The 53,189-nt window shown below is 30.9% G+C and carries 55 protein-coding genes, 1 tRNA gene, 1 pseudogene and 1 riboswitch; of the genes and pseudogenes, 26 read left to right on the forward strand and 31 right to left on the reverse strand.

Going from position 1 to position 53,189, the window contains the following annotated elements:
- The 13 genes from BLQ93_RS07875 to BLQ93_RS07935 form a co-directional block, all read right to left on the reverse strand.
- A partial coding sequence (locus BLQ93_RS07875; RefSeq protein WP_092129448.1) for an OmpA family protein occupies positions 1-543 on the reverse strand: 543 nt, incomplete at its 3' end.
- A 12-nt stretch (positions 544-555) separates the two neighbouring features.
- Positions 556-1,797, reverse strand: coding sequence for a PD40 domain-containing protein (locus BLQ93_RS07880; RefSeq protein WP_092129450.1), 1,242 nt, complete (start codon positions 1,795-1,797; stop codon positions 556-558).
- A gap of 11 nt (positions 1,798-1,808) precedes the next feature.
- Positions 1,809-2,654 carry a cell envelope integrity protein TolA gene (gene tolA, locus BLQ93_RS07885; protein ID WP_092129452.1) on the reverse strand — a complete coding sequence of 282 codons (846 nt, stop codon included), beginning with the start codon at positions 2,652-2,654 and terminating at the stop codon, positions 1,809-1,811.
- 6 nt (positions 2,655-2,660) lie between these two features.
- Complete coding sequence (locus BLQ93_RS07890) at positions 2,661-3,059, reverse strand: ExbD/TolR family protein (RefSeq protein WP_025391703.1); 399 nt, start codon at positions 3,057-3,059, stop codon at positions 2,661-2,663.
- Positions 3,056-3,625: a MotA/TolQ/ExbB proton channel family protein gene (locus tag BLQ93_RS07895; protein ID WP_092129454.1), complete on the reverse strand. Its 570-nt coding sequence runs from the start codon at positions 3,623-3,625 to the stop codon at positions 3,056-3,058. Before BLQ93_RS07895 ends, BLQ93_RS07890 begins: the two co-directional genes overlap by 4 nt.
- The gene (gene atpC, locus BLQ93_RS07900; protein WP_025391701.1) at positions 3,625-4,035 is read right to left on the reverse strand and encodes an ATP synthase F1 subunit epsilon; all 411 of its coding nucleotides are present in this window, start codon (positions 4,033-4,035) and stop codon (positions 3,625-3,627) included. The genes BLQ93_RS07895 and atpC overlap by 1 nt, the downstream gene beginning before the upstream one ends.
- Before the next feature lie 2 nt (positions 4,036-4,037).
- On the reverse strand, positions 4,038-5,444 hold the full coding sequence (gene atpD, locus BLQ93_RS07905; protein WP_025391700.1) for a F0F1 ATP synthase subunit beta: 1,407 nt from the start codon (positions 5,442-5,444) through the stop codon (positions 4,038-4,040).
- Between the two features lie 15 nt (positions 5,445-5,459).
- On the reverse strand, positions 5,460-6,329 hold the full coding sequence (gene atpG / locus BLQ93_RS07910; protein ID WP_092129456.1) for an ATP synthase F1 subunit gamma: 870 nt from the start codon (positions 6,327-6,329) through the stop codon (positions 5,460-5,462).
- A 9-nt stretch (positions 6,330-6,338) separates the two neighbouring features.
- Positions 6,339-7,847 (reverse strand): F0F1 ATP synthase subunit alpha, encoded by a 1,509-nt coding sequence (gene atpA / locus BLQ93_RS07915; protein WP_025391698.1) that lies wholly within the window; start codon positions 7,845-7,847, stop codon positions 6,339-6,341.
- Positions 7,844-8,398: an ATP synthase F1 subunit delta gene (gene atpH, locus BLQ93_RS07920; protein ID WP_025391697.1), complete on the reverse strand. Its 555-nt coding sequence runs from the start codon at positions 8,396-8,398 to the stop codon at positions 7,844-7,846. The genes atpA and atpH overlap by 4 nt, the downstream gene beginning before the upstream one ends.
- The gene (locus BLQ93_RS07925) at positions 8,388-8,939 is read right to left on the reverse strand and encodes a F0F1 ATP synthase subunit B (protein WP_092129458.1); all 552 of its coding nucleotides are present in this window, start codon (positions 8,937-8,939) and stop codon (positions 8,388-8,390) included. Before BLQ93_RS07925 ends, atpH begins: the two co-directional genes overlap by 11 nt.
- A 1-nt stretch (position 8,940) precedes the next feature.
- Complete coding sequence (locus BLQ93_RS07930; protein WP_092129460.1) at positions 8,941-9,375, reverse strand: F0F1 ATP synthase subunit B; 435 nt, start codon at positions 9,373-9,375, stop codon at positions 8,941-8,943.
- 60 nt (positions 9,376-9,435) lie between these two features.
- Positions 9,436-10,491 carry a geranylgeranyl reductase family protein gene (locus BLQ93_RS07935; protein ID WP_092129462.1) on the reverse strand — a complete coding sequence of 352 codons (1,056 nt, stop codon included), beginning with the start codon at positions 10,489-10,491 and terminating at the stop codon, positions 9,436-9,438.
- 58 nt (positions 10,492-10,549) lie between these two features.
- Here BLQ93_RS07935 and BLQ93_RS07940 point away from each other — a divergent pair, with 58 nt between their 5' ends.
- The gene (locus BLQ93_RS07940; RefSeq protein WP_092129464.1) at positions 10,550-12,583 is read left to right on the forward strand and encodes a hypothetical protein; all 2,034 of its coding nucleotides are present in this window, start codon (positions 10,550-10,552) and stop codon (positions 12,581-12,583) included.
- On the opposite strand, the gene BLQ93_RS07945 is transcribed toward BLQ93_RS07940, so the two are convergent.
- Both BLQ93_RS07945 and BLQ93_RS07950 read right to left on the reverse strand, forming a co-directional pair.
- Positions 12,575-13,549 (reverse strand): 4Fe-4S binding protein, encoded by a 975-nt coding sequence (locus BLQ93_RS07945; RefSeq protein WP_092129466.1) that lies wholly within the window; start codon positions 13,547-13,549, stop codon positions 12,575-12,577. The two genes, BLQ93_RS07940 and BLQ93_RS07945, sit on opposite strands and share 9 nt — an antisense overlap.
- Positions 13,546-15,354: a chloride channel protein gene (locus tag BLQ93_RS07950; protein ID WP_092129467.1), complete on the reverse strand. Its 1,809-nt coding sequence runs from the start codon at positions 15,352-15,354 to the stop codon at positions 13,546-13,548. Before BLQ93_RS07950 ends, BLQ93_RS07945 begins: the two co-directional genes overlap by 4 nt.
- 77 nt (positions 15,355-15,431) lie before the next feature.
- Positions 15,432-15,493: riboswitch (Fluoride riboswitch) on the forward strand.
- Between the two features lie 80 nt (positions 15,494-15,573).
- Between BLQ93_RS07950 and BLQ93_RS07955 the strand changes: the two genes are divergently transcribed.
- The 9 genes from BLQ93_RS07955 to BLQ93_RS07990 all read left to right on the forward strand — a co-directional run bounded on the left by BLQ93_RS07955 (position 15,574) and on the right by BLQ93_RS07990 (position 22,849).
- Complete coding sequence (locus BLQ93_RS07955) at positions 15,574-16,524, forward strand: respiratory chain complex I subunit 1 family protein (protein ID WP_092129469.1); 951 nt, start codon at positions 15,574-15,576, stop codon at positions 16,522-16,524.
- Between the two features lie 3 nt (positions 16,525-16,527).
- Positions 16,528-17,151, forward strand: a complete 624-nt coding sequence (locus tag BLQ93_RS07960; protein WP_092129471.1) for a hydrogenase 4 membrane component (E)-like protein — start codon at positions 16,528-16,530, stop codon at positions 17,149-17,151.
- On the forward strand, positions 17,148-18,287 hold the full coding sequence (locus BLQ93_RS07965) for a proton-conducting transporter transmembrane domain-containing protein (protein ID WP_216818765.1): 1,140 nt from the start codon (positions 17,148-17,150) through the stop codon (positions 18,285-18,287). Before BLQ93_RS07960 ends, BLQ93_RS07965 begins: the two co-directional genes overlap by 4 nt.
- A gap of 219 nt (positions 18,288-18,506) precedes the next feature.
- The gene (locus tag BLQ93_RS07970) at positions 18,507-19,736 is read left to right on the forward strand and encodes a hydrogenase large subunit (RefSeq protein ID WP_092129473.1); all 1,230 of its coding nucleotides are present in this window, start codon (positions 18,507-18,509) and stop codon (positions 19,734-19,736) included.
- Positions 19,737-19,748: 12 nt separating this feature from the next.
- Positions 19,749-20,201, forward strand: a complete 453-nt coding sequence (locus tag BLQ93_RS07975; protein ID WP_092129475.1) for an NADH:ubiquinone oxidoreductase — start codon at positions 19,749-19,751, stop codon at positions 20,199-20,201.
- On the forward strand, positions 20,195-21,799 hold the full coding sequence (locus BLQ93_RS07980) for a complex I subunit 5 family protein (protein ID WP_216818766.1): 1,605 nt from the start codon (positions 20,195-20,197) through the stop codon (positions 21,797-21,799). Before BLQ93_RS07975 ends, BLQ93_RS07980 begins: the two co-directional genes overlap by 7 nt.
- A gap of 1 nt (position 21,800) precedes the next feature.
- A complete protein-coding gene (locus BLQ93_RS09575; RefSeq protein ID WP_216818767.1) occupies positions 21,801-22,046 on the forward strand; it encodes a hypothetical protein in 246 nt (81 codons plus the stop codon).
- A gap of 55 nt (positions 22,047-22,101) precedes the next feature.
- The gene (locus BLQ93_RS07985; RefSeq protein ID WP_092129477.1) at positions 22,102-22,479 is read left to right on the forward strand and encodes a HEAT repeat domain-containing protein; all 378 of its coding nucleotides are present in this window, start codon (positions 22,102-22,104) and stop codon (positions 22,477-22,479) included.
- Positions 22,469-22,849, forward strand: a complete 381-nt coding sequence (locus BLQ93_RS07990) for an HAD hydrolase family protein (RefSeq protein ID WP_092129478.1) — start codon at positions 22,469-22,471, stop codon at positions 22,847-22,849. The genes BLQ93_RS07985 and BLQ93_RS07990 overlap by 11 nt, the downstream gene beginning before the upstream one ends.
- 144 nt (positions 22,850-22,993) lie before the next feature.
- On the opposite strand, the gene BLQ93_RS07995 is transcribed toward BLQ93_RS07990, so the two are convergent.
- From BLQ93_RS07995 to BLQ93_RS08005, 3 genes are all read right to left on the reverse strand, one after another.
- Positions 22,994-23,085 (reverse strand) — tRNA-Ser (locus BLQ93_RS07995).
- A 41-nt stretch (positions 23,086-23,126) separates the two neighbouring features.
- Entirely contained in the window at positions 23,127-23,534 is a 408-nt protein-coding gene (locus tag BLQ93_RS08000) for a hotdog fold thioesterase (protein ID WP_092129479.1), read from the reverse strand.
- Positions 23,535-23,547: 13 nt separating this feature from the next.
- Positions 23,548-24,291 carry an energy transducer TonB gene (locus BLQ93_RS08005; protein ID WP_159427516.1) on the reverse strand — a complete coding sequence of 248 codons (744 nt, stop codon included), beginning with the start codon at positions 24,289-24,291 and terminating at the stop codon, positions 23,548-23,550.
- Positions 24,292-24,470: 179 nt separating this feature from the next.
- On the opposite strand from BLQ93_RS08005, the gene mraZ reads away from it, so the two are divergent.
- From mraZ to BLQ93_RS08085, 16 genes are all read left to right on the forward strand, one after another.
- Positions 24,471-24,917 (forward strand): division/cell wall cluster transcriptional repressor MraZ, encoded by a 447-nt coding sequence (mraZ, locus tag BLQ93_RS08010; RefSeq protein ID WP_092129484.1) that lies wholly within the window; start codon positions 24,471-24,473, stop codon positions 24,915-24,917.
- Positions 24,914-25,810 carry a 16S rRNA (cytosine(1402)-N(4))-methyltransferase RsmH gene (gene rsmH / locus BLQ93_RS08015; RefSeq protein ID WP_281182337.1) on the forward strand — a complete coding sequence of 299 codons (897 nt, stop codon included), beginning with the start codon at positions 24,914-24,916 and terminating at the stop codon, positions 25,808-25,810. The genes mraZ and rsmH overlap by 4 nt, the downstream gene beginning before the upstream one ends.
- A complete protein-coding gene (locus BLQ93_RS08020; protein ID WP_092129488.1) occupies positions 25,803-26,141 on the forward strand; it encodes a hypothetical protein in 339 nt (112 codons plus the stop codon). The genes rsmH and BLQ93_RS08020 overlap by 8 nt, the downstream gene beginning before the upstream one ends.
- A complete protein-coding gene (locus BLQ93_RS08025; RefSeq protein WP_092129490.1) occupies positions 26,138-27,805 on the forward strand; it encodes a peptidoglycan D,D-transpeptidase FtsI family protein in 1,668 nt (555 codons plus the stop codon). The genes BLQ93_RS08020 and BLQ93_RS08025 overlap by 4 nt, the downstream gene beginning before the upstream one ends.
- Entirely contained in the window at positions 27,792-29,204 is a 1,413-nt protein-coding gene (locus tag BLQ93_RS08030) for a UDP-N-acetylmuramoyl-L-alanyl-D-glutamate--2,6-diaminopimelate ligase (protein ID WP_092129492.1), read from the forward strand. Before BLQ93_RS08025 ends, BLQ93_RS08030 begins: the two co-directional genes overlap by 14 nt.
- Positions 29,188-30,510 (forward strand): UDP-N-acetylmuramoyl-tripeptide--D-alanyl-D-alanine ligase, encoded by a 1,323-nt coding sequence (locus BLQ93_RS08035; protein ID WP_092129494.1) that lies wholly within the window; start codon positions 29,188-29,190, stop codon positions 30,508-30,510. The genes BLQ93_RS08030 and BLQ93_RS08035 overlap by 17 nt, the downstream gene beginning before the upstream one ends.
- A gap of 81 nt (positions 30,511-30,591) precedes the next feature.
- A complete protein-coding gene (gene mraY, locus BLQ93_RS08040; RefSeq protein WP_245670457.1) occupies positions 30,592-31,602 on the forward strand; it encodes a phospho-N-acetylmuramoyl-pentapeptide-transferase in 1,011 nt (336 codons plus the stop codon).
- A gap of 4 nt (positions 31,603-31,606) precedes the next feature.
- Positions 31,607-32,917, forward strand: coding sequence for a UDP-N-acetylmuramoyl-L-alanine--D-glutamate ligase (gene murD, locus BLQ93_RS08045; RefSeq protein WP_092129498.1), 1,311 nt, complete (start codon positions 31,607-31,609; stop codon positions 32,915-32,917).
- Positions 32,895-33,971 carry an FtsW/RodA/SpoVE family cell cycle protein gene (locus BLQ93_RS08050; protein WP_092129500.1) on the forward strand — a complete coding sequence of 359 codons (1,077 nt, stop codon included), beginning with the start codon at positions 32,895-32,897 and terminating at the stop codon, positions 33,969-33,971. Before murD ends, BLQ93_RS08050 begins: the two co-directional genes overlap by 23 nt.
- A 36-nt stretch (positions 33,972-34,007) precedes the next feature.
- The gene (locus BLQ93_RS08055) at positions 34,008-34,625 is read left to right on the forward strand and encodes a histidine phosphatase family protein (RefSeq protein WP_143338722.1); all 618 of its coding nucleotides are present in this window, start codon (positions 34,008-34,010) and stop codon (positions 34,623-34,625) included.
- A complete protein-coding gene (murI, locus tag BLQ93_RS08060) occupies positions 34,622-35,368 on the forward strand; it encodes a glutamate racemase (protein ID WP_092129502.1) in 747 nt (248 codons plus the stop codon). The genes BLQ93_RS08055 and murI overlap by 4 nt, the downstream gene beginning before the upstream one ends.
- Positions 35,365-35,979 (forward strand): imidazole glycerol phosphate synthase subunit HisH, encoded by a 615-nt coding sequence (hisH, locus tag BLQ93_RS08065; RefSeq protein WP_025391670.1) that lies wholly within the window; start codon positions 35,365-35,367, stop codon positions 35,977-35,979. The genes murI and hisH overlap by 4 nt, the downstream gene beginning before the upstream one ends.
- Positions 35,973-36,692 (forward strand): 1-(5-phosphoribosyl)-5-[(5-phosphoribosylamino)methylideneamino]imidazole-4-carboxamide isomerase, encoded by a 720-nt coding sequence (gene hisA, locus BLQ93_RS08070; RefSeq protein WP_025391669.1) that lies wholly within the window; start codon positions 35,973-35,975, stop codon positions 36,690-36,692. The genes hisH and hisA overlap by 7 nt, the downstream gene beginning before the upstream one ends.
- Positions 36,689-37,510, forward strand: coding sequence for an MBL fold metallo-hydrolase (locus BLQ93_RS08075; protein ID WP_092129504.1), 822 nt, complete (start codon positions 36,689-36,691; stop codon positions 37,508-37,510). The genes hisA and BLQ93_RS08075 overlap by 4 nt, the downstream gene beginning before the upstream one ends.
- Positions 37,511-38,263 (forward strand): imidazole glycerol phosphate synthase subunit HisF, encoded by a 753-nt coding sequence (gene hisF / locus BLQ93_RS08080; protein ID WP_025391667.1) that lies wholly within the window; start codon positions 37,511-37,513, stop codon positions 38,261-38,263.
- Positions 38,264-38,391: 128 nt separating this feature from the next.
- Positions 38,392-39,330, forward strand: a complete 939-nt coding sequence (locus BLQ93_RS08085; RefSeq protein WP_143338723.1) for a metallophosphoesterase — start codon at positions 38,392-38,394, stop codon at positions 39,328-39,330.
- A 33-nt stretch (positions 39,331-39,363) separates the two neighbouring features.
- Here the strand turns inward: BLQ93_RS08085 and BLQ93_RS08090 are convergent, their stop codons facing one another.
- The 13 genes and pseudogenes from BLQ93_RS08090 to BLQ93_RS08150 all read right to left on the reverse strand — a co-directional run.
- Positions 39,364-40,032 (reverse strand): septal ring lytic transglycosylase RlpA family protein, encoded by a 669-nt coding sequence (locus BLQ93_RS08090; protein WP_092129508.1) that lies wholly within the window; start codon positions 40,030-40,032, stop codon positions 39,364-39,366.
- On the reverse strand, positions 40,029-40,658 hold the full coding sequence (locus BLQ93_RS08095; protein ID WP_092129510.1) for a lysophospholipid acyltransferase family protein: 630 nt from the start codon (positions 40,656-40,658) through the stop codon (positions 40,029-40,031). Before BLQ93_RS08095 ends, BLQ93_RS08090 begins: the two co-directional genes overlap by 4 nt.
- Positions 40,651-41,751: a sensor histidine kinase gene (locus BLQ93_RS08100; protein ID WP_025391663.1), complete on the reverse strand. Its 1,101-nt coding sequence runs from the start codon at positions 41,749-41,751 to the stop codon at positions 40,651-40,653. The genes BLQ93_RS08095 and BLQ93_RS08100 overlap by 8 nt, the downstream gene beginning before the upstream one ends.
- Positions 41,748-43,829: a tetratricopeptide repeat protein gene (locus BLQ93_RS08105; RefSeq protein ID WP_092129512.1), complete on the reverse strand. Its 2,082-nt coding sequence runs from the start codon at positions 43,827-43,829 to the stop codon at positions 41,748-41,750. The genes BLQ93_RS08100 and BLQ93_RS08105 overlap by 4 nt, the downstream gene beginning before the upstream one ends.
- Before the next feature lie 20 nt (positions 43,830-43,849).
- Entirely contained in the window at positions 43,850-45,094 is a 1,245-nt protein-coding gene (locus BLQ93_RS08110) for a serine hydroxymethyltransferase (protein ID WP_025391661.1), read from the reverse strand.
- Positions 45,091-45,525, reverse strand: coding sequence for a ribose 5-phosphate isomerase B (rpiB, locus tag BLQ93_RS08115; RefSeq protein WP_025391660.1), 435 nt, complete (start codon positions 45,523-45,525; stop codon positions 45,091-45,093). Before rpiB ends, BLQ93_RS08110 begins: the two co-directional genes overlap by 4 nt.
- 2 nt (positions 45,526-45,527) lie before the next feature.
- Positions 45,528-46,784: a cation diffusion facilitator family transporter gene (locus BLQ93_RS08120; RefSeq protein WP_143338724.1), complete on the reverse strand. Its 1,257-nt coding sequence runs from the start codon at positions 46,782-46,784 to the stop codon at positions 45,528-45,530.
- A 2-nt stretch (positions 46,785-46,786) separates the two neighbouring features.
- Entirely contained in the window at positions 46,787-47,710 is a 924-nt protein-coding gene (locus tag BLQ93_RS08125) for a radical SAM protein (RefSeq protein WP_025391658.1), read from the reverse strand.
- Between the two features lie 2 nt (positions 47,711-47,712).
- Positions 47,713-48,474 (reverse strand): translation initiation factor eIF-2B alpha/beta/delta subunit family protein, encoded by a 762-nt coding sequence (locus BLQ93_RS08130; RefSeq protein ID WP_092129516.1) that lies wholly within the window; start codon positions 48,472-48,474, stop codon positions 47,713-47,715.
- A complete protein-coding gene (locus BLQ93_RS08135; protein ID WP_092129518.1) occupies positions 48,471-49,121 on the reverse strand; it encodes an endonuclease III domain-containing protein in 651 nt (216 codons plus the stop codon). The genes BLQ93_RS08130 and BLQ93_RS08135 overlap by 4 nt, the downstream gene beginning before the upstream one ends.
- Positions 49,102-51,021: a peptidylprolyl isomerase gene (locus BLQ93_RS08140; RefSeq protein ID WP_092129521.1), complete on the reverse strand. Its 1,920-nt coding sequence runs from the start codon at positions 51,019-51,021 to the stop codon at positions 49,102-49,104. Before BLQ93_RS08140 ends, BLQ93_RS08135 begins: the two co-directional genes overlap by 20 nt.
- A 98-nt stretch (positions 51,022-51,119) precedes the next feature.
- Positions 51,120-52,679, reverse strand: a complete 1,560-nt coding sequence (locus tag BLQ93_RS08145; RefSeq protein ID WP_092129523.1) for a DHA2 family efflux MFS transporter permease subunit — start codon at positions 52,677-52,679, stop codon at positions 51,120-51,122.
- A 10-nt stretch (positions 52,680-52,689) separates the two neighbouring features.
- Positions 52,690-53,189 (reverse strand): annotated as a pseudogene (locus tag BLQ93_RS08150) (hypothetical protein); the annotation flags it as partial.

The following is a 53,189-nucleotide window of genomic DNA, read 5'->3' on the forward strand; positions in this document are numbered from 1 at the left end:
TAAAATCACAAACTGATCATTTCTATTTTTTGCCCAGGCATATTCATTATGAGCAGGATCAACTGGCTTTAGTTTACCATTGCTCAATGTTTCAATCCTATCTGGTGATATACCATGCATTACAAGGTAGTTCTTTGCTGCATCAGCCCTTTTTTGGCCTAAAGCTAGGTTATAGGCTTCCGTTCCACGCTCATCGCAGTTTCCTTCGATCTTAATTTTGATGTTTGGATGTTTTGCCATATAATCTGCTATACCATCTAGTACTTTTGGAACATCCTGATTAATACCCCATTTGTCAATGTGAGTTAAATTATACTTGTCGAAGTTAAAATGAATGCGTTGGAAGATTTCCTTTAGCCTTTCTTCCTCGCTGACTTCAGGTGTAGTTACTGGTGCTGGAGCTGCTGGTGCTTGTTGTTGAACCTCTTGTTTTACTGGTGCTGGAGCCTCAGCAACAGGCTTTTTTGGTGTCGTACAACTACAACTGTAAGCCAAAAACGACGCACTAACGATTGCAGCAAGCGAAAGATAAGTCTTCTTCATAACAATACCTCCTCAATTTATTTTTTTACTAACATCTAGCCCACCAAAATGAGAATACAACTTATTAGCTCCAATTGCAAGCGAAAAATTGCCATTTATTGTATTAATTATATATATTCCATCTTTAGAGTCAATACTACCATAGACTGCAACATATCTATTATCGTATGACCAACTAGGTGAATCAAGATAATAAGAGCTAATTATATTTTCATTATTGCCGCCATTTACACCGATAACATTTAATGAAAAATCCGAACCTGCACAAATATACGCAATTTTCGTACCATCCGGTGAAACTGCTGGAGATTGAGAATTTGGACAATTATACGTTAGTCTAGTCGAAACGCCTAATCCTAAATCCAAAGAATAAATTTGAGGAGAACCTTCAGAATTTGAAACATAAATCATCTTTGATAAATCAGGAGTAAAGTAAGGCGATATTGTTATACCATTATTGTTTGTTAATTGTTTAACAATATTACCAGCTTTATCAACTAGAAAAATATTTATATTCGAATTTTTATTGATCGAAACTGCATATAGACCATTCTTATAGTAAGTACCATTTTCACTAAAATTTGAAGCAGAATATAAACTTCTAACGTGACCATTTGATAAATTTAATAAATAGACACTTGGATATTTATTCAGATAAGCCGTAAAACTTACCTCATTATCTGTTGTCCACATTGGAAGCAATATATTAGTATTATAGTGTGTTATTTGTTGAATGTTTTCACCATCAAAATCAGCTATATATAGATTTTTAACGTTTTTTGATCCTGCTGAAAATATGATTTTACTTTCAAAAGGGCCATATATACCGGTATCATACAGCATAAAATTGTCTACCAATTTATGCGAAACCCATGCAAAATTATTTGCTGTAATTTTAGTATCTATAACAATTTTTTGATTTGTAACATCATATACTACTGCCTCCAATACTACATTATTTTCACTTCCGCTAACGCTACCATAAATCCCATAATTACAACCACTAATATCAGATGGGTTATTTATTGTTGAATTTATATCATTTGCTTGGTAAAAACCGCTCATATTTAAATCTCTTACTATAACACTCTTTACTTTTGAGGCTAATTGAGGGTTTGAAGATTTTAGGTTGTATACATTAATTATAATTTTTTGATAATTTGGATTAGTAATGTTTAATTCATAATTTTGAGCATATATTAGACCGCTATATACAAAAAATAACATAATAAAAAAAAATATAATTTTCCTCATTTTATACCTCCTTAGTCTTTTATAAAGAAATTCAAAATTAAGTCAAGGGTATTTCTATTATTTAAATATTTTTTAGGCACCGGAGGAAGTGTGGAATTATTAATTGCTGTTATAACAGTCCTATCATAATATGGATTTCCACTAGACTTTACGATACTAACACTAATTATTTTACCGTTTGGTGCAATTGTAATTTTAACACGCGTTACAAGTTTATTGTTTGGTAATAAATTTTGATCTACAAACCAATTTGAATGAATAATTCCTTGTACAACTGATAAATAATCTGAAAAAAGTTTATCCTGATTGCCAACTCCACTACCTTGAGCTTTAATATTACCAACACCGGATTGAGTTTGAGAATTTTCTCTTAGTTGTTGTGCAATTTCACGTATTTTATTTTCTAACATTGCTTCTTTTAATTGCGTAATTTTTTCTTGAAGTGCTTTTGCTTTGAGTTGTTGAATTTTATTTTGGATATTTTCTTGGATTTCTTTTTGATTTACTTTAGGTTTTGGCACTTCTTTTTCTACTTTTTTAAGTTCTGTTTGTGGTTTTTCAATAACCTTTTTATGTTCTTCTATATTTTGTGGCTTTGGTGGAATCTGCTCTTGAGTTTTTTGTATTTCTTTGTTAATTTTTGGTGGAAGTGTTGTAGCAGGATGAGGTATTGGTTTAGGCGAAGTAGTAAGAGGCTGTATTGTATGTTGATGCCCTGCCCTGCCTTCACCTGGCGTTAATAAACTAACAGTATAAGTTGGCATTGTATGTGTTGGAACACTTTTAAATAGCAAAAATAATAAACCAATAATTATGATATGTATAAATAATGATAATAGAAAACTGGCTAGTTTCATTTAATATTAGGTTTTTGTTGATTTGTTTGTTGTTGCAAGACCTACTTTTTCAATACCACTTTGTTTGGCTATATCAATAATTCTAACTACAAGTCCGTACTCTATAGCTTTATCTGCTTCAATCACAACTTCATTGCCATGATTTTCTTCGAAAGCTTTTTTTAAACCATCCAAATCGGTTTGCTGCTTATTTAAATAGATCCTGCCCTGATCATCAATACTTACAATCAAATCTTTTTTTGTAATGTTGGTACTGCCTGAATGTGTTTTTGGCAAATTGACCTTTATACCTTTGACAAGCATAGGCGTAGTAACCATAAAGATTACAAGCAGTACTAACATTACATCAACAAGTGGTGTTATGTTTATATCAGAAAAAACACCTTTAGATCCGTTTATTTTCATCCTATAGCCTCAAGAAAATTTTCTGTTTCTCTAATAATAGAAGTATATAACGAATAAAGTAAATTATATCCAATGACAGCAACAACAGCAACAAAAATACCAGCTGCAGTAGTAATCAATGCTTCAGATATCCCTGGCGCCACAACACTTATACTTGTAGAATCCGACAGACCAATACTTCTGAAAGCATTTATAATACCCCAGATAGTGCCAAATAGCCCAACAAAAGGGGCAGTTGAACCCACAGATGCTAAAATACTAAAACCCCTTTCCAAATGATTAACTTCTTTAGCTAAATAAGCTTTAGCAACAGAAAGAGATTGTTTGCTTAGCATATAAACCCTAGCATTTAATGATTCGTTTATACGAGCAAAACTATTTAGGGTGCTTTCGCTTTCTCCATCAATAAACCTTTCTAAAAAAACATTGTTTCTAGCCCTAAGTGATGATAGTTGAATCCATTTGTATATCATTATTGTCCAAGATATAATTGACATAACAAGCAAAATACCCAAAACCACAATTGCTATTGCACCAATATGCTCAAACCCAATACTTGATGACATTACTTTTCCCCTTCAAATAAAATATTTATCACATATTTATATTTTTCTAATTCCTTATACACGCTGGTATATTCTGGTGTATTAGGCTTTTCTTCTTTTAACCTAGATTCAATTTTGCTTATCATTTTAAGTGTTTCTTCTTTGGTAATATTGTCTTTTGTAAATACTTCATCACAAAGAATATTTGCTGTATTATTATCAAACTCTAAATAACCACCTCCTATCACATACTTATCTTGCGCATTTTCGTATAGAAGCTTGATGGTTCCAATGTCTAGTATGCTTATAAAAGGCATATGGTTGGCCAAAATACCAAACTCACCACTTACACCAGGCGCTATGACCTGGTCAACTTCTTTGCTTGCTATGATTCTTTCAGGTGTAACTATACTACAGTGTATTTTATCCATAATTACCCCTTAAGCGTCTTTGCTTTCTCTATAGCATCTTCGATTGTTCCAACAAGGTAAAATGCCTGCTCTGGCAAATCATCGTACAAACCATCTATTATACCTTTAAAACCTTTAATTGTATCCTGTACTTTAACGTATTTTCCTTTCATTCCAGTAAATGCTTCCGCAACAAAGAAAGGCTGAGATAAAAATCTTTGAATTTTTCTTGCCCTTGCAACAATCAGCTTATCTTCTTCTGATAATTCTTCCATTCCAAGTATAGCTATAATGTCCTGTAATTCTTTGTACCTTTGAAGTATCTCTTGAACATTTCTTGCCACTGTATAGTGCTCTTCACCAAGAACATATGGGTCTAATATTCTTGATGTAGAATCAAGTGGGTCAACTGCCGGATATATACCAAGCTCCGCAAGACGTCTTGAAAGAACCGTTGTAGCATCAAGGTGAGAAAATGTTGTAGCAGGAGCTGGGTCTGTCAAGTCATCTGCAGGAACATACACCGCTTGAACAGATGTAATTGAACCATTTTTTGTAGAAGTGATGCGTTCTTGAAGCTCACCCATATCTGTACCAAGTGTTGGTTGATAACCCACAGCAGAAGGTATTCTGCCCAAAAGTGCAGAAACTTCACTACCTGCTTGTGTAAACCTAAATATATTGTCAATGAAAAGAAGGATATCAAGCTTGCCTACATCTCTAAAATACTCTGCTATCGTAAGTCCCGTTAAACCTACACGTGCCCTTGCACCTGGTGGTTCGTTCATCTGGCCATAAACTAAAGCGGCATTTTTTAAAACGCCTGATTCTTTCATTTCATTCCACAAATCATTTCCTTCCCTTGTTCTCTCGCCAACACCACAAAACACCGAATATCCACCATGCTGCATAGCAACATTGTTAATAAGCTCCATGATAAGAACTGTTTTGCCAACGCCAGCTCCGCCAAACAAACCAGTTTTACCACCTTTTGCATATGGACATAGCAGATCTATGACTTTAATACCTGTTTCAAACATTTCGCTAGTTGTAGCTTGGTCTTCAAGTGGCGGCGAATCTCTATGTATAGGCCATCTTTCCTTTGCATCGACTGGTCCTAATTCATCAACTGGCTCACCAACAACATTGATAATTCTACCTAGTACTTCTTTGCCTACCGGTGCTGTTATATAGTTACCTGTATCAATAACTTCTGTTCCCCTAACAAGACCATCTGTAGAATCCATAGCAATGGTTCTTACCCTGTTTTCACCTAAATCCTGGGCAACTTCCAGGATAAGATCAGATGTTGCATTTTCTATAAACTCTTTTTTAACGACCAATGCATTATAAATAGAAGGTACTTGCCCTTCAGGAAACTCAACATCAACTACAGCGCCTAAAACCTGAATAATCTTGCCTTTATTCATACCTTTAACTCCTTTTTATTTCATTGCTTCTATACTTGTTGTTATTTCTATTAATTCTTTTGTAATAGCAGCCTGCCTTGCCTTATTGTAAAATAAAGTCAATTTCTTAATCATATCCTGAGCATTCTTTGTAGCAGCTTCCATAGCAAGCATTCTGGCTGCGTACTCACCGGCTAGGGACTCCAAAAAGCTATCATAAAGGGACATGTAAACATACTTTAATAACATTTCCTCCAAAACTATTTCTTTTGAAGGCTCAAATGTAAATTTCTCGTACTTTTGCTTTTGGCCGTTTTCTTCTTCAAAACTAATTGGCAGAACTTTTTTTACAGTAGGTCTTTGAATAAGCATATTGACAAACTTGTTGTAAACAATATAGACTTCGTCAGTTTTTTCTTCCAAAAAATCTTTAATAGCTACATTCATAATCTTTTTTGCATCAACAAAATGTGCTTCATTTTTAAGTATGCCTGTATAGAAGTGTTTTATTTGTATGCCTTTAAAATGAAAATAATCATAAACCTTTTTGCCTACAACTGTTATTGATACTGATATATTTTTAGATGAAAGGTTTGATACTAAGTTTTCTGTTTCTTTAATTATATTATGGTTAAAACCACCACATAAACCTTTATCCGATGCAACAACAATGATTTCGGCAGCTTTTACATCTCTTAGAAACAAAAACTTGTTATCTTGGGGTGGCGTATACTCAGATAGATACTTTATGATCTCTTCGAATTTTCCTATGTAAGGTCTAAACTGCATAGCTGTGTGTTGCACTTTTCTTAGCTTTGCAGCGGCAACCATTTTCATCGCTTTGGTTATTTGCTGCGTTTTGGCTATACTGTTTATCTTTCTTTTAATATCCCTTGAACTTGGCATATTCTAACCTCAAGCCTTAAATATAGCTTTAAATTCTTCTAAGGCTTTATCTATCTTTGACTTTAACTCATCACTTATTGTTTTCTTTTCTTTTATTTCTTTAAAAATATCTGGGTACTTGGTTTCAACAAATTTATACAACTCTTCTTCGTATTTTTTTAAAGCTTTGTTTGGCAAATCATCTAAAAAGCCATTATTTCCTGCATAAACAATAAGAATTTGCTTATACACAGGAAGCGGGGCAAATGGTGGCTGTTTCAATATTTCTGTGAGTTTTGAACCTCTGTTAAGTTGCTGGAGAGTAACTTTATCAAGGTCACTGCCAAATTGAGCAAAGGCAGCTAACTCTCTGTATTGAGCAAGTGAAAGCCTGAGCATACCTGCAACCTGTTTCATAGCTTTTATTTGGGCTGCACCACCAACCCTGGATACAGACAGACCTACGTTAACAGCAGGTCTTATACCTGCATAAAATAAATCTGCTTCAAGGAATATTTGGCCGTCTGTAATGGATATTACGTTTGTTGGAATGTAGGCTGAAATATCGCCAGCCTGGGTTTCAATTATTGGAAGCGCCGTTAGTGAGCCTCCACCTAACTCATCGGATAATTTGGCCGCCCTCTCAAGTAATCTTGAGTGAAGGTAAAATACATCGCCTGGATATGCTTCTCTGCCTGGTGGCCTTCTAAGAAGCAAAGACATTTGCCTGTAAGCTTGAGCATGTTTACTTAAATCATCGTATACTAACAAAGCATGTTTACCATTATCCCTAAAATACTCACCCATTGTAACACCAGCATAGGGAGCCAAGTACTGAAGTGGAGCTGGGTCTGATGCAGTTGCTGCTACAATTGTGGTGTATTCCATAGCGCCTAAATCTTCTAATTGTTTTTTAATTCTAGCTATAGTAGAGCGTTTCTGTCCAATAGCTACGTATATGCAATAAACATTTTCACCTTTTTGGTTAACAATGGTATCAAGGGCAATCTGAGTTTTTCCTACCTGCCTGTCACCTATTATAAGCTCCCTTTGACCTCTACCAATTGGTATCATTGTATCTATTGCTTTGATACCTGTTTGCAATGGTTCTTTAACCGGTTGCCTTTTTACAATACCTGGTGCTTTAATTTCCACACGTCTGTAGTTTTGGGCATTAATAGGTCCCATTCCATCAATGGGGTTGCCTAAAGCATCTACCACCCTGCCTACAAGAGCTTCTCCCACAGGCACCTGGGTTATCTTACCGGTTCTTTTTACCGAGTCACCTTCTTTGATACCTGTATCATCGCCTAATATAACAGCGCCTACATTGTCTTCTTCAAGGTTTAAAGCCATGCCAACCACACCATTCTGGAATTCTATAAGCTCGTTGGCCATGACATTTGTTAATCCGTATATTCGAGCTATACCGTCACCAACGCTCAATACTTTACCAACTTCGCTAATTTCAACAAAATCTTTGGCTTCCTCTATTTCTTTAGCGATTATTTCACTAATTTCGCTAGGTTTGATATTCATCCAATCCCTCCTTGAGAAATGTTCAAATTATTTAGTCTATTGGCTATATTTGTAAGGTAAGTTTTAATACTTCCATCATAGATTTTACCTTCTATTTCAACTACAATCCCACCTATGAGGTTTTTGTCTACAAAAAACTCAAAATCCAGTATCTTCCCAGAAATCTTAGAAAATATATCCGACAATACTTTCTTTTCGCTATCAATAAGCTCTATAGCACTTATTACTCTAGCCTTTGCTTTGTTTTGACTTTGAAGCATTATCTGATTAAAGCTATCAAGAACATCGAAAATTAATCCTATTCTCCCATTTGAAACCATAAATTTAAGTAAATTGTATATAATTCCACTTGATATATCCTTTAGTATAGCTATTTTGTTTTCAATTGGATAAATAGATACTTTCAATAATTCAAATAGCTTTTTATTTTCCTGAAGCAGTATACAAACTTTACTTAAATCATTATAAGCAGATTCCAGACTGATAGATTGACTTTTGCAAACTTTTTCCAAAGCTCTAGCATATCTTAGAGAAATTATTTTACTTATCATATTCAACCCCAAAATAATCAAAGTATCTTTTGTTTATGCTGCGCAGATCCTGATTGTTTAAAGCCATAAACTGCTGTTTTGCCTTTGTAATAGCTTTAGATATAACTTTATCTATAAAATCTTTATAAGCTTTATTTAAAATCATAGTCTTTTCTTGCTCAAGGCGCTTTTTAAAGATTTCTTCTAGTTCTTTTGCCATATTGGCATAATCCTCTTTTTCTTTTTCTCCCATTTGCTTGTAAGTGTTTATTATATTTTCAATTTCGCTTGAAAGTTTTGATAGTAAGCTTTGAGCTTCATTAAGCGCCTGCTGAGCTTCTTCTTTGGCTTTTTTAGCGTTTTCTATTTCTTCAAATATCTGTTTTTTTCTGTTTCTAAAATAGTTTGCAACAGGTTTTCGCAAAAAATAAACTATCAATGAGGCAAATATAATAAAATCAATAACGCGCCAAAGCATGTGTGCACCAGCAGATTCAGATTCACTGGCAAAAGCAGTAAGTGGCATTGCAATTAAAATGAATAAAGAATAAATAAATTTCATATTAGCCCTCACCCTTTACAATATTTTTTAAAAGAAGGCTTGATATTTGGTTAGTTATTGAATCGATATTTTGTGTTTGGATTTTAATATCTTGTTCAATAGCACTTGCAAATTCCGCTTGCTCTTTTTTAAATAATTCATTTATTTGGGCAAGCTTTTCTTCTTTGATTTTCCTGGCTTCTTCAAGCATAGAATTAAAGATTTTCTTACCTTCTTCTTCAGCATTTAATTTTTCTTGATGATATTGCTCTAGTTTTGCTTTTGCTTCTTCTTTTAGTTTTTGGCTTTCAGCTAAAAGATTTAAGATATATTCCTGTCTTTTTCTTATTATTTCAAGGACAGGTTTATATAAAAGGAAATTTAAAATAAAAAGCAAAACTATAAAACCAAACATCTGCGCAAGAATAAATTGCCATACCAAGTTTACGCTTATCACGCGCACCTCCTTATCAAAAATCTGCGATAGGTTACCAAATTTAAAAAAAAAAGTCAATTGTTATTTAATCGTTTTTTGATATAAACTTTTTAAAAGTAACCAAAATAATTCTTTGGAACTTTTTTTGCCAATCAAATAATCAGCTAAAGCGTTTTCATTACCCTTTGACAATTGAAAAAAAGAGAAATATGGAAAATTTAAAACAATTTTTGATATAAAGTAGCTATATTTATTTTCTTCTAAAATTTTATCAGCTAAAGCGCTATAAGCCTGACAAGGGTTTTTAGGATAACTTAAAATAGAAGCAGAAGCCAGATGTGCACTAAAAATTGCATTGTATATACCTTCTAGACTAAAAGGGTCTGCCAAACATGCAGCATCGCCAACAAGCAGTATATTTTTTTTACCTAAATTTTTTTTGGAAAAAGCTATTGGAATAAAATAGCCTTTTGGATTGATAAGCATATCATTGCCATAATACTTAAAAAAAAGTTTATTAATATTTTTTTTTGTGGAAGCAATACCCCAAACACCATTTTGAGGAAAATTCCAGTAATAATTTAATCCTTTAAAACCTATGTCAATATTGACATTAGAATCATTGTAATAAATTGTTTCTACCTGTAGGGTTTTTACTAAAAATTTTGGCTTTATGTGTAAAATTTTTCTAATTATTGAATTTGCTCCATCTGCCCCAATTAAGTATATTGTTTTATAGTTGTTGGCATTTGTAAAAACTTCGATGCCAGAATCATCATAACTTAAAGATAACAATTTTTCATTTCTAAACTCGCAACCATTTTCAAGTGCGCTATCAAGCAGATATTTATCAAAAGTTTTTCTTTCAACAAAGTATGCAAAGGGGTCTTTCGATTCTATTTCTAAACAAGCGGTTTTTTTGTAGCTTAAGATGGCTTTATTTGTACTGGCTTTTGCCAAACTATTTATCTGGGGTATATAATCAATTATTTTTGCCGATACGCATCCACCACATAATTTTTCTCGCGGAAAAATCTTTGAATCAATTATCAGAACCCTGTAGCCAAAACTGGATAAAATTTTAGCAGCAGTCGACCCAGCAGGTCCTGCCCCAACCACCACGCAATCATAAAACATAATTGATTTTTATACAATTATCATATAAAATGCAATAAGTTTTTTTAGGAAGTTTAAGTTGAGTAGAAAAAAAGTTTTAATTTCGCTTTTAATAATATGTATAGCCATTTCACTTGGTCTTGCATACAGGTTCTATAGTTTGTATGTTTGGAATCAGAACCCTTCCAAATACTACTACAAAGGGAATGCATTATATACTGAATACGATGCATTCTACTATTCTTACTATGCAAAAGCTTTTAATGAAGGCTTATATAAACCATTAAAGCAAGACCCTCTAAGATTCTATCCAGATAAAATAGCTACATTTCCACCTGTAATTTTTATGATAAGCTTTTTAAGTGCTGAACTTTCAAAATTACTACATGTTTCAATTCAAAATTTGTCTGTTTATATGGTACCTATACTTGCAGTACTTTTTGTTATACCGCTTGTTTTTTATCTAATGGATTTGGGTTATCCTTTGGCAGCTTTCAGCTCTTCTGTAACGGGTGTTTTGTCTTTAATTTATATAGCACGAACATTAATTGCAAGACTAAGGCCAGATTGTATGAATTTATTTTTTCCACTGGCAATTGGATATTTTTTGTATTTAAGCCAGTTTAGGCAACCTAAAAAAAGCTACCTTTATGCAATTATAGCTGGTATTTTTGCGCAACTTTATTACTGGTGGTATATGCACGAAGGCATAATATTAGCGTTTGCCATTGTGTATATACTCTCGTTTGGTTTTACTCAAAAAACTGATAAGTTTTTTCATATATTTGACCCAAATGTTTATAAAAAACGCTGGAAAGAAAGTATTCTTTTTCTAATAAGCACAAACCCAATCATACTATATATGGGTATACACAATGCTATTTTTTTAATTAATGTTTATTTGATTGATTTCTTTAAACCTACAATGGGCGTTTTTCCAAATGTATTTGTATCTATCGCAGAAGCCGCACGTGTTAATTTACATTATCTATCACAGCTAACAAGTGGAAATTTTATAGTTTTTTTGGCATCACTTGTTGGTTTGGCACTGTTTTTAATAATGAATTTTAGAAAATTCATGGTTTTTTTACCATTATTTTTTATAGGTTTGATGTCTTTTAAAGGTGCTGAAAGATTTGCTATGTATCTTGCGCCTTTTTTAGGATTAGGGTTTGGTTATTTGTTTGATATGTTAGTAAAATTGAATATAAAAAAAATCAATAATGTAAAAAATGTTGTTGCAAGTATTATGGCTATTGTATTGACAATAATTCCTCTTGCACCAAACATAGTAATTGCAGAACCTAAAATTACGCCACAGCTTTATGCAGATTTCGTTAATTTGAATAAAATTACGCCAAAGTCGTCTGTAATCTGGACTTGGTGGGATTACGGTACTGCTATAGAATTTCTAGCAAATAGAGCTACTTTTCACGATGGACAATCCCAGATATACCCAAAAACTTACTTTATAGCTACAAGTTATTCTGATTCAAACCCAGAAATTGCGTACAATACAATAAGTGCTATATCAAATATTGGCAATACAGGCATAGAAAAATTACTAAAAGAAAAAAATACACCTCAGGAAATTAGAGACAAAATATTTGAAGGAAAGTTTAACGCGCCACTTAAAAGGCCTACATACTTTGCATTTACTGGTGATGAAATTGGCAAATTTGGTTGGATAAACTATTTTGGCACATGGGACTTTAAAAAGAAAAAAGGGCTTTTTGAACCTATTGGTCAACTAGGAGATTGCCAAAGAAAATCAGAAGATACAGTTTTCTGTGGACTAAATGAAATAAATATAAAAAAAATGTACTTAAAAACCCCATCTTTAAAATTTAATATCAATACACTTGCCATTTATAAAGACAAAAAACTAACTATTAAAAGTCTTGATAGTGACGGTTTGTATATTGATGTAGTTTATCTTAAAAACTCAAAAATAAATGTTTACATTCTGCAAAAACAACCATTTTACTCTATGTTTAACCAAATGTATATTTTGAGAGATTATGATCCAAAATACTTTAACCTTGTATATGACAACTTTCCTACAATGGTTTTGTATGAAGTAAACAAAGAACCCAAACAATTATCAAAATAAATCCTTTATGTAGCTTAGCAATTCCTGTCTTTTTTTATTTTTTATCTCGCACTCTGGGCAAATTTCTTCATCAGTATAGTAAACATTGCCACAAGAACAAATCTTTTTAGGTTTTTCAAAAAGCTTTAATGCTTTTGGTATTAAATCTTCTACAAAAGCTTTTTTTGCAGTAATAGCATTTTTTGGACATGCATCAATGCAATTTTTACAAGCACTGCACAGTGATGGGTTAAAGTAAATAACAGCAGTTTCGCGTTTTTCTATAATAATTGCACCTTTTGGACAAACTGACTCACAAATTGAACAAAAATCACAAATTTCATTTATTGAAAGCCTTATTGTGCCAATATATTCTGCACTTTGTTTTATATTTTCTTTAATAAGCTCAATCAAAAAGTCTCTTTTAGGTACTCTTTCTTTAATTTTAAAGACATCTCTTCTGGAAATACCAAAATTTGGCTCAAAAGGCTTATCCAAACTGGACTGCTCAATTTTTACTGCATCAAAACTTATATCAAGTGCTTTTAAAATTTCCTGTGTTTTTTTTAAATTTTTTTCAAAAACCTCAAGTGACATTTTAAATTTGCACTTTTCGCAATTTCCTTTAAAAATATTAATATATCCAAATTTCAATACAAAATACACAATCAAATTTTCACCTAACCTTGAAATACATGATATTTTGTTATCACCTTTAGCAAAAATACAGCCAAATGAAGGCTCTGTAACATTCTTTACAAGATCGATATCCAAATTGCGGTTTAATTCTATAGCATCGTTTTCGCAGGCACTATAACACACACCACAGCCAATACAATCACCAACCACAACATTATTATCAAAATCAATAGCTAAAGCTTCGAATGGGCATACCTCTATACATTTACTGCACGCACTCTTCCAATATGTATTATGAGAACAAAATGCATTAATGCTTATTTTACCAGTAAAAACAAAATCGTTCATTTGTTATCCAAATTTAATTCCTTAAGCTTTTTGCTGTAAATATCAGATATATCAGCAAAACTAACAATGCCAAGAAACATAGAATCTTCAACAACAGGTAGCCATGTGGTTTTATTTGCACTCATAAGTTTCCATGCATCTTCAAGTGTCGTAGAAATTGTAGCCGATGCTGTTCCAATTTTTACAAATTTATCTATAGATCCATTATTTTCATTTATAATATCATACAAATACACTGTACCTAAAAATTTATCATTTTCCACAACAGGTAAAGAAAAAAAGAAATTTTTAATCATTAAATCTTTAGCTGTTTCTATACTATCTGTTGGTTTTACAAAAATCCTTTTGTATATTCCAATATCTGATATTTTTAATCTTTCTAAAAAAGGAATATTAAATTCACCAAAATGTGCGGGTGAATCTTTTTGTGTATTTACTTGAGATTTGTAAATAGTTGTACTCCCAGATATTAAGTAAGATATAGACACAGCAATCATCAAAGCTGGCAAAAGTTGCAAACTACCAGTCATTTCCACAACCATTAGTGTAACTGCGATTGGCACTTTGCCTGCTGCACCAAACAATGCAAGCATGCCAACAATGACAAACGCACCAATATTGTAATTACTTACTATTGTAGGAAAAAAATAATGAAAAATAACCCCCAAACTAACACCAGTAAATGCTCCAATAAACATACCGGGTGCGAATACACCACCAGAGCCACCAGAGCCAATTGTAAACGCAGTGGCAATAATCTTTACAAAAGGCATTATTAAAAAAATTAACAAAAGTGGCAAACCAAATGTTGGCAACACACTAAACTTCCCATCTATAAGTAACTGAATCCACCCATAACCAACGCCTATTACTTCAGGAAAAATAAGAGAAATTAAGCCACTTATAAATGCACCGATAGCTGGTTTGTAAATGTTATTTATATTAAGTTTTGCAAATTTTTCTTTTACATAATAAAATGTTTTTGGGTAAACAATAGCTAAATATCCACACACAACACCTAAAATAATATAAAACGGCAACCTTAATGGGTTAAATGGCGATTTATAAAACCCAAAAATAGGCTCAAACCCTACAAAACTTCCAAATATAGAGTAACCTATCGCGCTTGCTACAATAGCTGGATAAATTACTTCAGACTGCAAATCTCTTTTATAAAGAACCTCAGCAGCTAAGATTGCACCACCTATTGGTGATTTAAAAATTGTGCCAATCCCTGCACCAATACCAATTGCTACAATTTTTCTCTTATCTTGAACATTAAGGTGTAAGATTTTGCCAATTAAAGACCCGATGCCAGCCGAAATCAAAGCAGTCGGCCCTTCCCTGCCAGCTGATCCACCAGAGCCTATTGTTATAGCAGAAGCTATAGTTTTTAAAAAAATCACGCGTGGCCTAATGTTACCTTGTTTATTATGATAAGCATCAATTGCTGCATCTGTGCCATGCCCTTCTGCTTCTGGTGCAAATTTAAAAATTAAATAACCTGAAATTAAACCACCAAAAGCTACTACAAAAGGTATCAAATATGCACGCTTTATTGTAAAAGTTTCACTTAAATTTTCGCCTTTTGGTAGCGGCAATTTTGCGCCAAGCAAGTATTGTAAAAAGAAACTTTCTGAAAGTTTTATAGAATAATAAAAAACTAAAGCACCAAAACCAGCAATTACACCAACTATAGATCCTAAAATAAGCCATTTTAGAAAATAAGATTGATTTGAAATTACATAACCAAAATCTTTTGTTAGTTTATAAAGTTTCAACCTAATTATTTTTGAAATATTCATTCTTTTGCTATAATAAAGCAAATTAAGTGTGTTTTCAAGTTTTAGTCTTGACAAAATGAATAAAAAATTTAAAATAATACAAAAGTGGCGATGGAGTTCGCCAAAAATGCCTACCTAGGCTGATAACTCCTACAAATTATTTATGTAGGGGTTGTTGGTGTCATTTTTAATTATTAAAATCATATATTCTTTATTTAAAAAATACATACGGGGTTTGATATGCTGTTTTATTTAAGTATTGCGCAATTGTTGTATGTAATTATCCTATCTCCTTTAGCTATTGGAATTTTAAATTTTTTCAATGAAAGATTGTCTTCAAGAGGGGGACCCTCTATATTCCAAGAGTATTACAATCTATTTAAATATTTTAAAAAACAAAGCATTTACCCAGAATCCTCTTCAATATTTTTTGCTTATGTACCATATATGAGCTTTGCAATGTATTTATTTTTAACTTTGGTGTTGCCTATTATTACCGCATTTCCTTTAACATTTGGTCCTGTTGTTGACTTTGTTGGTGGCGGCTTAGTGTTTGGTGCTGCATCGACCCTTATTAAACTTTCTGCGCTTGATTCCAAAAATAACTATTCAATTTTAGGCGCATCACGATCATCAAGTATAGGAATATTTACTGAACCGGTTATTTTGCTAATATTTATTATGCTTGGTGTTATTTCAGGTACCAACAATCCTTATGTAATTAACAACATAATGCAAACTTCAACAAGCTGGTATTATTCTTTAGTGCATTTATTTATAGCTCTTGCATTTTTATTTGTTTTAATTATTGAAATCGGACAACTACCCATAGAAAGCAGCTCTTTAAATGAATTAGGTTCAATTGATACTTTATTAATTCATGAATATTCAGGCAGAGAATTAGCTCTCTTAAAATGGGGCAGCTATATTAAACAATTTATTTTAATGAATGTTTTTTTAAATGTTTATACATGGCCATTTTTTGTTCCCATGAAATTAAGCTTGATTTCAATATTTTTTTATATGTTTATCAATTTTTTTAAAATTATTATATTGCTTATAATCTTTGCATTTATTAACAGTATGGTTTCAAAATACAGACTATTTAAAATCTTTGATTATATAGCTATAGCTTTTAGTTTTACGCTATTGGCTATGCTTGTATTTTACATAACAACAAGCGGAGGATAAAAAATGCAACATAATGTATTTATACTGATTGGTTTTATAGAAATAGCATTATCGATTTTTATGCAATGGCAAAATTATGTTTCAAACAATATCAAAACATTCTCAATTCAATCCTGGATTTTAGGAATTTTTTTGATGTATTTTGGTGTTTTAAATAATAATATTTCAATTATAATTCTATCAATTTTAACAATTCTGACTAGAGCAATCTTTATCCCACGTTACTTAATAAATACCATAAACAAACAAATATTTCGAGCAAGAGAAAATAAACACAAAGTAAGCGTTAGTCTATCTATTTTAATATCAGTTTTACTTGCTATCTTTAGCTATATTTTATACACAGTAGTATTTTTCGAATTTGGTAAATCATTGATATCAATTCCTATTACACTTATGCTTCAAGGTGCTTTCTTAATAATGTCTCGATCAAATGCATATGCTCAATTGATTGGATACCTTGTTATGGAAAACTCTATGTTCTTGTTATCCTTTTTATTTAACGGATTACCTTTTATTGTTGAAGCAGGGATTATTTTAGATATTTTAGGCATTGTTATGATAGGTGGTATATTAATGAAAATTCGTGACGAAGATATCCAAAAAGAGGAGGAACTATACGGATGATTTACACGCTACCAGCATTATTTGCTACAATTGGTTCTATACTTTGCTTTATTGGATTTAGGAAAAAAGAACGCACTGTATCTGTTTTTACAAGCTTATTGAGTTTAATAAGTTCTATTTTCATTTTGTTTAGCAAAAACTATTCAAGCAGTTTTTTTTATGTAGATAACCTTTCAAAAATATTTTCTTTAATGATAGCTATTGTATATTTTGGCGTCGTAATTTTTTCCATTGAGTATATTTCAAATATAAAAGAGCGTTTTATAAAAGTTTATCAATATTTCATGCTTTTAAATATTTTCGTTGCAGCAATGTTTTTCAGTGTAATACTAAACAATTTAGGTCTTATTTGGGTTGGCATAGAAGCAACCACATTTTCAAGTGCTTTACTTGTTGCTGTAGAAAATGACTTTACAGCACTGGAAGCTGCATGGCGCTATATTATAATTGTTTCTGTGGGTCTTGTAATATCACTCATTGCTACATTATTTTTATACTCTGCTTGCGATACGCTATCAATATTCAAATTACTTACTATAAAACCAACAGGTAGTTTATTTTTATTAGGCGCAATACTTTTAATTATAGGCTATGGTACAAAAGCTGGAATTTTTCCTATGAATACTTGGCTTGCTGACGCCCATGGCAAATCACCAGCACCAGTTAGTGCTATATTTAGTGCAGTACTACTACCTGTGTCGCTGTATCCAATTATAAGGCTTTTCCAGATAAATCACAATATATTGTTATCTGAATTCGCTTTTATTTTAGGTTTTTTAAGTGTTGCTACAGCAAGCATTATGAGTTTAAACCAAACACTATACAAGAGACTTTTTGCTTATTCTTCGATTGAAAATATGGGACTTGCATTGATTGGAATTAGTTTGGGATCATACGCTCTATTTGGTGCAATTGTTTTGATATTTGCCCATGCATTTGCAAAATCTGGTATTTTTATGCTCACGGGTAATATACTGCATAATTATAAAAGCAAAAAAATTGAAGATATAAATGGCATAATTAAAACTATGCCACACACTGGTTTATTTTTGTTTTTTGGTAGCTTAGCTGTCACTGGTGCTCCGCCTTCTGCTATTTTTTTTTGGAGAATTTCTAATTTTATCAAAAACTATTGACCTATACGGCTGGCTTATTGGATCAATATTAATTTCCTTTGTTGGATGTGGCTTTTTATTTATAAATTACAAAGTTATAAATATGGTTTTTAGTGGTCAAAGAAAAAAAGCTATAAAAGAAAGCAATTTTACGTTAGTGCCCATAATAAATATTACACTATCAATACTTACTTTTATATCCTTGCCATTTTTATACCGATTCCTTCAAGGAGTAATTAAATGAAAAGATTACTTGGCATAATAAAAAAAGAAGATTCAGAGCAATTATTTGTAAACTCTGGTTCATTTGTTGGTCTCGTTGATAATTCACAAAGCAAAGAATTTAAAGCATATAAGTGGCAAAAAGAACTTTTTGAGTCAAAAGAACCAAAAGACGAGTTGTTCAATTTTAGATTGGGTCCATCAAGTGGTGCTTTATTGGAATCGGTTACATTCAATATTTTTACTTATGGTGAAAGAATAAAAGAAGTTTATATTGATAACTCTTACAAATCACGTTCAATAGAAAAATTAATGATTAAAAAGGATGTTTTTGAAGGATTGCGACTTGCTGAGCAAATTTGCACAAGTTTTGCATTTTCTCATTCTTGCGCTTATTCAAAAGCAATAGAAAATGCATTTAATATACAACCAAACTACAAAACAAAAATTATGCGATTAATTTTTATAGAAACTGAACGTATATTTAACCATATATATGTAATTTCACGTTTAGCAGATGCAGCAGCTCAAAAAGTTTTAGCAAATCATCTTATATACCTATTTGACGAAATTCTTGAAAACAACAAATATCTTTTTAAAAACAGATTTTTAAAAAATATCAACAGCATAGGTACAATAAAATATATATCACTAGATCAATTAAAAATTTTTGTAAATAAGCTTGAAAATATTGTAAATGAGTTTGAAAAACTTTATAAATTTTCTCTAAAAAGCGAAAATTACTTAGACAGACTTCACAACACTGGACTTCTTACAACAGATGACTTCGAAGAATTTAATTTTGATGGTCCAGCTGTAAAAGCAATGAATTTTTCTTTAGATACTAGGTCTTTTGAAGATTTATTTGATGATTTTAAACCTATTTTAGAAGAAGGATCAGATGCGTTATCAAGGATGATTGTGAGGGCAAAAGAAATCTTTCAATCAATAGATTTAATTAAAAAACTATTAATCAAACTTCAAAAAAATATAGATGAAAAAAATAAAAATATAAGTATTGACGATGATCAACAAAAAAGAAACACTATTGCACTAACAGAATCCCCAAGCGGTACAATTTATTATTACATTGAACTTGTAGGTAGTAAAATAGATTATGTTTATGTCGCAACACCATCATTTTTTTTAGTTAAAGCAATTGAAAAAGCTCTAATAGGACAAATTTTTACTGATTTTACGTTTACTGTAGAATCGTTTGGCGCATTTTTTTCGGATGCGGCGAAATGAGGAGGAGATAAAATGTTTTTGTGGCCTATTTATGGACTATCAAAAAAATACAGCAAAAAATTCAAATTTAAAACAAATAATTCAAAAACAGTATTTAAAAAATCATTGCATGTATTTTGTATAGATGGAGGATCAGATGTTGAGTTACTGATGGAATTTTACAGCTTATTATCGCCAAAATATAACTTACACGCTTATGGAATCTTTTTTACGAATACACCCCGTCATGCTGATGTGCTTGTGATTCTCTCAAGACCAACACAAAAAATGTTGCCCATTATACAAGAAGCTATTTCTCAAATGCCTTCTCCTTATGGTGTAATGCTTATAGAAAACAGCAATATTGGACTTTATTTTGAAAAATTAAATTTGAAAAATGTGGTAGCTCACCTAAAAAACGTTTCAGAACCCACAGAAATTTTAAAAAAATTAATAGAAATAGCGCAGGGTGGTTTGATATGTTAACATTTGATTTTGCAATTTTGTTTTTTATTTTAGGTATGGCTGTTTTTTTTAATAAATCATTGAGTTATATTTTTGCCGTCCTTGGTGCAATAAGCTGCACTTTTGTAGGATTTGAAGGCTATATTAATGGTTTTTCTTATCAAATCAATGTATTTAATGGTCTAAGCTTAAGTATAGGTGTTGATAAACTATCTGCCGTATTTTTAATTATAGCGTATGTTTGCTTTAGTGCAATTGCTTTGTATTCAATAGATTTTGGAAAACTATTTAGTAAAACAATGTCATTTTTAATAAACTTCACAATGTTAAGTATGTTGTTTATATTTTGTGCAAAAGATGCTATTACATTTTTAGTTGCTTTTGAGATTACAAATATTAGTTTATTTTTTTTAATATTAGAAAAGTCCAATTCATACAAGCAAGCTTACAAATTTTTAGCATTTTCTGAAGGCTCCAGTGTTTTGTTAATGATTGCTTTTGCAATTATATTTGCCCATAGTGGAACTTTTTTATTTCAAGCATATCAAAATAATTACCTATTTGCATTATTTGCATTTTTAGGGTTCATTATAAAAATGGATATCGTGCCCACTCATGTATGGATTGGTCAAACTTACTCAAAAGCGCCATCTAATATTGCTGCTATACTATCCGTACCTCTTACGCTTGTGGGCACATATGGAGTTTTTAGAGTTTTTTCATTAGAAAAATCAGTTTTTTTAGCAATTATAGCTGTTATTCTGGGTGCTTTAAGTGCATTTTGGGGAGCATTACAATCAGCCAGAGAAACTCAGTTAAAAACACTACCAGCATATTCCACAATGGAGAATAATGGTATGATTTTAGCAAGTTTAGGCGTAAGCATGATTGCAAGGTATAGTAATTTAAATATATTAGCTGATTTTTCTTACCTAACTGCGATTTTTTTAATAATATCACACTCTTTGTCTAAAACTACAATGTTTTTATCCATAGGTCACGCTAAAGAAACACTTCAAAAAGAAAATATAGACGATTTAGGTGGCATACTAAAAAATGTCAGCAAATCAGCTGGTTTTGGTATGTTAATTTCTGGTTTATCATTTAGCGCAGTGCCACCTTTAATAGGTTTTGTTTCTGAATGGATGCTACTTGAAAGTTTATTTCAATCATATAAATTTCAGGATAATTTTTTTAAGCTAATTGTAACTTTTGCTGGTATATTAATTGCCCTTGCAATAGGACTTAGCTCGTTTGGCATAAAAAAGTTGGTAGGATTTTCAAGTTTAGGAAAATCTATACAAACAATCAAAAAGATTCCAGACTTTACTATTAAACTGGCTGAAAACCTTATGAGTGCTTTAGTTATTTTAAGCGTTATATTTTCATTTTTAATTGTGTTTTATCTTGGATACAATAATTTTTTAGATGGTATATTAGGTGTACCAAAACCTGCTTTAATGGTTTCTAGTAGACCTATCTTTGGCGTGGTTTCACCATTTATGTTTGCAATAGTTTTTGGTTTCTTACTTTTTTTTTACTTTATTGTTAAAATTTTCAAACAAAAAAACAAAAACAGTTACTCCGTGGGTAGGTGGTCTCAAATTAAAAGAAAATGAAATGTACAACACGCGGGGCTACTCATTTATAGTAGAATATGTACTAAGGGGTATTTACAGAACGAAAGAAAAAGACACTTACGTTGAAAGTTATGATGTTTCAAATTTAATTTATCAAGGCTTAGAAATTTTGTTTAAAAAACTTAGTTGTTTTTTGTCAAAATATATTATGAATGGAAATCTAAATTATTATATAGCCTACATTATAGCTATGTTTATAATTGCACTCTTTGTATTTAAGCTATGAGCCCATCAGCCTGGGATTAATATAATGATCCCTTGCCAGGCAATGGGGAGGTTTTATGAAATGGTTTTGTCCAAACTGCTGGCAACAAATTGAAAGAAAAACAAATAAATGTCCGCATTGCAACTATGACTTGACTGAATTTGAAAAAATTTCTTACGAGGATAAACTTATCTTAGCACTTAAAAATCCTATAAGAGATCACAGAATGTTTTCAATTTACATGCTTGGGCAAATTTTAAGCCCAAAAGCAGTTAAGCCCCTATACGAGCTTGCCTGCTCAAGCTCTGATACAATTGAGCTTTTCTATATTGCAAAAACACTAAAATTAATAAATACCAAAGAGTCTATAAAATACCTATATAAACTAAAAGAAAAAAATAACATGCTTTTAACAAACTTTATTAATAAATTGGAGGAAAAATATGGAAATTGAAATTTTGAGTGTAGGTAAAATTGTCTTAAAACGCATCATATTAGACTTTAACGGCACACTGGCAACAAGCGGAGTACTAATAAAAGAAACTAAAGACATTTTAGAAAAACTATCTAAAGCATTTGATATTCATATTGTTACAGGCGATACTTTTTCAAGCGCTAAAGAACAGTTAAAAGGCTTGAATGTCAAAACCATTATTGCGCCATTAATCGACCAGATAACATTTAAATTAGAATATGCAAAATCAATCGGGCTTTCAAATTTAGTAGCTATAGGAAACGGCAAAAATGACTCTCTTATGCTAAAATATGCTAAATTGGGTATTTGTGTAATTGGTAAAGAAGGCGCAAATCTTGAAGCGCTTTAAAACAGCGATATTATAGTATGCGATATAGTAAGCGCCCTTGAGCTGCTTTTATACCCAAAAAGGCTCGTTGCAACGCTTAGGGCTTAGCCATTTTAGATTGCTTACATCAAAAATCAAGTAAAAAGCAAAGTTTATGTAAAAATCTGGCGGAGAGGACAGGATTCGAACCTGCGGAAGGCAAAATTGCCTTCAGCTGATTTCGAGTCAGCCGCCTTCAACCACTCGGCCACCTCTCCAGATATGGATTGTAAACAATTTATGCTAAAAATCAATTGTATTAAGCTTTAACAATTCTTTCAGATTTTATATAAACTTCACCATTGAAAAAAGCTATTAGTTTTTTATCAGATTTTCTCTCTACAGTTATAGAATAAATACCAATTTTTTTTGTTCTATTTAATTCTTTGGCTGTTGCAATAAGTATATCGCCTTGTTTGGCTGCATTTGCAAAATTAATGTTTGCTGATATTGCAAGTGCAGTATTGCCATAAATATTTGAAGCACCAGCAAATGTATAGTCAGATAAAGAAAAAATTACACCCCCATGGCAAACACCCGCAGCGTTTAACATATCTTTTCTTACAAGCATTTGTGTACAAACATAGCCTTCTTTTGCTTCAATTACTTCGATACCAAGCCATTTACTGACCTGATCGTTGTTTTTCATAAATTCTACTACATTCATTTTTTCTCCTAAATCAAGAATTATTTAACTTAAAATTAATAGGTATAACAATTTTTACATTTTTATCTAATTTAACAAGTGGCTCTATTTTTTTGATTGCTTCGATTGCGCTTTTATCTAAAATGGAATATCCTGAACTTTTTACAATTTCAATATCCTTTATTATCCCATTATCTATAATAAAAGAAATGACAACTGTACCTTCATAGGAATTCCTTCTTGCTAAATAAGGGTATTTTAGGTGTTCTTCTATTAGTTTTCTTAAAAATGCGTAATCTTCTTTTGAAACACTTTGAAAAGAATTTGTTGTTTGGGTGGTTTGAATGTTTTGAGTAGTTTGAACAGCACTACCTTTAGAACTTTTAGTATTAGATTCATTGTTACTAATTGTATCTGTATGAACAATTGCATTGTTTGTTTTTTCAATTTTATCTGTTTTGTCAGCAGTTTTTAAATTACCTGTTTTTTGTATTTCTTGTTTTGGAAATACCTTATTATTGATTTTTTCTTTTGGAATCGATTCCTGAGTGATTAAAATATTTTGCTTTTTTTGAGCTAAAGTTTTGTTTTTTACATGTAGAATTTTATCATCTGTTTTTGGTTGGCTAATTCCTAACAAAACAACTTCAATAGGTTTTTTTATAGGCTTATAAAATCCGCTTAAAAGTTTAATGCCAAGTGCAAAAAATATTACGTTGACAAATATGGACAAAGCTAATGATGATGTAAAGGTTTTCTTTGTGTAAAATTTTTCCATAATTGATTGGAATGTATCAAAAAAACTTTCATTAGTCAATAAAATATGCTTTATATTCAATGTTTTTCAAAATATAATATGCTTTAATAAATATACCGTTACTTGCATTAATTTATTTATTTTTTTGTTGACAATTCAATTAAATATATGTAAAGTGGAATAAAGTGGAATGAAGTGGAATGCTTAGAGGACGTTTCGAGTGCATTTTAGATGATAAAGGTAGAATAAAAATACCTTCTAAGTTTTTAGAAATTTTAAAAGGAAGTGGTGTTAATGTGCTAGTTATGACTTTTTTTGACCAATCCATATACGCCTATCCTCAAGATATATGGGAAAGCTTAGAATCAAAAGCATTAAATTTGCCTTTAACAAATAAATCTGCACGTAGATTTAAACGAATGTTTTTTTCTAGTGCAATTGATGTAAACCTTGATTCGCAAGGAAGAATAATTATACCTCAAACTTTGCGACAGTTAGCAAATATAGAAAAAAATATTGTGGTTCTTGGTAACCTAGACCATATAGAATTATGGTCTGCCCAAAATTGGCAGCAGGAAATGGATCTATTAATGCAAGATGAAGAAAAATTAGCTCAAGAAATTGAAAGTTTGGGCATAAAACTGTGATACACAAAAGTGTCTTACTAGTAGAGTCAATGGAGTTTTTACAACCAAAGAGAGGTTCAATGTATTTAGATTTAACATTTGGTGGAGGCGGACATACCGAACAATTATTAAAACTTAGCGCTCCAGACGGTATTGTGGTGGCTTTTGATCAGGACTCTAAAGCAATTGAAATTGCTCTAAAATTAAAAGAAATTTATAAAGATAGACTTATTGTGATAAAAGAAAATTTTTCAAATTGCTACAGTGTGGTTAAAGAAATAGGCTTTGATTCATTTGATGGGATAATAATGGACATAGGTGTAGCTTCTTTTCAATTAGATGATGCCCAAAGAGGATTTAGCTTTTCAAAAGACGGCCCACTTGATATGAGAATGGACAAAGATAATCCACTAAGTGCAAGAGAAATTATTAACAATTGGAGCAGACAGGAACTAGAACAAATTATTCGCAATTATGGTCAAGAGAGATTTGCGAAAAGAATTGCTTTAAAAATCGAAGAAAAACGGGCAAAAGCACCAATTGAAACAACGCTTGAGTTAGCTAATATAGTAAAAGAAGCTGTACCTGCTTACTTTTACAAAAAAATACACCCTGCCACAAAAACATTTCAGGCACTAAGAATTGCAGTAAATTCAGAACTTGATAGTTTAAAAAAAGGACTAAATGATGCAATTAAACTATTAAAACCCTATTCAAGGTTAGTTGTAATTAGTTTTCATTCGCTTGAAGATAAAATTGTTAAAGACACTTTCAAAAATTTTTCGCAACAAAAAATTTTATCCATTCTTACAAAAAAACCTATTGTACCATCTTTGCAAGAAATTAATGAAAATCCAAGATCTCGCAGCGCAAAATTAAGATGCGCTGAAAAATTGGAGGTAACATATGATTGATTACTCAGATTATTGGCTTGGAAACAGCAAGACTGTTGAAACAACACAGGAATCCGTTAGTTTTGCTCCAATTGTTTTAAGCAAAAGATTATTGATTTTAAGCTCTATTTTTTTATTTTTAATTATGCTAAATGTAATTATTGCTCTTAAAGCATCTGTGTTAAATTACAATATTAGTCATCAAGAAAAAATACTTAAAAACTTGCAAATAGAAAAAGCGGCACTTTTAAACAAATCAGACCATCTGCTTGGTACAGATAAAGAGTTAATTCAAGCAAGTAAGCTTGGTTTAAAACCTATAAATACAAGCCAGTTAATGTTTTATCAGTGAAAAAAACACGTTTTAATTTTTTATTTTTTTTAATTATAGCTGGATTTTTTTTGGTTGCTTTTAAGGCATTTTTGGTTCAAATAGCAGATAATAAAAACTATAGACTTGCTTATGCAAAATGTGTTGAACCACTAATAGATATTCAGGGCAAAAGAGGATATATTTATGATTGTAACAATAAAACGCTTGCGTTGGATATTCCATCTTATCAGTTGTTTGTGGACCCAAAGTTTTATACTGAATATAATAAAACCGATGATAAAAACTTTTTTAATTATATCAATTCCAACTTTCAACTAAACATAAAAAATATAATCGAGCAAAACAAAAATACACGCTATTTTAATATTGGTACGATCAAGCCTAAAGATTTTGAATGGGTTAGAGCCAATTTACCAAAAGGATTTGGTCTAATTAAAAATTATTCCAGATTTTACCCATATGCAAATAATGTGTCGCAAGTTGTTGGCTTTTGCGGTAATAGCAAACACGGTCTTGAAGGATTAGAAAAAGAATACGATATCTTTCTTTCAGGCCAAAATATAAAGCAAAAAGTTAAAATTACGCCATATGGTAACTTTGAGTTTTTAAAAAAACCTTTAGATGGAGCAAACCTACACCTCACAATAAACGTAGATATTCAAAATTACCTTCATTTTTTACTAAAAGAAACTTTAAAAGAAAGACAGGCAAAAATGGTAATTGGTATAATTGCAAAACCAGATGGTGCCATTGTTGCATTAGATAGCGTACCAAGCTATGATAATAATAAATTTTATGACTATAGTTATGCTAATATTAGAAATAATTCTATAAATTATTTATTTGAACCAGGAAGTATATTTAAGATTGTGACAATGTCAAGCGCCTTAGATTCAAATACATTTACTGGCAACGAAACATTGTTTTGTGAAAATGGCAAATGGAAATTTTCTGGTCACGTGATATCAGATGTTGAAAAAAATGGCGATTTGCCATTTGATAAAGTTTTTGCATACTCAAGCAATATATGCTCTGCAAAAATTGCACTAAAAGAAAACAAAGAAATTTTTTATAAGTATTTGTGGGCTTTTGGTTTTGGCAAAAAAACAGGCATTGACCTGCCAGGCGAAGCAGACGGACTTGTAAAAGACTACGTTAACCTAAAACCATTTGATTTAGCAACAATGGCATTTGGACAGGGAATCGGCGTAAGTGCTATTCAAATTGTTAGAGCCTACATTGCTATAGCAAATGGCGGGTACTTGGTAAATCCTTACATAGTTAATTATATTGAAAAAGACAAAAAAATTTTGTACAAACATAAAGAAACAAAAAAACAAATACTCTTGCCACAAACAATTGAAAAGGTAAAGCAAATTTTAAAATTAGTTGTAGAAGAAGGCACAGGCACAAACGCTAAAATTCAATATTATGCAATAGGCGGTAAAACAGGCACAGCTCAAGTAGCTTCACACAAAGGCGGATACAGCTTAAACGATTACACTGGTAGTTTTGTAGGTATATTTCCAATTGATAACCCTCAGTTTGTTATTTTAGTTACCGTTTTTGATCCAAAAGGTGTAAACTATGGTGGTGAAGTAGCAGCACCTGTTGTTGCAAAACTGGTTTCAATGCTTGCTGCATATTACAAAATTGAAGGGAGTGGTAATGTTATTAGGTGACATCGAAAATATTTGTAACTCTCAAGTACCAGATTATTTAAAAAATAAAGAAATAAAAGGTCTTGCGTATGATTCAAGAAAGGTTAATGAAGGTTTTTTGTTTTTTTCAATAAAAGGACAAAAAACCGATGGTAGATTATTTATCAAAGATGCATTTTCAAAAAAAGCAATAGCAGTAGTATCACAAGATTGCAGTGATATCGAAAATTGTATAGAGGTCAAAGATATCCGCAAATGCATGGGGAAAATCGCAAATTACTTTTACAATCAACCATCAAAAAAGCTAAACGTAGTAGGTATTACCGGTACAAATGGAAAAACCACAACCACATATTTACTTAAAGAAATATTTGAAAAAAGTGGTATAATTGGCACAACAGGGTATCGTTTTAATCATGTGGTAAAAAAACTAGAAAACACAACGCCAGAATCAATTGATTTAAATAAAATATTGCTAGAAATGATGCCTAATGTTGACTATGTGTTTATGGAAGTATCCTCACATGCAGTAACATTTGATCGCATAGAAGGCATAGATTTTAAACTAAAGGTTTTTACTAATTTAAGTCAAGATCACCTAGATTTTTATCAAACTATGGAAAATTATGCAAAAGCAAAAGCTGCTTTTTTTAAAGAAAATGATTTTAGGGTAGTAAATATCGATGATGATTTAGGAAAAACACTATATAAAAAAGGCTTCACAATAACTTACGGTTTTAAAGACTCTGACATTTATCCTCTATACTATAAATTTGATATAAACGGGATTTATCTAAAACTCAATGTTTTTGGTGATGTCTATGAAATACAATCAAACCTGATTGGCATATATAACATATACAACATCATGGCAGCAGTTGGCTGCAGTGTTTTTTTTGGCAAACCAAAAGCGCAAGTACTTCAAGCACTTTACAATTTTAAAAATGTTCCCGGAAGGCTCGAAAAATTTATAAAAAATGGCAAAGCTGCTATTGTAGATTATGCACACACAGATGATGCTATAAAAAATGTATTGCAAACGCTAAAAACTATTACAAAAGGTAAACTAATAGTGGTATTTGGTGCAGGAGGAGATAGAGATAAAACTAAAAGGCCCAAAATGGGTAAAGTAGCAAGTAGTATAGCTGATATAATTATAATAACAAATGATAATCCACGAACAGAAAATCCAGATGCCATTATAAATGACATTTTAGAAGGTGTAGATAAAAGTAAAAAAATTATAATTGAAAAAGATAGAAAATTAGCTATTATTAAAGGGCTTGAGAGTACCAGCGAAGGTGACTGCGTGGCAATTTTGGGTAAAGGACATGAAGATTACCAGATTATAGGAGATAAAAAATATCATTTTGACGATAGAGAGGTTGTAAGAGATTTTTGGAATGTGGAATCTAAATGAAATTATTGAACAATTAAAGCCGATTGAAATTTTAAAGCCAAAAAAAGTTAACTTTAAAAATATATCTATAGATTCCAGGGCAATTGAAAAAGACGATATTTTTCTGGCATTTAAAGGTGAGTTTAAAGATGGTCATGACTTTATAAATGAAGCTTTTAATAAAGGTTGTAGCTTATGCATCTGTGAAAAAAGCATAGATAAACCATATTTAAAAGTTTTGAACTCAAAAAAAGCTCTAAAAGATCTGGCGAGTTTTAATAAAATAAAAAGCAAAACCAAAGTTATTGCCATTGTGGGCTCTGTAGGAAAAACAAGTACAAAAGAATTATTAAAATCATATTTTAATGTGTCAAATATAAATTTTTTTTATACGCAAAAAAATGAAAATAATTGGATAGGGGTTTGCAAAACATTACTTAGAGCCTCAAGTTCTTCTACATTTGGTATAGTAGAAACAGGCACAAATCATAAAGGCGAAATTGCTGAAATTGCAAGTTTTTTAAAACCAGATTTTGTTATTTTTACAGAAATTGGAACTTCTCATATTGGAAACTTTGGCTCAATAGAGGCGATCTTCGAAGAAAAGTCATCTATTGTAAATTTTCTTGAAGATAAAAAAAACGTAATATACAATTTAGACAATCCAATACAAAAAAATAACTTTACTAAATTTCAAATAAGCTATTCAAAAATTGATTCTAACGCTTGCGTATATTTAATTGATTATAATAAAGAAGAATACTTCAATAAGCTTTATTTAAATGCGTTTGGTAAAAAATTTCAAGTTAAAGCACCATTTTGGTTAAATATTTCAAATATACTTGCAGCTGCAGCATTTCTTGGGTCTCAAAAACTATTGGATGAAAATTATTTTCAAGAGGCATTAAACAATATAATTTTGCCAGATTATAGAATGCAACTTGAAAAACTTGGGCATACAAACTTCATTTTAGATTGTTACAACGCCAGTTTTGAATCAATTAAATTTGCAATTGATGAGCTTAATACAAAAAAAGGCAAAAAGCTTGCAATACTTGGCGATGTATTGGAGCTTGGTATACACACAGAAAGTTTACATAAAAAAATTGGAGAATATATTTCGGCTTTTGATATAGATTGTCTTGCTTATGGACATAACGCAAAATATATAGCTTTAGCAAATAAAAATATACAGGTCTTTGAAAACAAAGAAGAATTATTAAAAACTTTAAGATCAATCTACGAAAAATATGATTGGATTTTAATAAAAGGCTCAAGAAAGCTTAAAATGGAAGAAATATTTTATAATTTGAGAGGGTTAACTTAAGTGTTTTATTATTTATTTTATAAGCAACTAATTGTCTACGCTCATTTTTTCAACGTTTTTTATTATATTACGTTTAGGTCTATGGCAGCAGCGGCAACAGGCTTTTTGCTATCAATGATATTTTCACATTATTTTATACCCTTTTTAAAAAAACAACAAATAGGTCAAACAATAAGAGAAGATGGGCCAAAAAGACATCTGCAAAAAGCGGGCACTCCAACAATAGGTGGAATTATTATATGGTTTGGTTTTGTTATTAGTGTTTTACTATGGGCTAAACTGGATGTAAATTGGGTATGGATAATTTTATTTAGTGCAATATCTTTTGGATTTATAGGCTTTTTAGATGACTTTCTAAAGATAAAAAGAGGTAAGGGAAACGGTCTTAAAGCAAAAACAAAATTTTACCTTCAAATTTTTTTTGCAAGTGTTGTATCTATTTTGATATATGTTGTATATAGCAGATACTCGATTTGTCCTGGTTGTTTTTATATGCCCTTTTTTAAAAACTTAGTTTTTAATATGGGTCTTTTTTATATATTATTTAGCATATTTGTAATAGTTGGCGCTTCAAATGCTGTTAATTTAACAGATGGACTTGATGGGTTAGCCACCGGGCCATCTTTAACAACAATATTTACACTGGCTATATTTGCATATGTTTCTGGAAATCTGATACTGGCTGGATACTTAAGACTGCCTTATGTATTTGGAAGCGGAGAAATCACGGTTGTTTTATCTGCATTATTTGGTTCATGTTTGGCATTTTTATGGTATAATTGCTATCCAGCAGAGGTATTTATGGGTGATACTGGCTCTTTAGGTCTTGGAGCGATTTTTGGTACAATAGCAATTATTATCAGAGAAGAAGTGGTACTTGTAATAGCTGGCGGTATTTTTGTACTTGAAACTATTTCTGTTATTTTACAGGTAGCAAGTTTTAAAACAACAGGTGAGAGAATCTTTAAGATGGCTCCAATACATCACCATTTTGAATTAAAAAACTGGCCAGAATCAAAAGTAATAATTAGATTTTGGATAATATCAATATTATTAGCTTTGGTTGCCTTAACTGCATTAAAATTGAGGTAAATCTATGAAAATTGCAATATTGGGCTTTGGAAAAAGTGGCAAAAGCGTATATGACTTACTTGTAAAAAAGAATGAAGATGAAGTATTTGTGTTTGACGATAATAAATTACCTGATAAACTGAATTTTTTTGGTCAGGATAAATCTAAAGCTTTTTTTGATATGAATTTTGACCTTGTTGTTGTTTCACCTGGTATACCAAAACATCACCCATTCATAAAACATGCTTTAAATAAAAATTTTCCTATTATAAGTGAACTTGAGTTTGGATTTAGGCTTACAAAATGCAAAATCATTGCAATAACAGGTACAAATGGAAAATCAACAACCGTAAAATTAATACATAATATCCTAAAAAAATCAGGCAAAAAAGTACTTATGTGTGGCAATTATGGTTTGCCTTTAACAAAAGCTGCACAGGTTTCACATTTGCTTGATTATTTAATTGTAGAAGTAAGTAGTTTTCAGTTGGAGTTTATTGATACTTTTAAACCCTATATTGCAATAATCTTAAATATAACTCAAGACCATCTAAGCTGGCATGGGAGTTTTCAAGAGTATAAACAAGCCAAGTTAAAAATTGCCAAAAACCTTTTAAATGAAGGCTTTTTGATAAGAAATCTCGACGAAGATTACAGTGTTGATGCTTTTAATGTAATTGGCTTTTCTACTCATAAAGATAATGTTGAGGCAAAAGTATCTCAAAATAGTGTAACTATTAATTTCAAAGAACATTTTGAGATAAAAAATACAAAACTTATAGGCACACATAATATGCAAAATATCGCAGCTGCAAGCCTTGCAAGTCTAATATGCAATGTAGATAAAAATACTATTTTGGAGGTAGCTATGAATCAAGAAACATTGCCACACAGGCTTGAGTATGTTTGTGAAATTGAAGGTGTAAAATTTTACAACGATTCAAAAAGCACAAATATAGACTCTGTAAGAAAAGCAATTGAATCATTTGAAAACAAACAAGATATTGTAATAATTCTTGGCGGTAAACACAAAGGTGAATCATATGCAAACTTAATGGACTTGTTGCCTCAATTAACGGGCGTCGTAGTTTTTGGCGAAGATAGAAAAAAAATCATAGCAGAATTAAACAAATTAAGACCTATACCACTTCCTGCTGTTAATGTTAAAGGAGCTGTTATTGCTGCATTTCATATTGCAAAACCCGGTGGAATAGTACTATTTAGTCCAGGTGGATCAAGTTTTGACCAATTCAAAAACTTTGAAGAGCGAGGCGAAGCTTTTAAAGCAGAATGCCTTGCATTTAAAGAAGAATATGACAAAGCACCGCGCCTTTGAACCTACAATCATAATATTTTGCACATTTATACTAGTTTTTATTGGTTTAGTAGAAACATGGAGTGCTTCTAATTATTTTTTCTTTCAGCATTTTGGTAAGCCAAACTTTTTACTTAAAAGATATTTAATATACATAGTTGTATCATTTTTTGTTGGATTGTTTTTTTACAAAATAAACCCTCAAAAATTAAGACAATTGATCCCTGTTTTTCTAAGTTTAGCTATTGTTTTTCTAATTGCACTTCATTTAGGCTTTGGTGTAAATATTAGAGGTGCTGTCAGATGGTTTAATTTTGGCTTTTTTTCATTTGAGCCAACAGAATTTGCACGTTTTGCATTTATTTTATATTTAGCAGATTTTATTGATCGCAAATACGAATCATTAAATGATTTAAATGTAATTTCACCCCTTTTTTTAGTTTTTGGTATTATAGCTTTGTTAATTATTTCTCAACCAGATATTGGTGGTGCATTTCTGTTTTGTCTTGTAGTTCTTCTTGTGCTTTATATTTTTGGTTTAAGGACGAGCTATATAGGTATTATTTTGGCTTTAGGCGTTATAGTTTTTTCGTTAGTTTTTTTAGTTCACCCAGAACGTTTACAAAGACTTAGCAGTTTTATACATAATAATCACCTTCCCTACCAGGTACATCAAGGCTTCATTGCACTTGCCGGAGGAGGCTTATTTGGAAGAGGTATTGGCAATGGAAGTTTTAAAAGTTTATTTTTACCAGATGCTTACAATGATTTTATTATTGCTTCCATTGGTGAAGATCTGGGTTTTTTAGGTGTATTGCTTGTTATAATACTATTATTTTTGCTTATTTACTCAATATTTTCTATTGCAAACAAATTGAATAATTACTACGAAAAAGCTTTTGTTTTCGGCACTGGCTTTTTATTTTCCATACAGATATTAATAAATCTTTTTAGCGTTTTTCATTTAATACCTACAAAAGGTACAGTGCTACCGTTTGTAAGCTATGGAGGTTCAAGTTTGGTTGTAAACGCAATGTTTATTGGTGCAGTTTTAGGCTTATCAAGAAAATTATAGTTTGCAAATATAAATTTTTACTGTAAAATATAATACGTGGAAAAGTTGGAGTTTTTTACAAAAAAAACCATTAACCTCTATTTTATAAGGCATCCAGAAGTAGAAAACGCTTCAATGATGGTATTTAATGGATCCATAGATGTCGATTTGTCGGAAAATGGAATAATACAGGCACAAAAATTAAAAGAATTTTTTATGTATAAAAATATAAAAAAAATATTTTCAAGTCCCCTTAAAAGATGTCTGAAAACCGCTAAAATTATACAGGATGGCTTAAATTGTGAGCTAATAGTAGACTACAGACTACAAGAGAGAAATTTTGGTATTTTTGAATCACTTAGCTGGAAAGAAATAGAACAAAAATATCCGCTTGAAGCATTAAGTTTTTTAAAAGATCCATTTAATTTTAAAATAAAAAATGGCGAGAGTTTTTTTGATGTATACAATCGCGTTAACAGCTTTTTGAGCGAGTTTGATTTTGAAAAAGATACTTTAATTGTAGCGCATGGTGGAATAAATAGAGTTTTAATAAAGTATTTTATGGATCTAAAAGATGAAAAGATTTTATCTGTTTCGCAGGATTTTGCCTGCATAAACCATTTTTTGACAGATGGTAATTTCTTTTTGGCAAAACTTATAAACGGTGTTATATGATTGGTATATTTGATTCTGGAGTTGGAGGCTTAACCGTAATAAAACCGTTAATTAAATATTTTAAAAGTGATATAATTTACCTTGGTGATACTGCAAGAGTACCATATGGAAACAAATCTAAAGAAACAGTTATTAAATACTCTATTGAAAATACAAAATTCTTGCTAAGCAAAGGTGTTGATTTTATAATTGTAGCATGTAATACTGCATCAAGTCTTGCAATAGATACCTTAAGAAGCATCTTTAATGTACCTATATATGGCGTTGTGGAATCTACAGCAAAAGTGGCTTGTCAATTTGACTCTATAGCTGTAATTGGAACAAAAGCAACTATTGAAAGTAATGCTTATGAAAAAACAATAAAAATGTTTAATCAAAATGCGAGTGTGCAACAAAAAGCGTGCCCTTTATTTGTACCTCTAATTGAAGAAGGACTAATTGACGATGAAATAACAAAATTAGTAGCAAAGCGCTATTTGAATGGTATCCAGGCACAAGCACTCGTGCTTGGGTGTACTCATTATCCATTAATCAAACATATAATAAAAGAAATTGTTCCTAATGCTCAAATTATTGATTCTGGCACATCTATTATCAATACAATTGATAAAAACATGTTAAAAGGAAGTGGTAAAATCGAATTTTACGCAACAGATTCACCAGAAAATTTTTCTAAAATTGGTAAACTTTTTTTAGGTGAAAATTTCAATGGAGTTAAATTGGTTGATTTAGAGGAATTATGATAGCAGTAATAGATTATGATGCAGGAAATGTTGCATCTGTTACAAAAGCAATTGAAAAAGTTGGCTATAAGGCTTGCTTAACAAAAGATCCAAAAATAATTAAAGCATCAAGTGGTGTAGTTTTACCTGGAGTTGGAGCTTTTGGTGATTGCATAGATAAGCTTAGAAAGTACGATTTAATAGACACCATACTTGAAAGCATCGAATCAAAAAAACCATTTTTAGGCATATGTGTAGGGTTTCAATTGCTTTTTGAAGAAGGTTTTGAATTTGGTATTCACAAAGGGTTTGGTATATTTAAAGGCTCATGTGTAAAATTTATACCAAGCAAAACCTATAAAGTACCCCATATGGGCTGGAATACTGTTTATTACACCAGACAATGTAATTTATTCGACGGTATCAAGAATAACTCTTACTTTTACTTTGTACACTCATACTATACCGATTCTGATGATAGTTGCGTTGCCAAAACTGACTACAGTTGCACATTTACGAGTGCAAGTCAAAAAGACAATGTATTTGGTGTTCAGTTTCATCCAGAAAAAAGTCAAACTTTGGGTCTTAGAATATATAAAAATTTCTGCAATATGTGTGAAGAAAAATGTTAGTTGTGCCAGCTATTGATCTAATTGATTCAAAAGTAGTAAGACTAACAAAAGGTAAAGCCGAAAGCGCGAAAGAATACAGTCAAAATCCTCTTGAGTTTGCATTGTATTTTGAATCACTTGGGTTTAAAAGAATCCATATTGTTGACTTAGATGCTGCATTTAACAGGGGTAATAATTTAGATATAATTTACAAAATTGCAAAAAATTCCAATATAGAATTAGAAGTTGGTGGTGGAATAAGAAATTTTGATATAGCACAAAAAATAATAGATTCAGGTGTGAAAAGAATTGTAATTGGGAGCCTTCCATTTAAAAATAAAGCTGAATTCGAAAAAATTTTAAAATCCTTTTTAAAATACATTGTAATAGGTGTTGATATAGAAAATAATAAAGTAAAAATCTCAGGTTGGGAAGAAGAAACGCAAGTTGATTGTGTAGATTTTCTCAAACAGGCTCTAGACTTGGGTATAAGTGAGGCAATTGTAACTGATATTTCAAAAGACGGCATGCTAAGCGGGATAGATGAAAATTTTTATGCCCAAATTGCAAAAAAAAGTTCAATGGATATAATAGCATCAGGTGGCATAAAAAACATAGATGATCTAATGCGCTTAAAAAAACATGAAAAAGATGGCTTAATTGGCGCTATAATAGGCAAAGCGATATATGAAGGCACAATTGATTTAAGCCAGATACACGGAGGACAATTATGAAGCTAATAACACTTGTAGAAAATACATCAACAGGTGGCACATTAAAAGCAGAACATGGTTTAAGTGTGCTCATTGAGTCAGAAAACTCTCGAGTACTTTTTGATACTGGTCAAAGCGATTGTATTATACATAATGCAAAAACACTTAATGTAAATTTACAAAACATAGATAAAATTGTGCTAAGCCACGGCCATTACGACCATGTCGGTGGCCTGAAGTATGTATTGCAATATGCAAAAGCACCAATTATAGCCCACCCAGAAATATTTAGAAAGAGATACTCTAAAAAAGGTGATAAATTAAGATACATAGGCATAGAAGACAAAAGTTTTTTTGAACATTTAGGTGCATATTTTGAATTTAGCACAAAGCCTCAACAAGTTAGTAAAAATATTTATACAACAGGCTTTGTAGAGCTAAAAACAGATTTTGAAGAAGTTGATAAAGATTTCGTTTTTGAATCAAATGGTCAACGTATAAAAGATGATGTGCCAGACGATTTAAGTTTAGTTTTAGATTTAAAAGAAGGACTTTTTGTTGTTTTTGGTTGCGCACACAGAGGTATAATTAATATCATAAACCACTGTGAAAATACATTTAACAAAAAAGTAATAGGTTTTATTGGTGGTACACACTTAGGACCAGCAAGTAAATTTCAAAAAGAAAAGACCGTTGAAACTCTAAAAACCATGCAACAACTTAAAATTATTGGACCATCACATTGTACCGGAATAGCTATGACCTGTGCGCTTGCAAATGAATTTCCTGATAAAATAATTTATAACAATGTAGGCACAGTGATTGATTTAGGTGATTGAATGTTAGCAAAGCGTATTATCCCATGCCTTGATGTTAAAGAAGGCAGAGTAGTAAAAGGCATAAACTTTGTAAACTTGAAAGATGCAGGAGACCCTGTAGAGCAAGCGATTATATACGATAGCCAATCGGCAGATGAGCTTGTTTTTTTAGATATTACAGCTAGTTACGAAAAACGCTCAATAATGATTGACGTAGTTTCAGCTTGCGCCCAAAACATATTTATGCCATTAACAGTAGGTGGTGGTATAAGAACAATACAAGACATAAGAAACCTGCTTAAAGCTGGTGCTGATAAAGTTTCTATAAATTCAGCTGCTGTAAGAAACCCTGATTTTTTAAACGAAGCCGTAAAGGTTTTTGGAAGTCAATGTATAGTAGTAGCCATTGATGCAAAAAAAATAGGTAATGATTTTTATGTTTTTATAGATGGTGGCAGAGTAAATACAAATAAAAAAGTTATTGATTGGCTAATTGAAGTCCAGGAAAGAGGTGCTGGCGAAATACTTCTTACCAGTATGGATAAAGATGGCACAAAAGAAGGATACGATTTAGAGTTAACAAAGCTTGTTTGTGAAAATTCAACAATACCCGTTATAGCTTCTGGTGGTGCTGGAAAAATGGAACACATAAAACAGGTTTTTGAAATTGGAGCGGATGCTGCACTAGCTGCATCAATATTTCATTTTGGAGAAGTTTCAATCCAAGAAACCAAAAAATACTTATTACAAAACAATATAAACGTGCGAATTTAAAATTGAGTTATTTTTTTGTCGCATTTTTAACTATATACGGCTTATTTAACGTATATTTTGGTTGGCTTTTTGCTTCAATTTTTAAAAATTCTTATATAAACTCAGTTATTTTTATAATTTTAATATACATGACATTCTCGCTTTTTATAATAAGAAAAATTGAAGAATTTGAAACTCAAATTGCAAGTTTTCTTGCGCATATCAGTTTTTACTGGATGGGTTTTTTAATATTATTTGTATTTTTTTCATTAGTTGCATTTTTATTTGGTTTTATTTACAAACCCTTTTTAGTAAAACAAATAAATTTTGCATTTGCAAGTATTTTAAGTTTAGCTTTTTTATGTTTTGGATATATTAATGCTCAAAAGTTAAATATTAGAACAATAGTAATAAAATCTACAAAAATTCAAAAACCTATACGTATTGTATTTTTTTCCGATTTACATGCCGGACTTATGATAAATAATAAATATGTTAATAAAGTCTCAAAAACAATAAACAATTTAAAACCAGATATTGTAATAGCAGATGGAGATGTTATTGATTCATCAATTGATGGCATAGAACATAACCTTGAACCACTAAAAACAATTGAAGCTCCCATGCGTAAATTTGCAGTACTTGGCAACCATGAGTTTTATAGAGGTGTAGATAGATGCCAAACACAGCTTGAAAAAGTTGGTTTTTTTCTCTTGAGAAACAAATGTATTAAAATCAATAACTTCTTAAGCATAGCAGGCATAGATGATGAAACTATAACAGATAAAGAAAACTCCGATATTTTAAACAATTGCGACAAAAAAACATTTATTATTTTTGTCAAACACAGACCATTAATAAAAGAAAAAGATTTTAATTTATTTGATTTGGCTTTATGCGGACATACGCATGCTGGTCAAATGTTTCCATTTACACTTATAACAAAAGCATTTTATCGCAATAGAGATTTTGGATACTTTAAAATAAATGGTTCGCATTTAATTGTAAGCAGTGGTGCTGGTACATGGGGACCACCATTTAGAATCTTTTCTAAATCTGAAATAGTTGTAATTAATATATCATCCTGAGCAAAACGAAGAGTCTACTTTTTAGAAAAATAATTAATCTTTTGCTACTATAAAATAATCCTTAACTATGGAACTTACTACGTTTTGAGCATACATTTGCGCTTGTTGCTGACTATCAAATATACCAACTCTTACTCTATAATAAGTTTCTCTTCCTGTATAAAAACTACTTATATAAACTAGATCAAAATAGCGAGATAGATAGTTTCTGTAATCAAAAGCATTTTTAAAATCGGTAAATGCCCCAACCTGTATTGTAAATTTTTCATTTGCTGCAAGCACATAATAATTAGGAGACACAACAGTAATTTTTACAGGAACAACCCCCGCTTGCAACATACCAAGTTGTTTGGCCGCCTCATAAGATAAATCAATTATTCTTCCATGAACAAATGGACCCCTATCATTTATCTTTACAACGGTTGAGCGATTATTGTCTAAATTTGTAACTCTCACATAAACATTCAAGGGCAACGTCCTGCTTGCCGCTGTTAATTTATACATATCAAATATTTCACCGCTTGCAGTTAATTGACCTTGAAATTGTGGTCCATACCACGATGCTAACCCTTCCTCTGTATACCCAACATTAACAGATCTCATAGGGTGTATAGAAGGCGTTGAGCTTACAAATGGAATATAAGAACAACTTTGCATATAAAAGCTAACCAAAAAAATAACCAAAAAAAACAGCTTTTTCATATAAGTTTTTTCAATGTAGATTCTATTTTATCAACCTCTAAATCTGGGTTAATTTTATCATAAATTTTGACATTAACCTTTTGATTTTCTTGTATAGTTATTTTTCCAGGGGGCATAACATTTTCGCTGCCTTCTATCTTTACTGGAATTATAGGTAATTTGAGTTTTTTTGCAAAATAAATCCCACCACTTTTAAAAGCCTTAGTGTGTTTTCTTGTTCCGTATGGAAAAATTGCAAAAGCAACATCGTTTTTTTTATCCTTAAAAAATCCTCTAATCATCAAAGCTGAGTGCAAAACAGAGCCCCTATCAACGCATACAGCTCCAGTTTTTTTCAATATATGTCCAAAAATTGGGATTTTAAATAATTCCTTTTTTGCAAACCAGATAATTTTAACATTACTAAAACAATCCTCAATACAAAAAATATCAAAATAGCTCTTATGTGTGGCCATTATTACAAAATTTTTTATATTATAATCAACTTTATTTGAAATAATTTTAGTTTTACATATCTCAATTACTTTTTTTGAGAACATTTTAGTTGCAACTTTAATATCTTTTTGTGTAATATAATAAAAAAACATATAAAAAATTATTTTCATCCATTTTATTAAACTAGACATTTATCTTCACAATAAATATTGTTTTTTTGACATTAAAAACCTTTATTTTGCCATCTAAAGCTTCTATGGCTTTTTTTACAATAAAAAGGCCTAATCCAACACCAGATTTTTTTTCAGAAAAAAAAGGCTCAAAGATTGTATTTGTATCATTAAGTGCACAACCATCATCTTTAACAATAATTACCAATTTATTATTAAAAACACTAACAAACAACTCAACAGATGTTTTTGCAGCTTCTATGGCATTGGTCAATAAATTTGTAATTATGCTTCTTAGCAAATTTACATCCGATACTACTGTTACAGGTTGAACATTTTTTACAAATATTACATTGTATGTAACTAATTTATTTATTACTTCTTTTTCTATTTGTTCAATAAGTTCGTTTAGTTTTATTTGTTCTTTCTTAGCTATAACTTTTTTTGATATAAGTAAAGTATTGGTAATAATTTCATCTATTCTTTTAATATTTATATTTATGTTTTTGATAATTTCCTTTTTATCACTTTCATCTTCTTCAAGAAGTGAAACAAATAGTTGTATACTTGCAAGTGGGTTTCTTATGTCATGCGCGATACTTGCTGCCATTTGACCAAGTGTTGCAAGTTTTTCTTTTTGCTTATTTTCAAGTTCTAATGCTTCAAGCTTTGTTATATCTTCAAATACTAGTACCGCACCAATTATTAAATCTTTATCGTATACAGCGGAAGCATTGATTTTTAATTTTCTATTATTAATCGAGTCTAATTTAATATTATATACTTCACGCTTATTAAAATAATCCAATACCTCATCAATATTTTTTGTATCTATATTAAATACATCTTTCAAACTTTTATCTTGATAATCTTCAATACTGAGAATTTTCTTTGCAGCAGGATTCAAAAAGTTAATCTTAAGGTTTAAGTCAATTGTACATACACCATTTGTGATGCTATTTAGTATATTTTCCAAATATTTTCTATTATTTTCTAATTTAGCTTCTAAATAAGAAATTTTTTGTTTTAGCAATTCATGCGATTTTTCTAAATTTTGAGTCGTTTCTATAAGTTTTTCAAATATATACTCTAAATTTTCCAAATTTTTATTCATTGTAGTAAAATCTTTAATTTTTTTGTTAATGTTGAGTTTGGATAGTTTTTTTCTAAAATTGCAAGCTTTTTTAATGCAAGCTCTTTTTTACCTAAGTTTATCAGGCATAATGTTTCATAAAAAAGCGCCTGTTCATTGTATTTTTTGTAATTTTCTACTTTTTCAAAATAATTTATCGCATTGGCATAATCTTTTTTATTAAAATAATACATAGCGTTTAAAAATAAGCTTTCTGTTAAAAATGGCCCTTTAAATTCTTTATTGTCAATCGGTTTGTTTTGAATATTTTTTTCTATATTTATTTCTGATAATTTAAGTTTCGCATATTGTTTTAAAAGCTCATCCTTTGAATTTACACATTTTTCAAAGAAAATTTTAGCTTTGCTAAGTTCTCCATTTGCATGAGAAAGCTTTCCGTAAATAATATTTAGATAGTCTTTGTCTTTTAGTGAATTCAAATCAGATAACGCGCTTTTTAGATCACCTTTTTGAATATCATAGTTTGCTTTAATAAACTTATAACAGGAAGAATTTTTATCAACAGAATCGAAAGCTAATTTATATTGCCCAATAAACATAAAACTTTTAGCCAAACTACACGAATTTAATTTAAGCTTCAATTTATTAGAAAGTCTCAATGCTTCATGCATTGATTTTTCATCAAAGTTTTTAGCGCTTTGGTCTGCAAACATATTTAAACTATCTTGAGCCAGGTTTTGAAATTCATCCATTACATTTGCTGAACTGAGAGTTTTTGCATACAAATTCAGTACTTTAGCATACTCTTTTTTATTGTAATAAACTTTAGCCAAATGCCACATTGCAAGTGGGGTAATTTTTTCGTTATTTTTATATTGCTTTATTATATTTTCAAGCTGCTGTTCGTTTAATTTTTGTGTTAAAAGATCAATTTTGGTTTTTTCTTCTTGGATTTGCTTATTTAATGGAAAAACTTTAATAGCCTGTGAAATTGTGTTTAAAGCTAAATTTGGATTATTTTGCAAAAGCAAACACTCAGACTTTGAAATGTAAAAATCAGGTGATTGAGTAGTTTGAATATAACTTAAAAAATTCTCAGCGCTTTTAAAGTCTTTCATTTTGCAAAACACATAAGCAGCTTTTGCAATATATTTTTCATTATCTTTCACATCAACATTCTTTAAATCTATTAAATAAAACAGATAAGCTGCCTGAGGATAATTTTGTTCTAAATAAAAAATATAGCCAGCTTTTAACATACCGATTTCATACAAAGGACTTTCTTTTGTTATAGATGTATAATAAAGTATAGCCTGATTGTATTTTTTTGCATCATAAAAAATGTTGCCGAGTTCAAATTTTGCTTTATCGGCATAGTTGCTGTAAGGAAACTCTTCAACAATTTTTTTAAGCGTATCAATATAGCGGCTATCACCTTGCTTTTTGTAAATTTGCGCAATTTGATAAAGGATTTTCCCCGGGGCATCTAGCTCAAGAGAATAATTTAATATATCACGGTAAGTTTTGATAGCTTTTTCAAAATCACCCATTTTTTCATAACTTGATGCAAGAAGGTAAAGTGCATTTAAAAAAAAGGGATTATTTGGATCTGTAGTCAATTTACTAAACTGCACTATACTTAATTTATAATCATGTCGTGAATATGCATCCAGACCTGAAAAAAACACATTTTGTATTGTTGGTTTTGTTTGAATAAGGCTTATTTTAAACTCAGGCTTTTTAAAAAGCGAATTGTCAATGTAATTTTCTTTTTTTTCAACTTTATTTTCTTGAAGTATCTCTTTTGGTTCAATAATTAGTGCATTTGTTTCTTTTTTAGCAAGCAACTCATAGCCTTTTTTTGCCCCAAAAATTATATTTACACTATTTTGAGCATTAAAAAGACTTACAAAATCAAAAAATTTATTATTTAAAGCTTTATAAAACTGAGTATTGGCTTTTTTGTTTAAAATTTGTATTTTTAAGAAACCATTTTGTTTTTCAAGTTTATATTCAGCTTGAATGTTTGAAACCACAAAACAATCCTTACCACCAATCTTCCTTAAATCTATATTCAAGGCATAAGCGCTTATATGCATTAAAAAGCTAAAAAGCAAAATTAATAGTGCAAAGGAAATTCTTCGCAGAGTTTTTTCACCTCTTGTCTAATATTATTATAAACTTTTTCATTGCCAATATTATTCAATGTATCAGTGATTAGCTGACCTATGATTTCAATCTGCTGTTCTTTCATACCTCGTGTGGTAAGTGCTGGAGTTCCAATCCTTATGCCACTTGCAATAAAAGGACTTTTTGTTTCGCCAGGAATTGTATTTTTATTTACGGTTATACCTACTTGACCTAACGCTTCTTCAGCCTCTTTTCCTGTAATGTTTTTATTTGTAAGATCAACCAGTATCATGTGATTATCCGTACCGCCCGATACTAGCTTAAAGCCGTTTTCCATCAAAACTTGCGCAAGTTTTTTAGCGTTTCTTACGATTTGCTTTTGATACTCAACAAACTCTGGGCTTAACGCCTCTTTAAAGCAAACTGCTTTTGCTGCTATCACATGCATTAAGGGTCCACCTTGAATACCAGGGAAAATTGTTTTATCAATGGCTTTTCCAAAAAATTCCTTTGACATTATCATACCACCCCTTGGACCCCTTAGAGTTTTGTGTGTTGTTGTGGTAACAAATTCACAATAAGGAATTGGACTTTGATGTAAACCAGCCACAACAAGACCTGCTATATGCGCAATATCTGCTAAAACATAAGCTTCTACTCTATCTGCAATTTCCCTGAATTTCTTAAAGTCAATTTCCCTTGGATAAGCACTGGCACCACACACAATGAGTTTTGGTTTGAACTCATCAACTATTTGAGCTACTTCATCATAATCAATTCTACCAGTTTCAGGATTTACGCCATATCCAAATGTAAGGTACAATTTTCCAGAAAAATTTACCCTTGAGCCGTGCGTAAGATGTCCACCATTGCTTAAATCCATGCCAAGTACCCTATCGCCTGGCTGGAGAGCTGCCATATAGATTGCCATGTTAGCCTGAGATCCAGAATGTGGTTGGACATTTACATACTCTGCACCAAATAATTTTTTTGCCCTATCAATTGCAAGTTGTTCTGCAATATCAACAAATTCACATCCACCATAATAACGTTTTGCTGGATAACCTTCAGCATATTTATTTGTTAAAACTGAACCCTGTGCCTCCAAAACTGCTCTTGAAACAAAATTTTCGCTTGCAATCATTTCAAGAGAAAAATTTTGTCTTTGTTTTTCCTGTTCTATAGCCTCAAAAAGTTCAATGTCAGCATCTTTTAATGAGTCTTTTAAATTCATTCTTCACCTTCCGTATCAATTTTATTTACACGCCTTTGATGCCTTCCGCCTTCAAAAGACGTGTTTAAAAAAATATACACCATTTGTTTTGCTATCTCAAGACCTGTAGTCCTTCCTCCAAAAGCTAAAATATTTGCATTGTTATGTTTGCGTGCAAATTCTGCTGTATAAGCATCATGACACAATGCACATCTTACACCCACAAAACGATTTGCACTAATACTCATACCAATACCTGTTCCACAGATAAGAATACCTAGATTATCACTATCTTGAACCTTTTTTGCAACTTTTTTTGCAAAATCGGGATAATCTACTGAATCTTCATTAAATGTGCCCACATCTTCTACAAGGTAATTTAAACCAGCTAAATATTCTTTAATAGCTTCTTTCATAGCAAAACCCGCATGATCGCTCCCGATAATAATCATACCTATGTTTCCTCCCCTGTTTGCTTAACATATATTTTATTTGAAATGCTTTTTAATAATTCTTCCAGATTGTCAATTTGTACATTCTCAACTACATAAAATTTTTTGTTATGCGTTTTAAAAACAAAATATGGACCAGTATTTTCAATATGCTTTGTGGTTACAATAATATCCACGCCTTCTTTAACTAAATATAAAGCAATCTGAATACCTTTTTTTTCTTTTAACTCTAAAAAATCATTTGGTTTTTGCTGTTTATTTAAAATTTTTTTTCTTGATAAATCATAATCTATAATCAAAAAAGAATTGCTATTGCTGAAATCTTCTGATATCTGCTCGTTTTTTGTTTGAGGTATACATATTTTTACAATCTTTTTTTCAATTGGTTCATAGTGGACTATAACATTATCAACATTTGGAAATTTTTCATAAATACGCTGTTCTATCTGGCTTGATAATTTATGTGCTTCTTCAAAACTTGCTATATCAAGCTTAACAATAATTTCTAAAAGCATAAAGCGTCCGCTTTTTCGACCTTTAATGGAAGTTATCTCATTTACATGTTCAAATTGTGAAATTTCCTGTTTTATAGCTTCTATTGTCTTTTTATCAACATTTATATCAAGCAAAGCAAGCGTGGAATTTTTTAACAATTCAAAACCAGAATGCAGTATCATAACTACAATTACAATAGCTACATACTTATCTATATTCAAACCAAAAATTGAAAAAATTATGCTACAAATTATTATAAAAATTGAAAATAAATCACTTTTAATATGTTCGGCATCTGAAACCAAACCACTTGATGAGTATTGTGTACCTATTTTTTTTTCATATTTACTGTATAAATACATTAAAATAACTATAAAAAATAGTACAATTGCAACTATTATTTGGTTTAAAACACTTGTGTGGACTGGCTCTCGTTTTTCAAATAGACTATAGCCTATCTCAAATGCAGTCAATATAATAAGTAGAGAAACAAAACTCGATGCTATATTTTCTAATTTGTACAATCCAAATGGAAATTTTTCACTTTTTATATAAGAAAAAAACATCGCACTAAACACAATAACGCTGGAGAGCACATCAAGACTAGAGTGAAGTGCGTCAGCCTGTAAAGCAACATTTCCAATCCATTTACCTAGAACATATTTAATGATTGTTAGTGCTAAATTTATAAAAGTTGAAGCTATAAGTAATTTATTTATTACTTTTTTTGATTCTTTTTTATAATCTACATTCGCTTGATTCAATATTAATTCCTCGCGCTTATAAATTCCTTATTGCCAAATGTTTTTTTAAATGCTTTTTTTTCATTAATTAACCTTGTAACTATATTATCAACATCTTCATTTTTAGCATCAAATACATCTGAAAGCTCTTCTATTGAACATGGCCTTATGCTTATCATTTTTATTATAGATTTTTCTAAAAATTCATCAAAGTTTACATTTTTGTCTGCAAAAGGTTTTATAAGCTCAACATTGTAGTCTTTCAAAGCCATATAAATACTCATCAGCTCATCATTTGATAATTTTTGTATACCATTGAACGCTGGAGGCCTTTCAATTGTACCAATTTGTACTTTTTTTGGCTTAATATACTCAATAGCTTTAATTAGCGCTTCAATATCCTGTTTCTTGTCATTTATACCTTTTGCGAAAACAATTTCAAGCCACACTTCCCCGCTAAATTCTTGCGTAAACAATTTTAAACCTTCTATAATATTTTTTAAGTTAAGTTCTTTATGTGGTTGATTGATGCGTTTAAAAGTGGATTCTATGGCTGCATCCAAACTTGGTATTACAACATCGGCTTCATAAAGCTCTCGCCTTACTTCCTGATCATAAAGCAAACTACCGTTTGTCAAAACAGCAATTTTTGCTTTATTAAAGCTTTTTACAAACTTTATAAGCTCCCCTAAATCTTTGTTTAAAGTAGGTTCGCCACTACCAGAAAAAGTTATAAAATCAAATTTTCCTACTTTATCTACATGCTCAACAAAATCTTTTTTTATATCTTCAATATTGTAAAACGATTGCCTTTTGTTTGTCAAATTAGTGGTTTTTCCTACTTCACAATACACACAATTATAATTGCAGGTTTTGTGAGGTATTATATTTATCCCAAGGCTTAAACCTAACCTTCTTGATGGCACCGGTCCAAATAAAAACTCCAATTTTAACCCCCTATTAAAGTAACAAATTCTAAAGGTATTTCTTCAAAATATACATTATATGTATCTAAATCTTTTTTTGTAACCTCAGATTTTGGCATTTGTAAAATTTTATAGTAATTTTTTAGCTTATCTGGTAAATATTTGTATTTGTTTGCTATTACATAAAAAGGCTTTTTAAAGTATCTTGCAAGCAAACATAAACAAAAGGTTTGCGATTTATTTACAAAAAAATCATCAAACAAGGCATCTGCACCACTTAAAAATACATCGCACATTTTGGCACCAAATAAGTAATTATTATCTTCAAATACCACAACATTCTTACCGATTTTTTTCAAATCTAAAGCAAAAGCTTCACCTTCCTTTTTTGGATGACCTATACCAATATAAACAGTTTTGCACAAAGATTTTGCAATACTTAAAAAAACCTCTTTTGAGTAAGAAATTGTACATATAGATTTTCCATCTAAAAATTTTGAGGCTTTTAGTGTAGATTTTTGTATAAAGTCAAGTAAATCTTGTTTTAAAAAAGCTATCTTTTGGATTTCATCTTTTTTTAACAAATCTATTATTTTAAAACACACATTTATAACAAGAGCCATCGAAGGCTGCTTTTTTATTATTTCTTTCAATAATACAATTAGTTTTTTGTTTTCATTTAAGTTTGCAAGCGCAAAACTTGCTTCAATAATATCTAATGCTATATCAAGCGAGCCTCTTTTTTTATCTTTAGCACAATTTTTAAGCGTTTCAATGTAACTCATCTGGAGCTTTTAACGCCAATTTTAGGACATATAAAACTTAACTTGCACTTTGAACAAAATGGCGATATTGGCGTGCATATATTTTGACCAAAAGGCACAAGCAAATCGTTATACTCAATCCAGTACTGTTTTGGCAACACTTTCATAAGTTCAAATTCTGTTTGAACTGGTGTTTTTGTCTTTACAATACCTAATCTATTAGAAATTCTATGAACATGAATATCCACACAAATTGCAGGAATATTAAAACCTTTTGATAAAACAAGATTTGCCGTTTTTCTTCCTACATTAGGTAAACTAAGCAAATCATCAATACTATCTGGCACTTTAGAGTCGTACTTTTCTACCAGAATTTTGCATACTTCGAGTATGTTTTTTGCTTTGACATTATAAAAGCCTACCGGATAAATAAGTTTTGCAATTTGCTCTTGCGTTAATTTGAGCATTTCATTTGGCGTTTTTGCTACACTTAATAGTTTTTGAGTAGCTTCTTTTGTTGTTTTATCTTTTGTGCGCAAACTCAGTATAGTAGAAATCAAAACAAAAAAAGGGTTACCCTCTCTTGCAACCTCTGTAACAATAGGCTCTTGCAAGGAAGGGTAAATTTCTTTAAGTATCTCAATTATCTTATTGATTTGCACTTTCATTTACAATTTGGGGATTTATTACAATTTTTGTATTTGCTTTTAGAGTCTTTAATAAATTTTCAAGAGCTTTGCTAACTTCTTGATCTTTTATTTGAGCTTTAAGCTGATTTTTATATTGCTCATAAAGATTCATATCTGCTTTTTTGTCGGCAATCTGGTAAATATAATTATCCGAATTTGCGCTGCAGCTACCTACAAAACCTTTATTTTGCTTGAAAATAAAATCGATATTTTCTGCATTATTAAAACAGGCAAAATTAGGGTCTGGGTTCATTTTTGAAAACATTGGAGTTGTTTGAATTTTTAAATTATACTCAGACGCTATCTTCTCTAAATTAAGTGGTTTTTCAGCTAAAGCTTTTAAAAATGCATCTTTTGCTAGCTCTTTAGCTTTATATTTAATGTAAGCTTTTATAACTTTGTCTTTTACTTTATCAAAATCTGGTAAGTATGGGTTTTTCTTTTCTGTAGTTTCATAAATTATGTAAGCAGTATTATTGTTTACTTTAACTTCATCGGGACCGAGTAATGTATTTGTTGTAGATTCATAAGCTTTCTGAAGAATATTTTGAGGTAATACATTAGAATCTATTGCTACCAACCCTGTCTGGTGTACTTTTAAGCCTTCTTGTTTACAAATTTTATCAAAATCTGCAGGATTTTTAATCATTAAAGCTATTCTTTTGCTTTCTCTGAATAAGTTATCCTGTGCTTTTTGCATTTGCAATACTTGTTTTATATATGGTTTTGCTTCATCAAAACTAATTGTTTTTGAAGGTTTCGTATCCATAACATAAACTATTTCATAGCCAAGTTGCGTTTTGAAAGGTTTGGAAATTTCACCTTTTTTTAGACTAAAAGCTACTTTTGCAAATTCACTATCTGGTTTAAACATACTTTGATACAACCAACCAAGTACGCCTCCTTTTGGTTTTGAGTAGGGATCATCTGAATATTTTTGTGCCATTTGTTCAAAATTATCTGGAGTTAATTTTTTATAAATTTCTTCTGCCTTGGCTTGTGTTGCTTTTAAATCTTCTTTTGAATTTGCATTTGGCTTAATTAAAATATGAGCAATTTTATACAGTGGTGGTGTCTGAAAACTTTGCTGATGCGTATCATAAAAACTCTTCATTTCCTGGTCTGTAACCTTTTCTTTTGGTGCAAGATAAGTTATATCAATTGCAGCATATTTTATATCTACTTTAGCCGGTTCTGTAAACTCCTGCTTGTTTTTATTATAATAATTCTTTAAGTCAGCATCATTATAGGTTACTTTTTGTGCAAAAGCATTTGCATCAAAATCCACATAAGATAATTTTATATTAGAAAAATTATCTATAAAATATTTTTTTGCCATTTGATCAGTAATATTGATTTTTTTTGCCATCGAATCTTTTAGTTTTTCTATATACAAATCATTTTTTATAGATGCTTCAAATTCGGCAGGCTTTAAATGATTTTCCCTTAAAACAAGCAAATATTTATCTTTGGAAAATTTTCCATTTTCTGCAAATACTGGATTTTTTTCTATACTTTTTTGTATATCTTCTTTCGTTACTTTTATGCCTTCCCTTTTCGCTTCTTGCAATAACAATGCTCTATCGATTAATAAATCAGCTGTTTTTTGTTTCAAATGAAGGTTTTTGATATCTTGCTCTGTAACATTACCACCTTTCATCTGGGCAAGCAAATTAGAGTAAAAACTATAAAGTTGATTATATGTGTTTAAATACTCTTGCGTGGATATTTTTGTAGAACCTACTTTAATTGCAACATCTTGACCCATTTTAAATGGGCCTGCTACATAAAGGTATGCACCCCCTGCAATAAAACTTAGCGTAGCAAGAACAAGCACTACAAAAAAATATTTTTTGTGCTTTCTAAAAAAACCTAACATTCATCTTCCTCCAAAAAAATTTACTGCTATTATATACCAATAAAAAAATTTATCAAACTATTTTGACATTTACATTGTTAAAGTTTTAAGTTTATTTGCTACATATCAAGATTAACTGAAGTGGTGGCCTTATTTTTTACACGTTTAATAAATGGTAAAAATACTATAAATATCAAAGACATCCACATCATCACATGAAATGCATCCTGGTATGACATTATCAAACTTTGCGCATTGAGTGTATTATTTGCCAAAGCAATAGCTTTGTGGTATGAGTCTGCAAAAGAAAATCCCCTATCCACCAGGTAAAGTCTCATTTTTTCAAATAGACTATTAAAAATTGGATTAGCACTATTTATGTGTGATACCAGTGTATCTCTGTGAAATTCCCATCTTCTTTGCACAAGTGTATCGATCATAAACGATATTCCAAAGCTTCCTCCTATATTCCTTGTAAAGTTAATAACGCTGCTTGCTTCATTTATATCTTCCTTTTTTAAAAAATTAAATGCAAGCACATTTATAGGTATAAAAATCAAAGGCAAGCCAAAGCCTATTATAACTCTCCCAAGTGTTATAAAGTACGGCGATGCGCTTAGGTTTATCTGCTCCATTAAATAAAGCGCATAAAACACAATCAGACTACCTATAAAAATAGCTATCTTTTGATTAATTTTAGTAGAAAACCGTCCAAGAATAACAATTACAACCAGGCTTGCAATACCACCTGGCATCATTATAAGACCTGCAGTGTAGGCATCATACTTTAGCAATGTTTGTACTAAATTTGGCAGTAAAGCTACTGTGGTAAAAAACAAAAAACCCAGAAAAAACATTGCAATTGCGCTAAATGCATAATTTTTATCTTTTAGCAAATACATTCTAATAAGCGGTGTTTTTGAAAAGTAATTTTTAATTAAAAACATTGATATAAAAAAGAAACTCATCAATCCAAGCACCACAATAAAATTAGAATTAAACCAATCATACTCCTGGCCTCTATCTAACATTGTTTGCAGTGAGCCAATGCCAAGTACTAAAAAACTTAAGGCAGTATAGTCTATTTTTAATTCTTTCTTAGCTTTAGCATAATCCGGATCAAATATAAATAAAATTATCATTATGGTAGAAAGAATGCCAAATGGCACATTGATTAAAAACATCCAGCGCCAATCATAATTATTTACAATATAGCCTCCAAGCAAAGGTCCCAAAATTGGTGCAAATACAACACCTATAGAAAAAATGCTCATTGCTTGCGTGCGTTTTTCAATAGGAAAACTCTCCATAAGTATTGCCTGAGATAATGGCTGAAGTGTGCCACCACTAAAACCTTGAAGCGCTCTAAATAATAGCAAAAGGTCTAGATTTGGAGCAATACCGCATAAAAATGAAGATACAGTAAAAGCAATAACATTAAAAAGAAAAAATTTTTTTCTACCAAACTTTTGAGAAAAAAAGCCTGTAACGGGCAGAATTATTGCATTGGCTGCAATATAGACTGTTAATGTCCAGGCTGCATCATCTGATGTAACAGATAATGGTCCTGCAATATACGGTAAAGCTACACTAACAATGGATGTATCCATAAGCACCATAAAGGTTGGTATCATAACCGTAAGAGCTATTAAGTATGGGTTTACTTTCTGTTGTGCCATCTATAGCCCCTTAGTGTTTAACATGCACTGTAACTTCACAGTTTAAACCAACCCTTAGGGGATATTTTTTGTAGTCATATGGGTAGAGCTCTATTCTTACTGGTACCCTCTGGACTATCTTTATGTAGTTTCCAGAAGCATTCTGTGGTGGTAGTAGTGAAAACCTATCACCTGTTCCTGCATCTATGTCTTTTACGTAGCCTTTAAATTCTACACCTGGGTAGGCATCTATGGTTACTGTTGCTTTATCACCTATTTTTATTCTGTGTATCTGTGTTTCCTTGAAGTTTGCATTAATCCATGCAGGCTTTAGAGGTACTACCATAAGTAGTGTTTGACCTGGCTGAACATACTGACCAACCTCTATGTTTTTTTGAGTTACAATACCATCTACAGGGGCTATTATGTTTGTATGTTTTAGGTTGTTTTGGGCTATGTTTATCTGGTTTTTTAAGCTTTTTAATTGATTTTCATAAGACTTTATCTGTTCTTTTATCTTGGCTACCTGGT

Origin of the sequence: Desulfurella multipotens, from assembly GCF_900101285.1 — a bacterium.
In the GTDB taxonomy this organism is placed as follows: domain Bacteria; phylum Campylobacterota_A; class Desulfurellia; order Desulfurellales; family Desulfurellaceae; genus Desulfurella; species Desulfurella acetivorans.

Coding starts and splice junctions, on each gene's coding strand:
- BLQ93_RS08075 (WP_092129504.1), top strand. CDS start 36,689: ATGAAGCTAATAACACTTGTAGAAAATACATCAACAGGTGGCACATTA.
- BLQ93_RS08145 (WP_092129523.1), bottom strand. CDS start 52,679: ATGGCACAACAGAAAGTAAACCCATACTTAATAGCTCTTACGGTTATG.
- atpG (WP_092129456.1), bottom strand. CDS start 6,329: ATGCCAAGTTCAAGGGATATTAAAAGAAAGATAAACAGTATAGCCAAA.
- BLQ93_RS08130 (WP_092129516.1), bottom strand. CDS start 48,474: ATGAGTTACATTGAAACGCTTAAAAATTGTGCTAAAGATAAAAAAAGA.
- mraZ (WP_092129484.1), top strand. CDS start 24,471: ATGCTTAGAGGACGTTTCGAGTGCATTTTAGATGATAAAGGTAGAATA.
- BLQ93_RS07880 (WP_092129450.1), bottom strand. CDS start 1,797: ATGAGGAAAATTATATTTTTTTTTATTATGTTATTTTTTGTATATAGC.
- BLQ93_RS08090 (WP_092129508.1), bottom strand. CDS start 40,032: ATGAAAAAGCTGTTTTTTTTGGTTATTTTTTTGGTTAGCTTTTATATG.
- atpC (WP_025391701.1), bottom strand. CDS start 4,035: ATGGATAAAATACACTGTAGTATAGTTACACCTGAAAGAATCATAGCA.
- BLQ93_RS07890 (WP_025391703.1), bottom strand. CDS start 3,059: ATGAAAATAAACGGATCTAAAGGTGTTTTTTCTGATATAAACATAACA.
- BLQ93_RS08110 (WP_025391661.1), bottom strand. CDS start 45,094: ATGAATTTAAAAGACTCATTAAAAGATGCTGACATTGAACTTTTTGAG.
- BLQ93_RS07990 (WP_092129478.1), top strand. CDS start 22,469: ATGGAAATTGAAATTTTGAGTGTAGGTAAAATTGTCTTAAAACGCATC.
- BLQ93_RS08020 (WP_092129488.1), top strand. CDS start 25,803: ATGATTGATTACTCAGATTATTGGCTTGGAAACAGCAAGACTGTTGAA.
- BLQ93_RS08100 (WP_025391663.1), bottom strand. CDS start 41,751: ATGAATAAAAATTTGGAAAATTTAGAGTATATATTTGAAAAACTTATA.
- BLQ93_RS07935 (WP_092129462.1), bottom strand. CDS start 10,491: ATGTTTTATGATTGCGTGGTGGTTGGGGCAGGACCTGCTGGGTCGACT.
- BLQ93_RS08105 (WP_092129512.1), bottom strand. CDS start 43,829: ATGCATATAAGCGCTTATGCCTTGAATATAGATTTAAGGAAGATTGGT.
- BLQ93_RS07955 (WP_092129469.1), top strand. CDS start 15,574: ATGCTGTTTTATTTAAGTATTGCGCAATTGTTGTATGTAATTATCCTA.
- BLQ93_RS07965 (WP_216818765.1), top strand. CDS start 17,148: ATGATTTACACGCTACCAGCATTATTTGCTACAATTGGTTCTATACTT.
- BLQ93_RS07975 (WP_092129475.1), top strand. CDS start 19,749: ATGTTTTTGTGGCCTATTTATGGACTATCAAAAAAATACAGCAAAAAA.
- BLQ93_RS08085 (WP_143338723.1), top strand. CDS start 38,392: ATGACATTCTCGCTTTTTATAATAAGAAAAATTGAAGAATTTGAAACT.
- hisH (WP_025391670.1), top strand. CDS start 35,365: ATGATAGCAGTAATAGATTATGATGCAGGAAATGTTGCATCTGTTACA.
- atpH (WP_025391697.1), bottom strand. CDS start 8,398: ATGATAAGTAAAATAATTTCTCTAAGATATGCTAGAGCTTTGGAAAAA.
- BLQ93_RS07895 (WP_092129454.1), bottom strand. CDS start 3,625: ATGTCATCAAGTATTGGGTTTGAGCATATTGGTGCAATAGCAATTGTG.
- BLQ93_RS07925 (WP_092129458.1), bottom strand. CDS start 8,939: ATGAAATTTATTTATTCTTTATTCATTTTAATTGCAATGCCACTTACT.
- BLQ93_RS08000 (WP_092129479.1), bottom strand. CDS start 23,534: ATGAATGTAGTAGAATTTATGAAAAACAACGATCAGGTCAGTAAATGG.
- BLQ93_RS07950 (WP_092129467.1), bottom strand. CDS start 15,354: ATGAATATTTCAAAAATAATTAGGTTGAAACTTTATAAACTAACAAAA.
- BLQ93_RS08030 (WP_092129492.1), top strand. CDS start 27,792: ATGTTATTAGGTGACATCGAAAATATTTGTAACTCTCAAGTACCAGAT.
- BLQ93_RS08035 (WP_092129494.1), top strand. CDS start 29,188: ATGTGGAATCTAAATGAAATTATTGAACAATTAAAGCCGATTGAAATT.
- rpiB (WP_025391660.1), bottom strand. CDS start 45,525: ATGATTATTATCGGGAGCGATCATGCGGGTTTTGCTATGAAAGAAGCT.
- BLQ93_RS08050 (WP_092129500.1), top strand. CDS start 32,895: ATGACAAAGCACCGCGCCTTTGAACCTACAATCATAATATTTTGCACA.
- atpD (WP_025391700.1), bottom strand. CDS start 5,444: ATGAATAAAGGCAAGATTATTCAGGTTTTAGGCGCTGTAGTTGATGTT.
- murI (WP_092129502.1), top strand. CDS start 34,622: ATGATTGGTATATTTGATTCTGGAGTTGGAGGCTTAACCGTAATAAAA.
- BLQ93_RS08005 (WP_159427516.1), bottom strand. CDS start 24,291: ATGGAAAAATTTTACACAAAGAAAACCTTTACATCATCATTAGCTTTG.
- BLQ93_RS08135 (WP_092129518.1), bottom strand. CDS start 49,121: ATGAAAGTGCAAATCAATAAGATAATTGAGATACTTAAAGAAATTTAC.
- tolA (WP_092129452.1), bottom strand. CDS start 2,654: ATGAAACTAGCCAGTTTTCTATTATCATTATTTATACATATCATAATT.
- BLQ93_RS07970 (WP_092129473.1), top strand. CDS start 18,507: ATGAAAAGATTACTTGGCATAATAAAAAAAGAAGATTCAGAGCAATTA.
- BLQ93_RS07960 (WP_092129471.1), top strand. CDS start 16,528: ATGCAACATAATGTATTTATACTGATTGGTTTTATAGAAATAGCATTA.
- mraY (WP_245670457.1), top strand. CDS start 30,592: ATGGCAGCAGCGGCAACAGGCTTTTTGCTATCAATGATATTTTCACAT.
- BLQ93_RS07980 (WP_216818766.1), top strand. CDS start 20,195: ATGTTAACATTTGATTTTGCAATTTTGTTTTTTATTTTAGGTATGGCT.
- BLQ93_RS08095 (WP_092129510.1), bottom strand. CDS start 40,658: ATGTCTAGTTTAATAAAATGGATGAAAATAATTTTTTATATGTTTTTT.
- BLQ93_RS08140 (WP_092129521.1), bottom strand. CDS start 51,021: ATGTTAGGTTTTTTTAGAAAGCACAAAAAATATTTTTTTGTAGTGCTT.
- BLQ93_RS07945 (WP_092129466.1), bottom strand. CDS start 13,549: ATGAACGATTTTGTTTTTACTGGTAAAATAAGCATTAATGCATTTTGT.
- atpA (WP_025391698.1), bottom strand. CDS start 7,847: ATGAATATCAAACCTAGCGAAATTAGTGAAATAATCGCTAAAGAAATA.
- hisF (WP_025391667.1), top strand. CDS start 37,511: ATGTTAGCAAAGCGTATTATCCCATGCCTTGATGTTAAAGAAGGCAGA.
- BLQ93_RS09575 (WP_216818767.1), top strand. CDS start 21,801: ATGTACAACACGCGGGGCTACTCATTTATAGTAGAATATGTACTAAGG.
- hisA (WP_025391669.1), top strand. CDS start 35,973: ATGTTAGTTGTGCCAGCTATTGATCTAATTGATTCAAAAGTAGTAAGA.
- murD (WP_092129498.1), top strand. CDS start 31,607: ATGAAAATTGCAATATTGGGCTTTGGAAAAAGTGGCAAAAGCGTATAT.
- BLQ93_RS07985 (WP_092129477.1), top strand. CDS start 22,102: ATGAAATGGTTTTGTCCAAACTGCTGGCAACAAATTGAAAGAAAAACA.